We start from the raw sequence: 57,671 nt of genomic DNA on the forward strand, positions 1-57,671 counted from the left end.
CCATTTCTCACCGCCAGGATAATCCACCTTGAGGTGATGGAAGTTAAAGGTCATCGACAGCTCGCTGCCGTCGAGAGCGCCATATTTCTGGCAGTTATCCAGCGAGGTGGAGGACATCTCGCCGACGGTCATCAGGCCGAGCGGCTTAAAGGCATCGCGGCTGAATTCCCGCAGGTACTCGTGAACCCGTGGGCCATCGGTGTAAAAACGGCGCCCATCCCCGCCGTGCACGTCATTCGGGAACGTCTGGTCTTTTGAAACCAGGTTAATTACGTCGAGGCGCAGGCCGTCCACGCCGCGATTGGCCCAGAACTCGCAAACCTTCTTCAGCTCGGCGCGAACCGTCGGGTTTTCCCAGTTAAGGTCTGCCTGCTCAGGCGCGAAAAGATGCAGATAGTATTGCCCGGTTTCCGCCTGCCACTGCCAGGCGTTGCCGCCAAACTTCGAACGCCAGTTATTCGGCAGAATATCCGGCGTGCCGTCGCGCCAGATATAGAACTCGCGGTACGGGCTGTGTTTATCCTGCGCCTGCTTGAACCAGTCGTGCTCCGTGGAGGTGTGGTTAAACACCATATCGAGCACCAGACGAATACCGCGCTGGTGGGCTTCGGCCACCAGCAAATCAAAATCTTCCAGCGTGCCGTAGGTCGGATCTATCGCGCAGTAGTCAGCGACGTCGTAGCCGTTATCTATCTGAGGCGACACATAAAACGGCGTCAGCCAAATGGCATCTACACCCAGCGTTTTGAGGTAATCCAGACGCTGAATCACGCCCTTCAGATCGCCGGTCCCGCTGCCGGTCGTGTCCTGGAAACTCTTCGGGTAAATCTGGTAGATGACGCCGTTCTGCCACCACGGAGGAGTGATATTCATAGCGAGTTCCTGCTAGCTGAAGGGGCGGAATTGCCCCATAAACTGATGACAAACTTCTGGCAGTAGAAAGAACCGTAAGTGCCATCAAAAATAAACAAGGAAAATCAACGGGCTGATTTTCAGCTGATAACCCACAAAGCGAGAAAAAGTCACTTTGCTCTGACGAAAAGGGGGCATTTCTGCCCCCGGTTTATCTCACTACACCACCAGCAGCGTGCCCTGGCGGAATTTACGCTTGTAGACGATGGAGGTCAGGATAATCGGCACAATCACCGCGATAACAATTGCAATGGCGTAGACGCCCCAGAACTTAGGCTGAATGGACAGGATGCCCGGCAGACCGCCGACGCCAATCCCGTTCGCCATCACGCCGTTCAGGCCGCACAGCAGGCCAGCCAGGCCGGAACCGACCATCGCGCACAGCATCGGGAAGTGGTACTTCAGGTTGATCCCGTACATAGCCGGTTCGGTGACGCCGAGGTAGGCAGAAATGGCCGCCGGGACGGAGATTTCACGCTCATTCTGCTTGCGGCTACAGATAATGATGCCGACAACCGCAGAAGCCTGCGCGATGTTAGACAACGCAATCAGCGGCCAAACCGGTGTCCCGCCCAGGCTCTGGATCATCTGCATGTCGATGGCCAGCGTGGTCTGGTGAACGCCGGTAATCACCAATGGTGCATACAGGAAACCAAACAGCGCAGCGCCGATAGGGGCGAAGCTGCCGGTCATCAAGTGGCGAACCGCGAACGCCACGCCGTCGCCGATCATACGGCCAAACGGCCCGATGACGGTGTGCGCCAGGAAAACTGCCAGGATCAGCGAGCAAACCGGTACGATAACCAGATAAAGATAATCCGGCACGATGCGTTTCATACGAGTTTCGATGAAGCCGAGCGCCAGACCGGCCAGCAGCGCCGGGATAACCTGTGCCTGGTAACCGACTTTCTCAATAGTGAACCAGCCGAAGTTCCACACTTCCGGGATCTTGGTGCCCAGTTCGTAGGCGTTCATCAGCTGCGGGGAGACCAGCGTAACGCCCAGCACGATGCCGAGGATCGGCGTGCCGCCCATTTTCTTCACCGCAGACCAGCAAATGCCCACCGGCAGATAGAAGAAGATCGCTTCACCAATCAACCACAGGAAGTCATAGACGGTTTTCAGCGCCGGGTACATCTGGGCAAGGGTTTCCCCGTTGCTCATCGGCAGGTCGCCAATGACGTTACGGAAACCGAGGATCAGGCCTCCGCTGATAAGCGCAGGCAGCAGCGGGAAGAAGATCTCTGCGAAGTGGGAGATCAGCTGCTCGTGCCATTTCATGTTTTGACGCGCCGCCGTTTTGGCCTGCTCCTTGTCGGCGGAGTCCAGCCCGGTCGTGGCGATCAACGCTTTGTAGTAATCATCCACATCGGTACCGATAACCACCTGGAACTGGCCGGCATTGGTAAAGCAGCCTTTCACCATGGGCAGATTTTCGATCTCTTTAGGATGGGCATTTTCGGGATGGTTCAGCACAAAACGCAGTCGGGTAATGCAGTGGCTGACGGTGGCGATATTCTCGCGCCCGCCAACCAGTTCGATCAGTTTGTCGATGTCTTGTTGTTTTACTTTGCTCATAAGTAACACCCTGGGTAGGAGGTAATGACCTGTTGTAAGGGTAGCCAGGTTTCTATTTTACGAAAATGGGAACGTTCCCGAAACCGGGCGAAGATCACAAAATCCCGGTCAGGGGCGGTTTTATTGCAGGTGACTAGGGATGACGATTTGCCGCAGCTGTTGGCCCTGAGAAATCTGCCCGATCAGCTGTAAAGCCGCGGCACGACCGGCTTCGGCGTAGCCTGGGTCAACGGTAATGATTTCAGGATGCAAGAATTTCATCAGCGGCGTGTTCCCCACGCTCGCCAGTTGAATATCGCTGCGGTTTTGCTGCTGGAGATATTTGCTTGCGCCCAGCGCCAGGGTGTCAGTGGCGCACAGCAGGGCGGTGGTTTTCGGGGTCAGAACTTCAACCACATGCTCGTAGCCCTGCTTCATGGCAAGGCCGGGCAGGGCGGCATTTGGAACGATATCGTGGTCACGGCAAAAAGCGAGATACGCCTGGTGGCGGCGGTAACCGGTGGTGACGTCGCCGTGCGGTACGCCAAGGAAGCTGATGTCCCGGTGACCCTGCTGATAAAGCGTGGACATCAGGATGTGAATAGAGCCTTCATCGTCATAGCACACCGAAGCGAAGCCGCTGGCGTCTCGCGCCATCAGCACCAGCGTGGAACGCCATGGCTGCAGCACTTTCTCGTTGATGCCGGTGAAGCCAAACAGAATCACGCCGTCGATGTTGCGGCGGCGCAGCATGCCAAGATGCTCCTCAACCATCTCTGGTGAGAACTGGCTTTCCATCATGATCGGATCGTAGCCCTGCTCGTAAAGGCAAGGCAGCATGGTTTGCACCGCCAGATTTTCCGACAGTGAGTCCAGGCGGGTCACGATAATGGCGACGACTTTATCGCTTTGGCCCCGCATCGCGCGCGCCGAGCGGGAGGGGGAAAACTCATGCTGCTGCATTACCGCTTCAACCCGTTCCCGCGTGCGGGCGCTGACGCCGCTTTCATTGTTCAATACGCGAGAAACGGTAGATTTCCCCACGCCGCTCAGGCGGGCAATATCTTTGATGGTAAGGCGACTTTGCATGGTTGTTCTTTTCCCTGGCGGTCACGGTGCAAATTGGCTGGTTGGACAATGGCGGCTAGCCCTGTTCCCTTTGGGACACGAATGCGGTGATTGTCACTCGTTTGCCACCAACCTGTAATCCGGATTATTTAGAATATACTTATCAGGAGTAAAGTTTTAACGCGCTATCCCGTTCCCGATATGGGCAAAATCTGGTTTACAGACGGTTTAGTTTTACGGGCGTAGTATACCTGGCATTCTCATTATGCCAGAAGGCGTAATGCTATTTTTCTTTCAACGCTACCGGAGATGACATGGAACCCGATCCCAGTCCTCACCCTGAAGTAACAGGAATTTTCCGGTAAGCCACAGGTTAACGCCCGCTGCCTTACCGGTTTTGTAAGGCAGTGACGACCGCTCTCTTTTACGTCCCTGCTTGTTGATGCTCTCCTGCCTGATGCCGCTTTGTTGCGCCTGCAGGAAACTTAGGTACCGCTCAAGACGGTGCTAAGGACGTTTATGCAATTCAAAAACCTCACACGCCAGCTGATGTCCCAGCTGAGCCGCCATCTGCCGCGCCGCCTGGTGCAGCGCGATCCTATGCCTGACGGGAAAGTGGTGGCGAAGGCCGCCGATATTCCGGCGACGCTGACCCAGGCCTGCCTGAAATATGCCGCCGCCAGCGAAGAGCAGCTCTACGTTGAGTTTGGCAGCCACCCGGAAGGGCTGGACGCTCGCGAAGTCGAAAAGGCGCGTGAAACCCACGGTCTGAACCAGATCCCGGCGCAGCAGCCCGCGCCGTGGTTTGTGCATCTCTGGGTTTGTTACCGCAACCCGTTCAACCTGCTGCTGACGGCGCTGGGGATTTTCTCCTACGCAACGGAAGATGATCTGTTTGGCGCCAGCGTCATCGCGCTGATGGTGGTCATTTCCACGCTGCTGAACTTCATCCAGGAAACCCGCTCCACCCGCGCGGCGGATGCGCTGAAGGCGATGGTTAGCAACACTGCGACCGTGCTGCGTGTGATCAACGAACAGGGTGAATATGCTTATGTCGAAGTTCCGCTGGACCAACTGGTGCCGGGGGATATCGTTAAGCTTGCCGCAGGTGACATGATCCCGGCGGATCTGCGCGTGATTCAGGCGCGTGACCTGTTTGTTGGCCAGGCGTCGCTGACCGGGGAATCTCTGCCGGTCGAGAAAGTTGCCGTCAGCCGCCAACATGACCAGCACAACCCGCTGGAGTGCGACAACCTCTGCTTTATGGGCACCAACGTGGTCAGCGGCACCGCGCTGGCGATGATTATCGCCACCGGCGGCAACACCTGGTTCGGCCAGCTTGCCGGACGTGTCACCCAGCAGGAAAGCGAACCTAACGCCTTCCAGCGGGGTATCAGCCGCGTAAGCTGGCTGCTGATCCGCTTTATGCTGGTGATGGTGCCGGTGGTCCTGCTGATTAACGGCTTCACCAAGGGCGACTGGTGGGAAGCGGCGCTGTTCTCGCTCTCCGTTGCCGTCGGCCTGACGCCGGAAATGCTGCCTATGATTGTGACCTCCACGCTGGCGCGCGGGGCGGTCAAACTGTCGAAGCAAAAAGTCATTGTGAAACACCTGGATGCTATCCAGAACTTTGGCGCGATGGACATCCTGTGTACCGATAAAACCGGCACCCTGACCCAGGACCGCATCGTGCTGGAAACCCACACCGATATCTTCGGTGAGCAAAGCGATCGCGTGCTGCATACCGCCTGGCTGAACAGCCACTATCAAACCGGCCTGAAAAATCTGCTCGACGTGGCGGTACTGGAAGGCGTCGATGCCGATCACGCCCGCACGGCGGTTGCCCGCTGGCACAAAATAGATGAAATTCCTTTCGACTTTGACCGTCGCCGCATGTCGGTTGTGGTCTCCGAGCAGGCCGACGTGCATCAGCTTATCTGTAAAGGCGCGCTGCAGGAGATCCTCAACGTCTGTACCCACGTGCGCCACGGGGACGAAATTGTGCCGCTCAGTGAAGGGATGCTGGCGCGCATTCGCAGCGTAACCGACTCGCTAAACAGCCAGGGTCTGCGCGTGGTTGCCGTTGCCACCAAATTCCTGCCAGCCCGCAGCGCAGACTACAGCCGTGTGGATGAGTCCGACCTGATCCTCGAAGGCTACATTGCCTTCCTCGATCCGCCGAAAGAAACCACCGCTCCGGCGTTAAAAGCGCTGAAAGCCAGCGGCATCGCGGTGAAAATCCTGACCGGCGACAGCGAACTGGTCGCGGCGAAAGTATGCCGTGAAGTCGGTCTGGAAGTCGGCGACCTGATTATCGGCAGCGACATCGAAGAGATGAGCGATGACGAACTGGCGCGCGTGGCGCTGCAAACCACGCTGTTTGCCCGCCTGACGCCGATGCACAAAGAGCGTATCGTTCGCCTGCTGCGCGGTGAAGGCCATGTGGTTGGGTTTATGGGCGACGGCATCAACGATGCTCCAGCGTTACGTGCGGCGGATATCGGTATTTCCGTTGACGGCGCGGTGGACATCGCCCGTGAAGCTGCCGACATCATCCTGCTGGAAAAAAGCCTGATGGTGCTGGAAGAGGGCGTGATTGAAGGCCGTCGTACCTTCGCCAACATGCTCAAGTACATCAAAATGACCGCCAGCTCCAACTTCGGCAACGTCTTCAGCGTGCTGGTGGCCAGTGCCTTCCTGCCGTTCCTGCCGATGCTGCCGATCCACTTACTGATTCAGAACCTGATGTACGATGTCTCGCAGGTCGCGATCCCGTTTGATAACGTCGATGATGAGCAAATCAAGCAGCCGCAGCGCTGGAATCCGGCCGACCTGGGCCGCTTTATGGTGTTCTTCGGGCCGCTCAGCTCCATCTTCGATATCGTGACCTTCGGCGTGATGTGGTGGATTTTCAAAGCCAATTCCCCGGAAGCGCAAACGCTGTTCCAGTCCGGCTGGTTCGTGGAAGGCCTGCTGTCGCAGACGCTGATTGTGCACATGATCCGTACCCGTCGCATTCCGTTCCTGCAAAGCCGTCCGGCCTGGCCGCTGATGGTGATGACGCTGCTGGTGATGGCGCTCGGGATTGCGCTGCCGTTCTCCCCGCTGGCGGAGTATCTCCACCTGCAGGCGCTGCCGCTGAGCTACTTCCCGCTGCTGGTGATCATCCTGGCAGGCTACATGATGCTGACTCAGGCGGTAAAAGGTTTCTATAGCCGCCGTTACGGCTGGCAGTAATCCAAATATTGGCGAGATGTGATCCACGTCTCGCCACCGCCTTGCTGAAAAATCCTTCACGTGATAACAGATTGTTTTTGCTGTTTTCTGGCCCGTCACGTGAAAGGATTATCCATGTTCAAATCGCTTCGTTTCAGCCTGCTGGCCGCAGGTATCGCCGTTGCCTGCCAGGCGCAGGCCGCTCCCGCAGGGGATCTCCCGCTAATGCCCTGGCCGCAGCAGGTCGAACTCCCGGCCACGCAGGGCAGCCTGCCGCTGACTAACGCCGTGTCTATTGCCATTAGCGGCGACAAGCTCGAAGGGGCTATTGACCGCTGGCGGCAGCGCATCAGCCTGCAAACCGGCTGGCAGCTTCAGCCTGCGGCTGCACAGCCGGCCAAACCCACGATTGCTATTCAAATTAAACAAGCCGTTGATCCACTGCCTAAAGCTGACAGCGACGAAAGTTATGCCTTAAGCGTGACGGCGGACGGCGTGAAGCTCACCGCTAACACGCGATTTGGGGCAATGCGCGGCATGGAGACCTTGCTGCAGCTGATTCAAAATGGCCCGCAAAACACATCGATTCCTTATGTCGAAATCAAAGATATCCCGCGTTTCCCGTGGCGCGGGCTGCTGCTTGATTCGGCTCGCCACTTTATGCCGGTGAACGACATTCTCCGTCAGTTGGACGGGATGGCCGCCGCCAAGCTGAACGTCTTCCACTGGCACCTGACGGACGATCAGGGCTGGCGCTTTGCGTCGACGCATTATCCAAAGCTGCAGCAGCTGGCGAGCGACGGGCAGTTCTACACTCAGGCGCAAATGAAACAGGTGGTACGCTATGCCACCTCGCTGGGCATTCGCGTGGTGCCGGAAATCGACCTGCCGGGCCACGGTTCCGCGCTGGCTGTCGCTTACCCGGAGCTGATGAGCGCGCCGGGGCCTTACCAAATGGAGCGCAACTGGGGCGTTCTGAAGCCGCTGCTAAACCCGGCAAACGAAGCGGCCTACAAATTTGTTGATACGCTGATTGGCGAAGTTACAGCCATTTTCCCGGACAGTTACTTGCATATCGGCGGTGATGAGGTGGATGACACCCAGTGGAAAGAAAACGCCGCCATCCAGCAATTTATGAAGCAGCACAACCTGGCGGACTCTCACGCGCTGCAAACGTACTTCAACCAGCGGCTGGAGAAGATCCTCGAGAAACATAAGCGCCAGATGATGGGCTGGGATGAGATTTATCACCCGGATCTGCCGAAGAACATTTTGATCCAGTCCTGGCAGGGGCAGGATTCGCTGGGGGCGATTGCGGCCCACGGCTACAAAGGCATTCTGTCCACGGGCTTTTACCTCGATCAGCCGCAGTCCACCGCCTACCACTACCGCAATGAAGTCCTGCCGGTTGGGCTAAACGGGGTGGATCACATCCGCGAGGCCGACAGCGCGCAGAGCTGGTTCTTCAGCATGCCTCGCCTGAAAGGTAGCGCGGTAGAAGGCAGTTTTACGCTGGTGAAAAGTGACGGCGGCTGGCGCGGATTCATCGACTTCAAGGGTAAATCCCGCCGTGCAGTTCATGACGTAAAATGGCTGAGCCCAACTCAGGTAACCTTTACGGTAGACACCTGGATGGGTGAAACGCGCCCGGTAGTCACGCTGGAAAACGACAAGCTTAATGGCTACTTCCTGGTGGGCAACGTGCGCTATCCGGCGACCGGGCAGAAGCTCGAAGGCATCCCGGATGGCAAACAGCCTGTGCTCCCAACCGAAGCGCAGATGAGCAATATCCTCGGCGGCGAAGCGGCGCTGTGGGCGGAAAACGTGATCTCCCCGCTGCTGGATATCAAGCTCTGGCCGCGGACTTTTGCCGTAGCCGAGCGGCTGTGGTCGGCTAAAGACGTCACAGACGTGGACAATATGTACCAGCGTATGCAGGCCATTGATGCCTGGTCCACGGTTTCCGTTGGCCTGCGTCAGCATACCGAGTCCGTTACGCAGCTCACTCGCCTCGCCGGTACACCGGAGATCATGCCTCTGCAAATCCTCGCCCAGGCCATTGAGCCGGCGCAGTACTACACGCGCCAGCATCTGAAATTCCAGGCCGGGAATTACAACCACTTTGAGCCGCTGAACCGCTTTGCCGATGCGCTTGGGGCAGAAAGTGGGCAGGTCAGGGCGATTAACGGTTGGGTGGACAAACTGATTGCCGACAGGGAAGACGGGAACAGTGCGGAAGCGTTGCGCCATATCTTCACTCGCTGGCAGAACAACACCCCGGACGTATTGGCGCTGATCGACGGCAACTACGTGCTAAAACCGCTCAAGCCGGTTGCTGAAGACGTGGACAAGCTCGCCGGGCTGGGCTTAAGGCTGACGGATTTGGTGGCGAAGCAAGGTTCGCTCAGCGATGACGAGCTGAAAGCCATTCAGGCTCAGCTGGATGCTGCGGCGCAGACTCGTGATGAAGTGGTGATTGCGGCGGTGTATCCGCTGGAGAAACTGCTGCGGGCTGCCGTGAAGTAAGAAAGAAATGGCCCCGTAAAAGCGGGGCCAGAAGCAAAGCGCGACGGCGAACTAGCGGCGAACGGCGATAGCTTCGATTTCGATTTTAACGTCTTTCGGCAGACGAGCCACTTCAACGCAAGAGCGAGCCGGGAAGGTCGCATTATGTTCGTTGAAGAAAGCTTCGTAGGTGGCGTTCACGGTCGCGAAATCATTCAGATCTTTCACAAACACGGTGGTTTTCACGATGTCGCCCACTTTCAGGCCCGCGGACTCAACGATAGCCTTCACGTTTTCCAGGGACTGACGAGCCTGAGCGGCTACATCTTCCGGCACTTCGCCGGTTTTTGGGTTAACCGGGATCTGCCCGGAAGTGATGATCATGCTCCCGAGATCGACACCCTGAACATAAGGACCGATAGCGGCCGGTGCATTTTCCGTGCTAAGCGTACGTGACATACTTTCTCCTTAGTATTGGATATAAACTCCCGCCCATTATAGGGACGGGAGATTGCTTGTCATTAGTGGTCGTTAATCTACCAGAACCACGTGGCGAGCGAACTCTTTCTCGCAATACTTGCACTTCAGGCTGATATCGTCGGCGCGCTGCTTCACGGCGAACGAAGAAGCCACCGGCTCGTTGTGGCTGATGCAGTTGGTGTTCGGGCACAGCAGCACTTTCTCGATGCGATCCGGCAGGCTTGGGGTGCTTTTGCCCACCACTTCGTATTCGTCGATGCGGTTCACCGTGGCGTGCGGGGCGTACAGCGCCAGCTGATTCACCTGCTCGTCGGTCAGGAAAGTATTTTCAATTTTGATCAGATCTTTGCGACCCAGCTCGCGGGACGGCAAATTCAGGCCGATGGTAATACGCTGGTCGGTTTCGGTCAGCTGGAACAGGGTCAGCAGCTTAAAGCCAACCTGAGCCGGAATGTGGTCGATAACGGTGCCGCGCTTGATGGCTTCAACCTGTAATTTATTATCGTGCGTCATCTTCTTGTCCTCTCACTTAAACCAGTTCGCGATTCAACACCAGCGCCAGCAGCGCCTGGCGAGCAAAAATACCGTTCCCGGCCTGCTGGAAGTACCAGGCATGCGGCGTGCTGTCTACGTCGGTGGTGATCTCATCCACGCGCGGCAGCGGGTGCAGCACCTTCATGTTGCCGCGTGCGCCGGCCAGGTCGGCGGCGCGCAGGATAAACTGCGCCTTAACGTTGGCGTACTCAGACGGATCCAGACGCTCTTTCTGCACGCGGGTCATATACAGAATGTCCAGCTCGCCCACCACTTCGTCGATAGACTCGTGGCGGCTCCAGGCAATGCCTTTTTCATCCAGCATGTCGAGAATGTACTGCGGCATAGCCAGGGCAGTTGGCGCGATGAAATAGAAGCGGTTGCCGTTGAACTTCGCCAGCGCCTGGGCCAGCGAATGCACGGTGCGGCCATATTTCAGGTCGCCGACCATGGCGATATTCAGGTTCTCCAGGCGGCCCTGAGTTTCCTGAATGGTGAATAAATCCAGCAGGGTTTGGGTCGGGTGCTGGTTCGCGCCGTCACCGGCGTTCAGCACCGGGATCTCACCGGAAAACTCGGTGGCCAGGCGAGCCGCGCCTTCCTGCGGGTGGCGCATCACAATGGCGTCCACGTAGGTACTGATGACGGAGATGGTATCCGCCAGCGTCTCACCTTTCTTGCCCAGCGAAGTGTTGCTGCTGTCGGAGAAACCCACCACGGACGCGCCCAGACGGTGAATGGAGGTTTCAAACGAGAGGCGGGTTCGGGTCGACGCTTCAAAGAAGCAACTGGCGATAACTTTGTGCTTCAGCAACTCCGGCTGTGGATTAGCTTTTAGCTTTGCCGCGGTTGCCAGCACCAGTTCAAGTTCTTCACGACTGAGATCATTGATGGAAATGATGTGTTTTTTATAGAGCGGGTTAGTCATGCTTCTCTCCTGTTCTCGGGCCGACGGGCAAAAAAAAGGCCCCTCAACGAGGGGCCTTAGCAATTTGGGAATTTAGACATTCGACGGTGCAACGGGAAGAAAAACGCCCTGCCGCGTCTGCTTTCAGACGTCGAGCTGCGACATTTTTTTGAACACAGTAAACCATGCTTCCTCCCGGCAAATTGTGGCGCATTATACGCGCGTGGGTGTTCTCTGCAAGCGCTAAAATCACACTTTTTCAGGGGCGCTGCAATCGGTTGCGGTGCATTCAGGCCTGTCCCAGCATACGCATGATGCGGCGATGCACCAGCGGCGTTTTTTGCACTTCACGCGGCGCAATCCAGACCACGCTGCTGCCGGCGACCACGCCCAAAATCTCTGCGATGGCGTGATGATCGAGAATTTTTGCTATCGCTTTGCCGTAGCCTGACACCGTATGCACCATGACAAATTCGCTGTTGTGCTCAACGCTTAACACCATTTCGGCCACCGAACGCGCCGCGTTGGGCTGGGGCAAAGTCTGCGGGCTAAGAGCATAGATTTTTTGCCCTTTGGCATTGCGCAATTTGATAACGCCCAGCAGCTTGAGCAGGCGGGAGACGGTGGACTGACTGATGGCTTCGAAGCCGTGCTGTTTCAGGTCATGGCGCAGTTGCTCCTGGGAGTGATAACTCTTGTGGCTGATGAGCTGTTGGCACAGTTCAAGCTGGCGCTGCTCTTTCTCGAACGAGAGGCGGGATGTCCTCATGATCTCTATACACTCCTGTGATGGCCGGTGCGTTTTCATTGCACGGTGGATGAACGTAATTTATTGATAGAAATGATTTTTATTAATTTTATCTTTTTAAAATGTTGCCAATGGATGGAGATGAAGCGTTTAACGCCACAATCGTGGCGTTAATGGCGTCAGGCTATCTGTAAATTTCCACTTATGACCAGTTTTAATGTCCATGCGGCCAGAGCCAGAATGGCCACGGCGATCGCCAGTTCATAGCTTTTCAGCAGCGGCTGACCCTGGGTTTTTTTCTGCCACAGGAACACCAGAATGCCCGGCGTGAATAACAGCGAGCTCAGCAACATCGAATCGCCTGCGGCGTAGCAAAGCCAGAAGCCGTAAGCCGTGGCAATCAGGCCAAGCACGATGCCGCCGGTTCGTGATTCCCCCTGTCCATAGCGCTCCCCGGTCCAGGCCAGCTTCAGCCCGTAGGCTGCGCTGAACAGGTACGGAGGTAAAATGGCCGCCGTGGCAATGGAGAATAGCGCCTGGTAGCCGGCGGCGTAGAACAGGGTAAGGATCAGGAAGAGCTGAATTAAGCCATTGGTGATCCACAGTGAAAACGAAGGTGAATGACGGGCGTTCTCTTTGGCGAAAATTTTAGGGAAAATGCCGTCAATTGCCGCGACACGCGGTAATTCTGCGGCAAACAGCGTCCAGGCCAGCAGCGCGCCGGCTACGGACAGAATCACGCCTCCGGCAACGAACTTCGCTCCCCATGCCCCGACCACGCTTTCCAGCACGCCGGCCATCGACGGATTCTTCAGCCCGGCCAGGCTCGCCTGATCGAGGATCCCCATCGACAGCACGCTGACCAGCACGTAAATCGCCAGCGCGCCCAGCAGACCAATGACCGTTGCCTTACCGATATCCTCACGTTTTGCGGCCCGGGCAGAAACAACGGTTGCCCCTTCAATGCCGATAAACACCCAGGTAGTTACCAGCATGGTGTTTTTAACCTGGTCGAAAATTTCCGGGCGAGATCCTTCGACCAGCATCATGCGGCCCCAGAAATCCGCCGTGAACACGCCAATCCGAAAGGCAATCAGCACCGCGACAATAAAGACCAGCAGAATGATGACCTTGACCACGGTGAGGATGGTGTTGATGTAGGCGGCTTCTCGCACCCCGCGAAGTACCAGGGCATGAACTAACCAAAGCACGATGGAGGCGCCGATAATCGACGGCAGGTTATTCCCGTCGCCAAACACCGGAATGAAAAAGCTCATGGCGCTGAACAGCAGCACCGCGTAAGAGACGTTCCCGAGCCAGGCGGAGAACCAGTAGCCCCAGGCGGACTGGAAGCCAATAAAGTCGCCAAACCCGGCTCGGGCATAGCTGTAAACGCCGCCGTCAAGATCCGGGCAGCGAGCGCTGAGATTCTGATAAATAAACGCCAGGCAAAGCATGCCGACGCCGGTAATGGCCCAGCCGATCAGCAATGCGCCGGGGGACGCTACCGAAGCAAAGTTTTGCGGCAGGCTGAAAACGCCCCCGCCAATCATGGAGCCTATAACCAGCGCCACCAGCGCGCTGAGTCCTAGTTTTCTTTCACTGCTTGTGGAGGTGTCTGCGGCACCTTCATGGGTAACATCGGCCATTTCCTTTTCTCCCGCTGCGCGAAGCAGCACAAGGGCAATACGGGCAGCGAGGGGTTCCCACTGCCCGACAGCGTTACGCGCCGAGCGTGGCGACCATTACGGCTTTAATGGTATGCATGCGGTTTTCGGCTTCGTCGAAGACAATGGAGTGTGCTGACTCAAAGACTTCCTCGGTCACTTCCAGCCCCTTCAGGCCGTAGGTTTCTTCGATCTCTTTGCCGACTTTGGTGTGTTCGTTATGGAAGGCAGGCAGGCAATGCATGAACTTGACGTTCGGGTTGCCGGTCGCGTTGAGGACGTTCTGGTTAATCTGGTAGGGCGTCATGATACTTACGCGTTCAGCCCAGGCTTCTTTAGGCTCGCCCATCGAAACCCAAACGTCCGTGTAGAGGAAATCCACGCCCGCAACGCCTTCTTCCACGCTGTCCGTCAGCATGATGCGGCCGCCGGTTTCTTTGGCGATGGTGCGGCATTGCTCGACCAGCGCTGCTTCAGGCCAGAAGGCTTTCGGCGCGACAAGACGAATATCCATGCCCATTTTGGCTGCGCCCACCATCAGGGAATTGCCCATGTTGTTACGGGCATCGCCGAGATAAGCGAAGGAGAGATCCTGCAGTTTTTTACCCGGAGCGTGCTCCAGCATGGTCATCAGGTCGGCGAGGATCTGGGTCGGGTGAAATTCATTGGTTAGCCCGTTCCACACCGGCACGCCAGCGTATTCCCCCAGCTCTTCGACAATGTCCTGGCCATAGCCGCGGTATTCAATCCCGTCGTACATCCGCCCCAGCACGCGAGCGGTATCTTTCATGGATTCTTTATGGCCGATTTGCGAGCCGCTTGGCCCCAGATAGGTCACCAGCGCGCCCTGGTCAAACGCGCCAACCTCAAAGGCGCAGCGGGTACGGGTGGAGGTTTTCTCGAAGATCAGCGCGATGTTTTTACCGCATAGCGTTTTTTTCTCTGTTCCGGCCTGTTTGGCGGCCTTCAGTTCACGGGCCAGGTCGATGAGGTACTGAATTTCTGCCGGTTTGAAGTCGAGGAGTTTCAGGAAATTACGGTTTTTTAGGTTGATAGTCATTTTCGTTATCCTTTGAATGAGAAGTTTTTTTACCCTCACCCCGGCCCTCTCCCTGGAAGGGCGAGGGGGGAAATGCTGGTGATTCTGTTTCGTTTCCTGTCCCCTCTCCCCCTGGGGAGAGGGTTAGGGTGAGGGGGCTTTCACGGCTCCCGAATTAACGTGCCTTTCTCCCCGGCCAGAATTGCCGGGCCATCCTCCAGCGCACCTATCCCGGCGATACCGTGGCAACTGGCGACAAAGTGACTGCAGGCGGAAACTTTTGGCCCCATCGAGCCTGCATCGAAGCTCATGCTTTCAAGCTCGGCTGGCGTCACGCTGGTGAGCGGGCGCTGCGCTGGTGTGCCCCAGTTGAGATAAACGGCGTCTGCGTCAGTGAGGATCAGCAGGGCGTCGGCCTCTATCTGGCGAGCCAGCAATGCGGCGGAAAGATCCTTATCAATGACGGCTTCAATCCCGTGGTAGCCATCGGCTTTCTCCACCACCGGCACGCCGCCGCCGCCGTTACAAATAACCAGGTGGTCACGCTGGATAAGCGCCGTAATGGCATCGCTTTCGACGATGCGTTTAGGCAGCGGGGACGGCACCACGCGGCGGAAATACTGGCCATCGGCTTTTACCGACCAGCCTTTGTCACGTACCAGCGCATCCGCCTGCTCCTTGCTGTACACCGGGCCGATGTACTTGGTCGGATTGCTAAAGGCCGGATCCTGCGGATCCACTTCAACCTGAGTCAGCAGCACGCTGACTTCGCGGTCAGGCAGATGATTTTTCAGCGCCTGCTGCAGCATGTAGCCGATCATTCCCTGGCTCTCAGCGCCGAGAACGTCCAGCGGATAAGGACTTACGTTTTGGTAGGCGCTGTTTTGCAGGGCCAGCAGGCCGACCTGCGGACCGTTGCCGTGCACCAGCACCACGCGCCAGGCGTGGGTGAGCTGGGCGATAGTTTTTGCCGCCAGCTCAATATTTTTACGCTGCAGGTCGGCTTCCAGCGGTTCACCACGCTTCAGCAGGGCATTCCCGCCGAGCGCGACTACGAGAGTGGGTTTCTGTTGCATATGCTTTCCTCCCTTAAATCCCGTCGCGTTCCAGCGGGCAGCTCATGCAACGCGCGCCGCCACGTCCGCGGCCCAGTTCATCGCCTGGAATAGGCAGGACGGTGATCCCGGCTTTGTCGTATTTCTCGTTGGTCCAGATATTGCGTTCGTAGCCGATGACCACGCCGGGGCGAACGGTCAGCACGTTGTTGGCGTCGTTCCACTGTTCGCGCTCGGCTTCAAAAGCATCGCCGCCGGTGGTGATGAGCTTGACCTGATCGATACCCAGCGCTTTTTCGATGGCGTTCACCAGGCTGGTTTCCTGCTGGCGTTTGATGCCGCCGTGGCCGTCAGGGGTTAACGTCCAGCACTGCACGTCTTTGCGGACGACTTCCGGGTAAACGGAGAAGGTGTCGAGATCGAGATGAGTCATGACGGTATCGAGGTGCATACAGGAGCGGTGCTTCGGTAGCTCGACGGCAATCACGCGTGTTGCCTGTTGATGCCTGAATAATGATTCAGCGAGGAACTCAATGCCCTGAGGGGTGGTTCGTTCGGACATGCCAATTAATACCGCACCCCGGCCAATCACTAATACGTCACCGCCTTCCAGCGTGGCATGATCGTAATTAATATTTTCGTCGCCGTAATACTTAATGAATTTCCCGTCGGTGAATGCCGGATGCCAGCGATAAATGGCCCTTAAGTTATTTGTTTCGCGCTGGCGAGCGGCTTTTGCCATTGGGTTAATAGAGACGCCGTTATAAATCCAGCAGGAAGTATCTCGGGTGAATAAATGGTTGGGGAGCGGCTTCATAATAAAGTCTGTTGTGGCATGAATATCCACGACCATATTTTTAATGTGTGTCGGAATTTCCCCATAGGTCAGCCCGCCAGAAAGGCGACGGGCGAGTTCGCGATGTGGCATATCAGCCAGCCAGCCGCGAACGTCCGAGGCGAATGCCGGCCCGAGCCGATAGTCTGAAATCTGGGTGTTCAGCAGCCAGGCCTTGGCATCGCTGACGTCCAGCGTTTGCGTCAGCAGGTCGGTTAGCAGCAGAACTTCCACGCCCTGACCGCGCAGCGTATTGGCAAAAACGTCGTGCTCTTCACCGGCGCGCTCAACGGAAAGCACATCGTCAAATAACAATTCCTGACAGTTTGAAGGGGTAAGTCTTTTCAGGCTGAGGTTTGGGCGATGCAGCATCACGCTGCGTAGTTGACCTATTTCGGAGCCGACATAATGTTTGTCCATGACTATTCCTTTGCATTAATTCGGAGATAGACGTGCCATTGGCGCAATAAATATTGCGTCGCGATTTTATTAACCTGTAAATTTTTCGTCGAGGCGTATATTAATTTCTTCACAACCATTTAATGTGAGATTTATCACGCGCTCAAGGTGGTTTTTATTTGTTTTGTTATTAATTGATGGCTGTCAGAGAACGGTGATTTAACTGAGATTGATGAATGCATAATTATACGATAAATCGTTTTTAATTATTTTGGTGTGTTAAAAATATGTAAGTTTATTCCTAAGGGTGAATGTCGCAATGTATTGATTATCATTGGTTTTTATTTTCTGTTTGCATGATTATTCATTATGGAATCTGTTTAATGCCGTGAAGAGAAGTTCACGGAAAAATAGTTATTTTTATTTTGCTATTAATGCAGTGCATGCAAACTGTGAGCGCAGCGGATTTATTCTTTTTATCTTAATGAAAACAGACTGTTGTGTGGGGCATAAAAAGAGAGGGAGATGAGGTTATGTCCTTTTAGTGCATAAAAAATGCTGGGCGTGCATCAGACGCGCAACATTTTTAGTAATAACCAGGCGGGAGAAAAGAAAACCCCTCGGGCGGAAAGCCGCCGAGGGGCCAGGAGAAGCCCTGGGAGCGAAGAAACTAGTTTGCCAGCGTGGCGACCATCACGGCCTTGATGGTGTGCATCCGGTTCTCAGCCTGGTCGAACACCACGCTGTGGGAGGATTCAAAAACTTCGTCGGTGACTTCCATGCCGCCGTGCAGATCGAACTCCAGCGCCATTTGTTTACCCAGCGTGGTTTGATCGTCGTGAAACGCCGGCAGGCAGTGCAGGAATTTGACCTGCGGGTTGCCGGTTAACGCCAGCATGGCGCTGTTGACCTGGTAAGGGCGCAGCAGGGTGATACGCTCGGCCCACTTCTCTTTGGCTTCGCCCATCGACACCCAGACGTCGGTATAGATGAAATCCGCCCCTTTAACGCCCGCGGCAACGTCTTCGGTTAACGTGATTTTTCCGCCAGTCTTTTCGGCCATGGCTTTGCATTCGGCGACCAGCTTTTCATCCGGCCAGCAGGCTTTAGGCGCCACCAGGCGCAAATCTAGCCCGGTCAGAGCGGCAGCTTCCAGCATGGAGTTCCCCATGTTGTTGCGCGCGTCCCCGGCGTACACCAGCGTCATCTCATTCAGGTTTTTGCCCGGCAGGTGTTCCTGCATGGTGAGCAAATCCGCCAGCAGCTGGGTCGGGTGATATTCGTTGGTCAGGCCGTTCCACACCGGCACGCCCGCATAGCTGGCAAGGGTTTCGACGATATCCTGGCCGTAGCCGCGGTACTGGATGCCGTCATAAATGCGCCCCAGCACGCGAGCGGTATCTTTAATTGATTCTTTATGCCCGATCTGACTGCCGCTTGGGCCGAGATAAGTGACGCGGGCGCCCTGGTCGTAAGCGGCAACTTCGAAAGAGCAACGAGTACGAGTCGAATCTTTTTCGAAGATGAGCGCAATGTTTTTACCAGTAAGGTGCTGAATCTCTGTTCCTTTTTTCTTGTCACTTTTCAGCTTGGCGGACAGGGTCAGCAATTCGTTCAGTTGAGCAGGGGTAAAATCGAGCAGCTTAAGAAAGTTTTTCTGATAGAAGTGACTCATTTTTTCCTCGCAGGGCGCAAGCCTTAATTGAATTAAAATTCAATTTATATGTATGAATATTCAATTGCAACCCCGTGTGTTAAAACTTTGCGGTGAAAGGTGGAGGCAAACCCCGGCGTGTGTGAAAATGAGAGTATCTGCCGACACATTTGAGGAAAGGGCCATGGCAAATCCAGAACAGCTGGAAGAACAGCGCGAAGAAACACGTTTAATCATTGAAGAACTGCTGGACGACGGGAGCGACCCGGACGCGCTGTACACCATCGAACACCACCTTTCTGCGGATGATTTCGAAACGCTGGAGAAAGCGGCCGTTGAAGCGTTCAAGCTCGGTTATGAAGTGACTGACCCGGAAGAGCTGGAAGTGGAAGAGGGTGATACCGTCATCTGCTGCGATATCCTGAGCGAATGCGCGCTGAACGCTGAGCTGATCGGTGCCCAGGTTGAGCAACTGCTGAACCTGGCCGAGAAATTCGGTGTGGAATACGACGGCTGGGGTACCTACTTCGAAGACCCGAACGGCGAAGAGGGTGAAGAAGACGGCGACGAATATCAGGACGAAGACGACGACGGCGTTCGTCACTAAAAGTAAGCGGCGCAGCGGCGTTCAGCCGCTGCGCCTGGCATGTGTCATTCTTACCCGATCGGGCAAAATTCTCTTTTTTCCTTTCTTCTTAAATAAATGATTTTCAGGCCACCTATTCTGCCTTAGCATCGTCATCTTGTATTAAAAATGCGCAAATGAGGCTAAAGTCTCGCCATTTCAATTATCAGTCAGCACAGGATGTGTAATATGACAGCTTCCAGTCTTACTCCCTCCTCGCCCCCGGCACAAAAAACGCCCAGAACAGGTTTTGAAAAGTGGCAGGACGGTATTAATAAGGCCCCCGGCGAGACGCGGTGGAATGCCTGGGATTGTGACATCCAGCGGGTAGTCGATGGATACAATCGCCATCTCTCCTCTACGCCAGGCTACAGGACTTTGGACTGGCATCTGATTAAAGCGATGGTCTGGGTCGAAACGGGAGCCCTGAGCTCTGACTGGCATTTCCGACCTATGCAAATCGGTGTTAAGGGCGATCCTGGGATGACATCTTTCCTGTCCGGTAAGGAAGGCGGTGAGCTCATCCTGCCTGACGCGTGGAAAAAACAGTTAACCGTCGCCACGATCAGAACCACGCCGTTAAATAACCTGCGTGCGGGCATCGGCTATCTGCTGATGCGTATGGCGCAATTCGAGCACCGAACGATACTCACTGTTGACAGCAAAATTTATGACGTCACCGTGAAACCCGGTGACAGCCTGGCAAAAATAGCGAAAGCGCAGGGAAGCACTCTGGAACTGCTGCAAAAGCTTAATCCACAGGTCAAGATTCTCCGTGCTGGTCAGACGCTCAAGTGCCAGAAGGCAAACGCTCGCAGAGTGATTGCCGGATGGCGGAGCATTTCGACCACGACGATCGCTCTTCGCTATAACGGCGGCGGCGATCCTAACTATTCCAGAAAACTCGATTACGCATTATCACTGATTAAAAAAGGGAAGAGCGCTTTATGCAAATGACACTGAAAGCTTGCCTGGTTATCGCCGCTTGTTTGCCGCTGCTGGCGCTGGCTGACGATCCTCAGCCAGTTAAGGATGCCACGGCCCTGCGAGAAGCGTGTAGTGAATATGCGGAGGCGGGGATGCGTGACTGTCTGATTAAGCAGTCGAAAGAGAGTGAGCAAGTTTTGGAAAAAGCCAGCAAATCCGCCGCCACCAGAATCGCCGAATGGGATGAAGACCAGCGCTATATCGAGAAAGCTAGCGCAGCGCTCGAGACATCAAATCAACGGTTCATTCATTACCGCAACGGTCAATGCCAGCTTGCGGCTTCGCTCAGCGGAGGTGCGGCAGGCAATGCGCGTGAAATCAGGCGGCTGTCTTGCATAGCTGAACTCAACTATGGTCGCGCTGAGCAGCTAACCCACGCGGTTTCAGGGCTAGCCGTGAAATAGTGCAGCACGCTCTTTGTTGCCGGGCTTACTGACAAAAGTGTGGGCAGTGATTATGCTGTCCTTTACGAAAAGTAAGCGGTGCAGCGGCGTTCAGCCGCTGCGCATCAGGATATCCTCATGGACTACCAGCAACTCCTCTCCCCGATTACCCAATTCCTGCAGTGCCCGACGCCCGAGGCGTGGATTCAAAAGGCACGTCGCCCGGAAAATCTGCCGCTGCTGCTAACCGACCACATGGTGTGCGAGCTGAAAGCCGCGCAAACCGCGATGCTGCTGATCCGCAAATACGTTGCCGATAAAGAGAGTTCCCAGGCGCTGCTGGCCTGGCTCCAGCCTTATGAAGCCTTTACCTTCCGTGACGGCGAGGAACCCGATTTTCTCTCGCTCCACAAAGGGCTGAGCAAAAGCATCATGCCGAAAACGGCGAACGGCTGGGGGCAGCAGCTTATCGACAGCATGGTGCTGCTGATCAAAGAAGAGCTGCACCATTTTTGGCAGGTGCGGGAAATTATGATTGCCCGTAACATCCCGTACGCCAAAATCACCGCCAGCCGCTACGCTAAAGGTTTACTGAGTGAAACTCGTACTCATGAACCGCTGATGCTGGTCGATAAACTTATCTGCGGCGCCTACATTGAAGCGCGATCCTGTGAACGATTTGCCGCGCTGGCGCCGCACCTGGATGATGAATTACAGCGTTTTTACCTGTCGCTGCTGCGCTCCGAGGCGCGCCATTATCAGGATTATTTAACCCTGGCGGAGCAGATTGCCGGGGGCGATATCAGTGAACGCGTGCGTTTCTTTGGCAAGGTTGAGGCCGGGCTTATCCAAAGCCATGACGACGAGTTTCGTTTCCACAGCGGCGTACCCGCCGCAGAGTAGAAGGATGTACCATGAACTGGACCCACGTCATTATTGCAGGCTATGTCGGGGCTGTGATCGCCGCGGTGGTAGCGGTATTCCGCAAGAAAGGCTGGGTCGGTAAAGCGGGCGCGGTGGCCATTGCGCTGGTTGCCATCATGGCGTGGAACATCTTTGACGTAAAATACCTTATTCCTCGCGATCGGGCCGGGCAGGAACTGGCCGGGCTGGATGACGCGATGGCCCGGATGCCGGTTTACCAGGTGCTGAAAGAGCAGGAACCCGCGCTGTGGATGTCCATTCGCCAGCAGGCGGTAGAGATGCACCAGCAGGGGAAAACCGAGCAGGAAGTGATCGACACCATCCAGCCGCAGATCCTCGCGGTGGAGACCAAGCGCCTGCAAAGCGCGACGGACGACAACGTCGTGGCGTTTATGCAGGTGAACATGCAGCAAACGGCGATGGTGCAAAAATCCAGTGACGACGCCTGTTTCCGCTTCCTGTTCCCGGACGTGAAGGGCGGCATCAACTCCACGAAAATACTGCCTAAGGATGTGACGATGCGCCGCATGCAGGTGGATGCGGCGATGATGCGTTCCGCCTACGGCGCAGACAAACACAGCGTAACTGACGCCGAGCGCGATCGGGCCCGCAAAGACATTCAGCCCATCGTGCAGCAGTTGACTAAGCGCTACGGGAGCGACCTCCAGCTTATGTCGGATCCGCATAAAGCGGTGGGCAAAGAGGGGCTGGTCTGTAACCAGGTTCAGGAGCTGTGGCGCAACGTTCTGCAGCTGCCTCCAGCCCGCGCGGCCGGGATCATTCGCCTGTCGGTTGCGCAGGAATAACCCGTAGCGATAGCGATCGAAATCGCTTAAGGCTTGAACAGCTACGCGCTTATCGCTAAGGTAAGCGCGTTTTTTTTACCTTCCTGGAAAGCATCATGACCGCTATCGCCCTTATCGACGACCACCTTATCGTCCGCTCCGGCTTTGCCCAACTTCTTGGGCTGGAGGCGGATTTTCAGGTCGTGGCCGAGTTCGGCTCCGGACGCGAGGCGCTGGCCGGGCTGCCGGGGCAGGGCGTGCAGGTGTGCATTTGCGATATCTCGATGCCGGACATTTCCGGGCTGGAGCTGTTAAGCCAGTTACCAAAAGGAATGGCGATCGTCATGCTGTCGGTGCACGACAGCCCGGCGCTGGTGGAGCAGGCGCTGAACGCTGGCGCGCGCGGCTTTTTATCCAAACGCTGCAGCCCCGACGAACTGATTGCCGCCGTGCGCACGGTGGCGACGGGCGGGTGCTACCTGACGCCGGACATTGCCATGAAGCTGGCCGCCGGGCGGCAGGATCCGTTGACGAAGCGCGAGCGGCAGGTGGCTGAAAAGCTGGCGCAGGGCATGGCGGTGAAAGAGATTGCCACCGAGCTGGGACTTTCGCCAAAAACGGTGCACGTGCACCGCGCCAACCTGATGGAAAAGCTCGACGTCAGCAACGATGTGGCGCTGGCGCGACGCCTGTTTGACGGCTGGTAATGCGGCCTTTCTTCTCGCGGCTGATTGCCGTTATCGCCAGTTTCTTTATCTTTTCCGCCGGCTGGTTTTGCCTGTGGAGCATCAGCCTGCATCTGGTGGAGCGGCCTGAGCTGGCGGTGCTGTTATTTCCCTTTGGATTGCGTTTAGGGCTGATGCTGCAGTGCCCGCGCGGCTACTGGCCGGTTCTGCTGGGCGCGGAGTGGCTGATGCTTTTCTGGCTCGCGCAGGAAGTGGCGCTGGCGCATCTGCCGCTGTTAATGCTGGGCGGAGTGCTCACCATCCTGCCTGTGGCGCTCATTTCTCGTTATCGTCATCAGCGTGACTGGCGGACTCTGCTGCGCCAGGGCGGGGCGCTTATCGCGGCCGCTTTGCTGCAGTCGCTGCCGTGGCTGAACCAGGGCAGCGATGCCCTGAATGCGCTGCTGCTGACCCTGACCGGTGGGTTAACGCTGGCGCCGACCTGCCTGGTACTCTGGCACTATCTGACCAGCACCGTCTGGCAGCCTCTCGGCCCGGCGCTGGTTTCCCAGCCGGTTAACTGGCGCGGGCGGCATCTGATTTGGTATTTACTGCTGTTTGCCGTCAGCCTCTGGCTGCAGTTGGGGTTACCCGCCGAACTCTCCCGTTTTACGCCGTTCTGCCTGGCGCTGCCGATTATCGCCCTGGCCTGGCACTACGGCTGGCAGGGAGCACTGATTGCCACCCTGATGAACGCCATCGCGCTGATTGCCAGCCAGACCTGGCACGATCATCCGGTGGATCTTCTGCTTTCATTGCTGGCTCAAAGCCTGACCGGGTTATTGCTGGGCGCAGGGATCCAGCGCCTGCGTGAACTGAACCAGTCTTTGCAAACCGAGCTGGCGCGAAATCGCCGCCTGGCCGAACGCCTGCTGGAAACCGAAGAAAGCGTGCGGCGGGAAGTGGCGCGGGAGCTGCATGACGACATTGGGCAAACCATCACGGCGATCCGTACCCAGGCCGGGATCGTGCAGCGGCTGGCGCCAGAAAGTGAGGGCGTTAAGCGCAGCGGCGCGCATATTGAACAGCTTTCGCTGGGGGTTTATGACTCCGTTCGTCGTCTGCTGGGGCGCTTACGCCCGCGCCAGCTGGATGATTTATCGCTCGAGCAGGCGATTCGTTCCCTGATGCGCGAAATGGAGCTGGAAAGTCGCGGCATCGTCGGCCATATCAACTGGCGAATCGATGAGCCTCTGCTTAGCGAGGGGCAGCGCGTGACCCTGTTCCGCGTTTGTCAGGAAGGGCTCAATAACATCGTCAAGCACGCCAGCGCCAGCGCGGTAACGCTCCAGGGCTGGCAGCAGGACGAGCGGCTGATGCTGGTGATCGAAGACGACGGCAGCGGTTTGCCGCCGGGGTCCGGGCAGCAGGGCTTTGGGCTTACCGGCATGCGTGAGCGCGTGACGGCGCTGGGCGGGACGTTCGCTATTTCCTGCACTCACGGCACGCGCGTCAGCGTCAGCCTGCCATTACGTTATGCCTGAGGGGCGAGCATGTTCAGTTTTTTAAAAGTCCCGGCAAGCGCCGCGCCGCTTAGCGACAAAAGTGAGATTGATGCCCGCTACCGCTACTGGCGTCGTCATATCCTGATCACTATCTGGCTCGGCTACGCGCTGTTTTACTTTACCCGCAAAAGCTTTAACGCCGCCGCGCCAGAAATCCTCGCCACCGGCGTGATGGAGCGCACCGATATCGGCCTGCTGGCGACGCTGTTTTACATCACCTACGGCCTGTCGAAGTTCTTCTCCGGGATTGTCAGTGACTTTTCCAATGCCCGTTACTTTATGGGCATTGGGCTGATAGCTACCGGCATTGTGAATATTCTGTTTGGCTTCTCGACCTCGCTTTGGGCGTTTGCGCTGCTGTGGGCGCTGAACGCCTTTTTCCAGGGCTGGGGATCGCCGGTTTGCGCCCGGCTGCTGACGGCGTGGTATTCCCGCAGCGAGCGCGGCGGCTGGTGGGCCGTCTGGAACACGGCGCACAACGTGGGCGGGGCGTTAATCCCGATCATCATGGGTGCTGCGGCGCTGCAGTACGGCTGGCGTGTCGGGATGATGATCGCCGGTGGCCTGGCGATTATCGCCGGGTTATTCCTCTGCTGGCGGCTACGCGACAGGCCGCAAACCGTGGGCTTGCCTGCGGTGGGTGACTGGCAGCATGACGCCCTGGAAATCGCCCAGCAGCAGGAAGGCGCGGGGCTGACGCGCAAAGAAATCCTCTACAAGTATGTGCTGGTTAACCCTTACATCTGGCTGCTCTCGCTGTGCTACGTGCTGGTGTATGTGGTGCGGGCGGCGATCAACGACTGGGGTAATCTTTACATGTCCGAAACGCTGGGGGTCGGACTGGTTACCGCGAACTCGGCGGTGACCATGTTTGAGCTGGGCGGATTTATCGGCGCACTGGTGGCGGGCTGGGGCTCGGACAAGCTGTTCAACGGCAACCGTGGCCCGATGAACCTGATCTTCGCGGCAGGCATTCTGCTTTCCGTGGGCTCGCTATGGCTGATGCCCTTTGCCAGCTACGTGATGCAGGCGGCCTGTTTCTTTACCACCGGCTTCTTCGTGTTTGGGCCGCAGATGCTGATCGGCATGGCGGCGGCAGAATGTTCGCACAAAGAGGCGGCGGGCGCGGCGACGGGGTTTGTCGGGCTGTTTGCCTATCTTGGCGCCTCGCTTTCCGGCTGGCCGCTGGCGCGGGTGATCGACATCTGGCACTGGAGCGGCTTCTTTGCCGTGATCGCGATTGCCGCCGGGATATCGGCTTTGCTACTGCTGCCGTTCTTGAACGCTCAGGCCCCGCGCGAGGCTAACGAAGCGTGATACTCCTCACCCTTTTGCGCCATAAAGGGCAAAACTAAGAAATTTTCCCGGTTCGGCCTGGACGCTGTCTCAGGCCAGTTTGCTCGCTGATTTTTACAATGCCTGCCATTAAGCAGGTATTCAAATCAGGAGTCATCCATGCTGGCCTTTCTAAACCAGGTGCGTAAGCCCACCCTGGATCTGCCGCTCGAAGTGCGGCGAAAAATGTGGTTCAAACCGTTCATGCAGTCGTATCTGGTGGTGTTTATTGGCTACCTGACGATGTACCTGATCCGCAAAAACTTTAACATCGCCCAGAACGACATGATCTCCACCTACGGGCTGAGCATGACACAGCTGGGGATGATCGGCCTCGGTTTCTCCATTACCTACGGCGTGGGCAAGACCCTGGTTTCTTATTACGCAGACGGGAAGAACACCAAGCAGTTCCTGCCGTTTATGCTGATCCTTTCCGCCATCTGTATGCTCGGCTTCAGCGCCAGCATGGGCGCAGGCTCGGTTAGCCTGTTCCTGATGATTGCTTTCTACGCTCTGAGCGGTTTCTTCCAGAGCACCGGCGGGTCGTGCAGCTACTCGACCATCACCAAGTGGACGCCACGCCGCAAGCGCGGCAGCTACCTGGGCATGTGGAACATCTCCCACAACCTCGGCGGCGCTGGCGCGGCCGGTGTGGCCCTGTTTGGCGCTAACTACCTGTTTAACGGCCACGTTATCGGGATGTTTATCTTCCCGTCCGTTATTGCCCTGATTGTCGGTTTTATTGCCCTGCGCTACGGCAGCGATTCCCCTGAGTCCTACGGCCTCGGCACCGCCGAAGAGCTGTTTGGCGAAGAGGTCAGCGAAGAAGACAAAGAAGCCGAAGACAATTCGATGACCAAATGGCAGATCTTTGTTGAGTACGTGCTGAAAAACAAAGTGATCTGGCTGCTGTGCTTCTCCAACATCTTCCTGTACGTGGTGCGTATCGGTATCGACCAGTGGTCCACCGTGTATGCTTTCCAGGAGCTGAAACTCTCCAAAGAAGTGGCGATTCAGGGCTTCACCCTGTTTGAAGTGGGCGCGCTGGTTGGCACGCTGCTGTGGGGCTGGCTGTCTGACCTTGCCAATGGCCGTCGTGCGCTGGTGGCCTGCGTAGCGCTGGCATTGATCATCGCCACGCTGGGCGTGTACCAGCATGCCAGTAATCAGTACGTTTACCTGGCTTCGCTGTTTGCCCTTGGTTTCCTGGTCTTTGGCCCGCAGCTGCTGATCGGCGTGGCGGCAGTCGGCTTCGTGCCTAAGAAAGCTATCGGCGCGGCCGACGGCATCAAAGGCACCTTCGCTTACCTGATCGGCGACAGCTTCGCCAAACTGGGCCTGGGGATGATTGCCGACGGGACGCCAATCTTCGGTCTCACCGGTTGGGCAGGCACGTTCGCTGCCCTGGATGCCGCCGCAATCGGCTGTATCGTGCTGATGGCCATCGTGGCGGTATTTGAAGAGCGCAAAATTCGCCGCGAGAGAAAGATCCAGCAGCTGAAAATCGCTTAAGCGCATTCTGAACTGTTCCAGCCCGGTATAACGCCGGGCTTTTTTATGCCCGCGAATAACGCCAGCGCGAGGCATTACTGGGTAAAGTGATTGCGCTATACTGCCCGGCATTCATTGATAGCAAATTGTCGTTAAGCTGCCGGGTATTTAACTTCATGATTTGGATTATGTTAGCCACGCTTTGCGTGGTGTTTATTGTCGGCTTTCGGGTGCTCACGTCGGATTCACGGCGGGCTATTCGCCGACTGAGTGAGCGGCTGGGGATCGACGTGGTGCCGGTTGAATCGATGATCGATCAAATGGGGAAAGCACAGGGCGACGCGTTTTTACAGTATTTGCACCGCCCGGATGAGTCCCATTTGCAAAATGCGGCGCAGGTTTTGCTGATTTGCCAGATGGTGATTGTCGACGGCAGCGATCAAAATCTCCAGCAGTGGTATCGAAGGCTGCAAAAAGCCCGGCTTGCCACACCGATTACTGACGCTCAGGTTCGCCTGGCACAGGGGTTTTTACGAGAGATGGAGCCGGAGAAGCCGGAGATCACGGCTTTTCAGATGCGCTATAACGGCTACTTCCAGTCTGAAGATGGCGTGCACTGGCTGCACTAGTGCACGCCGTTTCACAGAGAATTACAGCGTTTTGAGCATGGTGACTTCGCAATCCACATGGCCGGTGCAGCCTAGTGGGGCAGGAATATGCTCAAAGCCTAAATGTTCGTATAGCCCAACGGCTTCTTTCAGAAATGCGGTGGTTTCCAGGTAACAGCGCTTGAAGCCCTGATCCCGGGCGTGATCCAGCGCCTGCAGCGCCAGTTTCTTGGCTAATCCCTGGCCGCGAACCACCGGCAGGAAATACATCTTCTGCAGCTCACAAATGTCCGGCTCGCTACACGATAACGGCGCTACGCCGCCGCCCCCCACCACTTCGCCGTTGATTTCTACCACCCAGTACGCATGGCCTGGCTGGCTGTAGAGCTGATAAAGCTCGTCAAGATTAGGGTCGGCAACGGTGTAGCCTTTATCGGCGGTCAGGCCGTATTCGGCGGACACCTGGCGAATAACCCGGGCGATAGCCGAATTGTCTTCGGCAGTAATCCGGCGCAGCTGGAGCTTCACATCGACCGGGGCTGTGGTGTTCATCATGTGACTCATAGGCTTAGGGAAGGATAAAAGCAGTTAATAGCACTTCATTACGGAGGGCGCAAGCTGCATAAAAAACGCCCCACACCGAGGTGCGGGGCGAATTATGCCTGGGGCCGATTACAGCGCGGCGATAACGGCCTGCTGCTCAATCAGCTTCGCTTTGGCGTCGGCAAAGCCTTCGAGACGCTCACGCTCTTTGGCGACAACGTCAGCTGGCGCGCGGGCGACAAAGCCTTCGTTGGACAGTTTGCCTTCGATCTTGCCAATTTCGATTTCGATCTTCGCCACTTCTTTCACCAGACGCTCGATCTCAGCGGCTTTATCTACCAGACCGGCCATCGGGATCAGCAGCTCTGCGCCGTCGATAATCTTGGTCACGGAAACCGGACCTTTGTCATCGACTGGCAGGATGGTGATGCTCTCCAGGCGAGCCAGGTTCTGCAGGAAGGTGCGGTTTTCGCTCACGCGACGAATTGCTTCCTCGCTGCAGCCGCGCAGCAGCACGTCCAGACGTTTGCCTGGAGCGATGTTCATCTCGGCGCGAATGTTACGCACCGCGGTGATCACGTCCTTCAGCCATTCGGTGTCTGCGAACGCCGCTTCATCAACCTGAGACGCATCGTAGGCCGGGAATGACTGCAGCATAATAGTGTCTGCGGTGATGCCCTTCAGCACTTTCACGCGCTGCCAGATGGTTTCGGTGATGAATGGAATGATCGGGTGTGCCAGGCGCAGCAGACCTTCGAGCACGTTCACCAGCGTATTGCGGGTGCCGCGCAGTTCGGCTTCAGAACCGCCGTTCATGACCGGCTTGGTCAGCTCCAGATACCAGTCACAGAACTGGTTCCAGGTGAACTCGTACAGGATGTTGGCGGCGATGTCGAAGCGGTAGCTGTCCAGCGCTTCACGGTATGCTTTCACGGTGCGGTTGAACTCGGCCAGGATCCAGCGATCGGCCAGAGACAGCACCATTTCGCCGCCGTTGAAGCCGCAATCCTGCTCTTCGGTGTTCATCAGCACGAAGCGGCTGGCGTTCCAAAGTTTGTTACAGAAGTTGCGGTAGCCTTCCAGGCGCTTCATGTCCCAGTTGATGTCGCGGCCAGTAGAGGCCAGCGCCGCCAGGGTAAAGCGCAGGGCGTCGGTGCCGTGCGGCTCGATGCCGTTCGGGAACTGTTTCTCGGTGCGCTTGCGGATTTTCTCCGCGAGCTGCGGCTGCATCATGTTGCCGGTACGTTTCTCCAGAAGATCTTCCAGAGAGATGCCGTCCACCATGTCCAGCGGGTCGATAACGTTGCCTTTGGATTTGGACATCTTCTGGCCTTCGTCATCGCGAATAAGGCCGGTCATGTAGACGGTCTTAAACGGCACCTGCGGCTTGCCGTTTTCATCTTTGATGAAGTGCATGGTCAGCATGATCATGCGGGCAATCCAGAAGAAGATGATGTCGAAGCCGCTGACCATAACGCTGGTCGGGTGGAAGGTGCGCAGCGCTTCGGTGTTTTCCGGCCAGCCCAGGGTGGAGAAGGTCCACAGGCCAGAGGAGAACCAGGTGTCCAGCACGTCTTCGTCCTGGTTCAACGCCACGTCGGCACCCAGGTTGTTTTCGGCGCGAACTTCCGCTTCGTTGCGGCCAACGTACACGTTGCCTTCCGCGTCGTACCAGGCCGGGATACGGTGACCCCACCACAGCTGACGGGAGATACACCAGTCCTGAATATCGCGCATCCAGGAGAAGTACATGTTTTCATACTGCTTAGGCACGAACTGGATGTCGCCCTGCTCAACGGCTTCTACCGCCACTTTTGCCAGCGGCGCGGTACGCACATACCACTGGTCGGTCAGCATTGGCTCAATAACCACGCCGCCGCGGTCGCCGTAAGGCACGGTCAGGTCGTGGGGTTTGATTTCATCCAGCAGGCCCATTGCATCGAACTTCGCGACCACGGCTTTACGTGCTGCAAAGCGCTCCAGTTTCTGGAATTCAGCCGGGATGTCGGAGGCGTAAACGGTGGACTCTTCGCCGTTGGTATCGAACACTTCTGCGGCTTCACGGATATCCCCGTCGAAGGTCAGAATGTTGATCATTGGCAACTGATGGCGGCGGCCAACTTCGTAGTCGTTAAAGTCGTGCGCCGGGGTGATTTTCACGCAGCCGGTGCCTTTTTCCATGTCCGCGTGCTCGTCGCCCACGATAGGAATGCGGCGGTTAACCAGCGGCAGTACCACGAATTTACCAATCAGGTCTTTATAACGCGGATCTTCCGGGTTAACGGCCACGCCGGTATCACCGAGAACGGTTTCCGGGCGGGTGGTGGCGACAATCAGGTAATCTTTACCGTCTGCGGTTTTGGCACCGTCGGCCAGCGGGTAACGCAGGTGCCACATGGAGCCTTTGGACTCGCGGTTTTCAACTTCGAGATCGGAAATCGCGGTACGCAGTTTCGGGTCCCAGTTGACCAGGCGCTTGCCGCGGTAAATCAGGTCTTCTTTATAGAGACGGACGAACACTTCTTTCACCGCGTTGGACAGGCCTTCGTCCATGGTGAAGCGCTCGCGCTCCCAGTCTACGGAGTTACCGAGACGACGCATCTGACGGGTAATGGTGCCGCCGGATTCTGCCTTCCACTGCCAGATTTTGTCGATGAACGCATCGCGGCCGTAATCGTGGCGGGTTTTGCCTTCTTCGGCGGCGATTTTACGTTCTACAACCATCTGCGTTGCGATACCGGCGTGGTCGGTGCCCGCCTGCCACAGGGTGTTTTTGCTCTGCATGCGCTGGTAACGGATCATGGTATCCATGATGGTTTGCTGGAAGGCGTGACCCATATGCAAACTGCCGGTGACGTTCGGCGGTGGGATCATGATGCAGAAGCTTTCCTGGCTGGTGTCGCCATTCGGTTTGAAGTAGCCCTGCTGTTCCCAGTGCTCGTAAAGCGGCTGTTCGATATCTTGCGGGTTATATGTCTTTTCCATTGTCTGCTATGTCGTTCCCGGCGGGGTATAGGTCGCCGTAGTCAAGTGGAAACCGGCAACGCGGTACGCTTTGTAGCGCTCGCGGGCCAGTTGTTTCTGGGATTCTTCGTAAGGTACGAAGTCTATCACTTCCAGGAAAGCGGTGGCAAAATCTGCGAACTGTGGCAGCAGGCTAATCAGCAAATCCCGGGGGGCGCTGCCGCGGCGCTGAGGCCATGCCAGCTCAACCGGCGCGCCGTAGCGTGGGCCTTCACCAGCCAGATTGTGTGGGACGAATGCCTGAGCATCTCGCTGCCAGAGCGCTTCGTCGAGGCGAATCGCCTGCTGTTCGTTTTCGCAGGCGACCAGTACCCGCTTGCCTGCACGGAATCCATCCGCAGCCAGCTCGCACACCAGCTGTTCCACGGCACTTAGCCCTTCGGCATGAGTGTCGTTATCCAGCAGGTAAAACGTTGCGTTTTTCATGAGACCAGCTTGTTAAGTTGAATGTTGTTGCCCCTCACCCTAACCCTCTCCCCAGAGGGGCAAGGGAACCAAACGGCGTTTTTTATGCCCGTCCGGGGTGAGGGTAAAGCTTTACGCTTACTCTTCGCCGTTAAACCCGGAACGGTTCAACAGGAACTGGGACAGCAGGGCGACAGGGCGGCCAGTTGCGCCTTTTGCCTTGCCGGAGCGCCATGCGGTGCCGGCGATGTCCAGGTGAGCCCAGTTGTACTTGCGGGTAAAGCGAGACAGGAAGCACGCCGCCGTAATCGCGCCACCAGGACGGCCGCCAATGTTTGCCATATCGGCAAAGTTGGACTCCAGCTGTTCCTGATACTCGTCACCCAGCGGCAGACGCCATGCGCGGTCACCGGCTTGCTCAGACGCGCTGATCAGCTCGTGCGCCAGCGGATTGTGATTCGACATCAGGCCGGTGATGTGATGGCCAAGGGCGATGACGCAGGCGCCGGTCAGCGTTGCGACGTCGATAACCACTTCTGGCTCGAAGCGCTCGACGTAGGTCAGCACGTCACACAGCACCAGACGGCCTTCGGCATCGGTATTTAGCACTTCAACGGTCTGGCCGGACATCGTTGTCAGCACATCACCCGGGCGATAAGCGCGCCCGCCTGGCATATTTTCACAACCGGCAAGGACGCCAATGACGTTCACCGGCAGGTTCAGCTCCGCCACCATGCGCATCACGCCGTAAACGGAAGCCGCGCCGCACATGTCGTACTTCATCTCATCCATGCCTTCGGCAGGTTTGATGGAGATACCGCCGGAGTCAAAGGTTAAGCCTTTGCCAACCAGCACAATCGGACGAGCATCCGGGGAGGCATTGCCTTTATATTCAATCACCGACATCAGTGATTCGTTCTGCGAGCCTTCGCCTACCGCGAGATAGGAGTGCATGCCCAGCTCTTTCATCTGCTGTTCGCCAATCACGCGGGTGACCACGTTTTTGCTGAACGAGTCCGCCAGTTGACGAGCCTGAGAAGCCAGGTAAGCGGCGTTACAGATGTTTGGCGGCATGTTGCCGAGATCTTTCGCGGCTTTGATGCCGGACGCGATAGCCAGGCCGTGCTGAATGGCGCGCTCCCCGCTGGTCAACTCACGACGAGTTGGCACGTTGAACACCATTTTACGCAGCGGACGGCGTGGTTCGGTTTTGTTGGTTTTCAGTTGATCGAAGCTGTACAGCGTCTCTTTAGCTGTCTCAACCGCCTGGCGTACTTTCCAGTAGGTGTTACGGCCTTTGACGTGCAGCTCGGTCAGGAAGCAAACGGCTTCCATTGAGCCGGTGTCGTTGAGCGTGTTGATGGTTTTCTGAATCACCTGCTTGTACTGGCGCTCATCAAGCTCGCGCTCTTTGCCGCAGCCAATCAACAGAATGCGTTCAGACAGCACGTTCGGTACGTGGTGAAGCAATAAGGTTTGCCCTGGTTTTCCTTCCAGCTCACCACGGCGCAGAAGCGCGCTGATGTAGCCATCGCTGATTTTATCGAGTTGTTCTGCGATCGGGGACAGGCGACGCGGTTCAAAGACTCCCACAACGATGCAGGCACTACGCTGTTTCTCGGGGCTACCGCTTTTTACACTGAACTCCATGCACTACGCTCCTGAATCTTAAAGACAACGGCGGGGGCTACAGGCTAGAATTGCAAGCTTTCGTAACTCATCTCCGCTGTTGCGATGACTTCGTGTTAATCTTAACGAATGGATTTACGTTTTCTATTGTGTCTGAACATCGTCCCGTAATGCGAGTTCGCCGGGCTATCTAATCTTAGCGATGTTTTCGACGATTAAAGAGAATAAATGACGTATAAGCGATGAAACAAGCGATTTTCCTGCAAAAAGACTCGTTTCTACAGGCGTATTTAATGTGATTATCATAAAGTATCTGGTTCGGGAGACGCTTAAGAGCCAACTGGCGATCCTTTTCATCCTGCTGCTGATTTTCTTTGCTCAGAAGCTGGTTAGGATCCTCGGTGCTGCGGCCGACGGCGAAATCCCGACAAATCTGGTTTTATCTTTGCTGGGTTTAGGTGTGCCTGAAATGGCGCAGCTAATCCTTCCCCTGAGCCTTTTCCTCGGCTTACTGATGACGCTCGGCCGCTTGTACACCGAGAGTGAAATCACGGTAATGCATGCCTGCGGTCTGAGTAAAGCAGTACTGGTCAAAGCCGCGATGGTTCTCGCACTCTTCACCGGAATTGTGGCCACCGTAAACGTGATGTGGCTGAACCCGTGGTCCGCTCGTCACCAGGACGAAGTGCTGGCTGAAGCCAGAGCGAACCCTGGTATGGCTGCCCTGGCGCAAGGGCAGTTCCAGGTGGCGACCAACGGCAGCGCGGTGCTGTTTATCGAAAGCGTGCGGGGCAAAACATTCAACGATGTTTTCCTTGTTCAGGTGCGTCCGAAGGGCAATACACGTCCTTCCGTGGTGGTCGCGGACTCTGGCCAAATCTTCCAGCGCCCGGACGGCACGCAGATTGTTAAGCTGAATACCGGCACGCGCTTTGAAGGAACCTCAACGCTGCGCGATTTCCGTATTACAGATTTTAAAGACTACCAGGCCGTGGTGGGCCATCAGGCGGTGATGCTTGATCCCTCCGATATCAGCCAAATGAGCATGACCGAATTGTGGAAGAATCCGGAGCCTTCTGCGCGAGCCGAGCTGCACTGGCGCCTGACGCTCATCATGTCGGTGGTCATTATGGCCCTGATGGTAGTCCCGCTGAGCGTGGTGAACCCGCGTCAGGGGCGCGTGCTGTCGATGCTTCCAGCCATGCTGCTCTATCTGGTCTTCTTCCTGCTGCAAAGCTCTTTGCGTTCCAGCGGGTCAAAGGAAAAGTTGGATCCGATGATTTGGATGTGGGCGGTCAACCTGGCGTACCTGGCGCTGGCCGTTGCCCTGAACCTGTGGGATACGGTACCGATGCGCAAAGTGCGTGCCCGCTTTAGCTATAAAGGAGCGGCTTAAATGTTTGGTGTACTTGACCGTTACATCGGTAAAACCATCTTAAACACCATCATGATGACGCTGTTTATGCTGGTGTCGCTGTCGGGAATTATTAAGTTCGTTGACCAGTTGAAAAAAACGGGCCAGGGTTCTTATTCCGCAGCGGGTGCGGGGATGTACACCCTGCTCAGCGTGCCAAAAGATGTTCAGATCTTCTTCCCGATGGCCGCGTTATTAGGCGCGCTGCTGGGGCTGGGGATGCTGGCTCAGCGCAGTGAGCTGGTGGTGATGCAGGCGTCCGGCTTTACGCGTATGCAAATCGCTTCCTCGGTAATGAAAACCGCGATTCCGCTGGTTCTGCTGACAATGGCAATCGGCGAGTGGGTTGCCCCGCAGGGCGATCAAATGGCGCGTAATTACCGTGCGCAAATGCTGCTTGGCGGCTCATTGCTGTCCACAACCAACTCCATTTGGGCGAAAGACGGCCATGACTTCGTATATATCGATCACGTCAACAGCGAGACAGAAATTGCCGGCATCATGATTTATCACTTCAACGGTGAGCGCCGCCTGCTTTCGGTTCGCAATGCCGCGGCGGCGAAGTATGACGCTCAGCATAAAGTCTGGCGCCTGTCGCAGGTTGACGAGTCAAATCTTTCCGATCCAAAGCAGATTACCGGGTCGCAAACCGTGAGCGGGGAATGGAAAACCAACCTGACGCCCGACAAGCTTGGCGTGGTTGCGCTTGATCCTGACTCGCTGTCGATCAGTGGACTTTATGATTACATCAAGTACCTGAAAACCAGCGGCCAGGACTCCCGACGCTACCAGTTGAATATGTGGAGCAAGATTTTCGCCCCGGTCTCGGTGGCGGTAATGATGCTAATGGCGCTGTCGTTCATCTTTGGCCCGCTGCGTAGCGTGCCGATGGGCGTACGAGTGGTGACGGGGATAAGCTTCGGTTTTATTTTCTACGTGTTGGATCAGGTGTTTGGCCCGCTAACGCTGGTATACAACATTCCGCCGATTCTGGGAGCGCTGCTGCCTAGCGTGACCTTCCTGCTGATCAGCCTCTGGATGCTGACGAAAAGAGCGGGATAAGTTTACCCTCACCCTAACCCTCTCCCTAAAAGGGAGAGGGAATCTCACTGATACTCTTCTGTGTTTCTTGCCTTTTAGTGTTTCTTTCCCACTCTCCCTTTGGGAGAGGGCCGGGGTGAGTGAAATCAGTGAATAAACATCACCGACACACACAAGATCCCGATAATCAGCGTCAACAGATTCGCCAGCGAACGCCAAGGCTTAAGTGCGGGCACGAGATATGTCGACAGCGTTGGCATAATGAATAAAATCAGTGCGATAAGCGGCCCGCTGATGGCGTAAATCATCGCCAGCGCATTCGGGTTGATATAGCACACCACGAAGGTCAGCAGCGAAATCAGGGTAATAGACAGCGCCCGGCAGAAGGCCCGGCTTCGGTTCATACCTGCCGCGCCCAGCGTGGACTTAACAATCGCCGTCGCCCCTTCAATCACCCCGAAATAGGTGCCCAGAAACGACTTGGACATCGCCACTATCGCAACGATAAAGCCTGAAATACCCAGCCAGGCCGGCGTGCCCGGCACCATCGACAGCGCCGACAGGATGGTCAGGCCTTGCGCCTTCGCCGCTGTAATATCCTGAGCCGGAATAGACAGGAAGCAGCTAAACACGAAGAACAGCACGCTGCAGCAAATCACAAAATAGGCGACGCGCATGATTTTCTTACTGTTATTCATCGCGCCTTCGCCGTGGCTTTCGCGCTGCGCTACGGCAAAAGTAGAAATAATGGGCGTGTGGCTGAAGGCGAATACCATCACCGGAATCGACATCCAGATCTCACCCAATGCGTGGCGGTCGAGGACTAAGCCCTCGGTCAGCAAAGACGTCTGCCAGCTGCTGGTCAAATAGAGGGATAAAAACAGGAAGTAGGCAATCAGCGGGAAAACCAGGAATCCCATCACTTTGATGGTGACTTGCCGCCCCATCAGGAAGATCAGGTTCAGCGCCGCAACGACGCCAAGGCTAACCAGCACTCTGATTGTGGTCGTAATCGGCCCGTGTTTGGCCAGTTGCTCGATCAAAGAATTGGTAATCGCGACGGCATAAATCAGAATCACCACAAAGAACGCGACGAAGTAGAGCCCGGTGATCAGGTTGCCGATTGTTTTGCCGTAGTAGTGGGTCACGGCGCTGGTGATGCCGCCGCTGCCTGGGGTTTTTGCCGACAGGATAAACTGGCAGAGCGCCCGGTGCGGCCAGTAGGTCAGCGGGTAGGCGATCAATGCCGTAAGAAGCAGAACGATGGCGCCGGCTGAGCCGAGCTGAATAGGGAGAAAAAGGGTTCCTGCGCCAACGGCAGTACCATATAAGGCGAAACTCCACAAAGTTTCTTCTTTTGTCCAGAATTTGCGCATTATTTAATCTTTTCTTCTGACTGATTTCCAAAAACCGGCGTAATCTAGCACAAAACTGACCTGGTGAGTCATGTGGCTGTTATTGCAGAGGTTATTACCCTCACCCCGGCCCTCTCCCTGGAAGGGAGAGGGGGAAGAAAGAAGCACTGGCTCAATTGAACGGGCAGAAAGAGAAAAATCCCCTCTCCCTTGAGGGAGAGGGGCAGGGTGAGGGGGAAATCGCAGAACCTACCGCTTACGCCCCCCCATAATGCTGCCCAGTACGCCGCGAATAATCTGGTTCGTTACCTGCCTGGCCGCACTCTTTGCCATCGTCTGCACCACGCCATCGCGCTTGCCGCCTCGTGGCCCGGTGCTGCCGAACAGAATATCCTTCAACCCGCCGAGAATTCCGTCGTCCACCGCCACGCCCTGACCTTTGGCGGGCGGCGCGTCCTGCTGCTCTCCCGCAGCCTGCACGCCTTTTTGAAGGATCTCGTAGGCCGACTCCCGGTCAATCACTTCGTCATATTTGCCGTACAGCGGGGAGTGATTCAGCAGGCCGTTACGCTCGTCGTCCGTCACCGGACCCATGCGCGAACAAGGGGCGATCACCATCGCGCGCTCGACCACAGTCGGGCTGCCTTTGGCGTCGAGGAAGGAGATTAGCGCCTCGCCGGTGCCCAGTTCCTGAATAGCCTTTTCGGTATCGAAAGCCGGATTCGCTCGCATGGTTTGCGCCGCTGCCTTCACCGCCTTTTGGTCTTTGGGCGTAAAGGCACGCAGGGCGTGCTGGACGCGGTTACCCAACTGGCCAAGCACAATGTCGGGCACATCGGCAGGGTTTTGCGTCACGAAGTACACACCAACGCCTTTGGAGCGGATCAGGCGGATCACCTGCTCGATTTTATCCAGCAGAACCTGCGGGGCGTCGTTAAACAGCAAGTGCGCCTCATCGAAGAAGAACACCAGTTTCGGTTTATCGAGATCGCCCGCTTCCGGCAACTGCTCATAAAGCTCGGACAGCATCCACAGCAGGCTGGCGGCGTACAGCTTCGGCATCTGGTAGAGCTTTTCCGCCGACAGAATATTGATGATCCCTTTACCGTTTGAATCGGTGCGCATCCAGTCTTTGATATCCAGCATCGGCTCGCCGAAGAAATACTCCGCGCCCTGCTGCTCAAGAGATAGCAGCCCGCGCTGAATGGCCCCGACGGAAGCGCTGCTGATATTGCCGTACTGCGTCTGGAAGGCTTTGGCGTTATCACCGATGTACTGAGTCAGGGCGCGCAGGTCTTTAAAGTCCAGCAGCGGCAGGCCCTGGTCGTCCGAAATGCGGAAAATGATCTGCAGCACGCCGCTTTGCACATCATTCAGGTTCAGCAGCCGTGCCAGCAGCAAAGGCCCGAGATCGCAGACGGTGGCGCGAACAGGATGCCCTTTCTCGCCGAAGATATCCCACAGCACCACCGGATTGCCGTGTGGCGACCAGTCCACCACGCCGATATTGGCAAGCCTGGCGAGGAGTTTCTCAGACTCGGCACCTTCTTCGGCCACGCCGGTTAAATCTCCCTTCACGTCTGCCATAAACACCGGCACGCCAATCTCTGAGAAGGACTCAGCCAGTTTCTGCAGCGTCACGGTTTTGCCCGTCCCGGTTGCGCCGGTGATCAACCCGTGGCGGTTCGCCATGTTGGGCAGAATATGCAGTTCAGTCTCTTTGGTTCTGGCAATCAGCAGTGGTTCAGTCATGAGCGTTTCCCTGTGGCAACATTTGTCTAAAGCATAGCCTTCCGCACGAATTGAGCATCAGGATCTTCCCATGTTTACCCCCTCGGCCCGGCAAAGGTCTATGCTTGGCAGATCTCTTACACAACCAGGGAAAGCTATGTCCAGATTCTTTTATAACGATCGCAAGCAGTTGGTTAACGATGCCATCGAAGGCGTCATTGTCAGTTCCCGCTACCGCAACCTTGTGCGGCTGGATATCGACCCGGCCATCCGCGTGGTGGCCCGCAGCGACTGGGACAAAAGCAAAGTGGCGATCATTTCCGGCGGCGGCTCCGGCCACGAACCGGCGCACGTCGGCTTCATCGGCAAAGGGATGCTGACTGCGGCGGTGTGCGGCGACCTGTTTGCCTCCCCGAGCGTGGATGCGGTGCTGAACGCCATTGTCGGCGTCACCGGGGATCGCGGCTGCCTGCTGATCGTCAAAAACTACACCGGGGATAGGCTTAACTTCGGCCTGGCCGCCGAGAAAGCCAAAAAGCACGGGCTGAAGGTCGAGATGGTGATCGTCGGCGACGATATTTCGCTGCCGGATAACAAACAGCCGCGCGGCATCGCTGGTACAGCGCTGGTGCACAAAATTGCGGGCTATGCCGCAGAGCAGGGCAAATCTCTCGGCGACGTGCGGGACATCGCGCAAAAGGCCTGCGACAGCATTGCCAGCATGGGCGTGGCGATGCAAACCTGTAACCTGCCGGGCAGCGAGGAAGAAGAAGGGCGCATTAAAGGCGGCCACGTCGAGCTTGGGTTGGGCATTCACGGAGAGCCGGGTGCCAGCACCGTGGATACCCAAAACAGCAAAGAAGTGATTGCCACGCTGGTGAAGCACCTGCGCAAAGCGACGGGCAAAGAGAGCGACCTGGCGGTGCTGATCAACAACCTCGGCGGCGTTTCCTCGCTAGAAATGGCGCTCCTGACCAAAGAGCTGATGCATTCGGATCTCGGTTCGCAGATCAAATATCTGATCGGCCCCGCGCCGCTGGTCAGCGCCCTGGACATGAAAGGCTTCTCGCTCTCCGCCATCAAGCTTAGCCCGGACTTTATTCAGGCGCTTGAATCTGACGTGGAAACCGCAGGCTGGCAGCCGATGGTGAAATATCACCCGATGCCGGAGCAGAAGCAGGCGGTTATCCGCGAAGACCACGCGGTAAAACCTTCCGCTAACGACGAGGTGAAAGCCCTGGTAGTAAGCGTGACCCAAACGCTGATCGCCCAGGAAAACCACCTCAACGCGCTGGACGCCAAAGTGGGCGACGGTGACACCGGCTCAACCTTTGCCGAAGGTGCGCGCGACATCGCCAACCTGAACGACAAAGGCAAGCTGCCGCTAAACGATACCGCCGCGCTGCTGGGGCTGGTAGGCGAGCGACTGGCAACGGTGATGGGCGGCTCCAGCGGCGTGCTGATGTCGATCTTCTTCACCGCCGCCGGGCAAAAAGTCAGTGAGAAGCAGCCGCTGGCGGAGTCCCTGCTGTTTGGCCTGGCGCAGATGAAGCGCTACGGCGGGGCGGATCTGGGCGACAGAACGTTAATCGACGCCCTGCAGCCGGCGCTGGAAGCTCTGAGCGATAAAGACCTGAAAGCCGCCGCGAAGGCAGCAGAGAAGGGCGCGGCCGACACGGCGAAGATGCAAAAAGCCAACGCCGGGCGCTCGTCCTATGTGAACAGCGACAACCTCGATGGGGTGAAAGATCCGGGGGCGGTCGCCGTGGCTGAGGTATTTGCCGGGCTGGTTAAGTGACTAAAAAGGCTCCCGAGGGAGCCTTTTTTACATCAGAAATCCGCTTTCAACACCACGCGGTAGCGGGCTTTGCCGTCGCGTACGTGCTGGATGGCTTCGTTGATTTTCGACATCGGGTACAGCTCGATCTGCGGCTGCACCTTCGCCCGGCCCGCCAGCTTCATCAGCGAACGTAGCTCGTGCGGGGAGCCGGTTGCTGACCCGGAGATGCTGCGGTCCCCGGCAATCAGGGTGAAGGCCGGCACCTCGAACGGCTTCATGACTGCGCCAACCGTGTGGAAGTTGCCACCGTACGCCAGCGCCTTGAAGTACGGCATCCAGTCCAGGTCGACGTTGACGGTATTGATGATCAGATCAAACTGGCCTGCCAGCGCGGTTAACTCGGCCGGATCGCGGCTGTTCACCACTTTATCCGCGCCCATCGCCAGCACTTCTTCTTTTTTGGACGGGTTAGAGCTGAACGCCGTCACCTCGCAACCCATGGCGTGCAGCAGCTTGATAGCGATGTGCCCGAGGCCGCCGATACCGATCACGCCCACGCGGCTGGTGGCGGTGATGTGGTGCATCAGCAGCGGTTTAAACACCGTGATGCCGCCGCACAGCAGCGGCCCTGCGGATTCGATATCAATAGAATCCGGCAGCGGGATTACCCATTGCCAGTCTGCTCGAATTTTGTCGGCGAAGCCGCCGCGATTCATAATGGTTGCGGTGCTGCCCTGCTGGCAGTTGATCTGGCTGCCACTGATACACGCATCGCAGTGGCCACAACTTCTTGCCGTCCAGCCGATGCCGACGCGTTGGCCGACTTTGAGTCCTTTGTTCTGTGCCGCTGACCCCAGTGCGTGCACGCGGCCAATCACCTCATGCCCGGCAACCAGCGGATACTGCGAGAACCCCCATTCGTTGTCGATCATCGACAGATCCGAATGGCAGATGCCGCAGTACTCGACTTTCACCTCGACATCCTCCGGCAGCAGATCGCCCGCGTCGAAATCCTGAAGCGCCAGCTCCGCACCGGCCTTTGGCGCGGCATAACTTTTGATAACAGACATCGCTCTTCCTCCATATTGGCTCTGCAACCAGTGTAGAACATTGGGCGGAGGAGCGACCTGGTGGAATGTGCCCAGGAGGGTTAAAGCTTTACCCAGCCGCCGCCCTGTTCCGCCGAAGCGTAGAGCGCGGCGACGATCTGCTGCACGACATAACCCTGTTCGGCATTGGCCACCATAATCGGTTCGCCCTGAATGTGGCGGACAAAGCTCTCCATGGCGCGGAAATGACGGCGATCGTCGGCGGCCTCCCGACGCTGGAGCGTTTCCAGCTTGCCGTCGCGGTCGTGATAAATATGCGCCGGGAACAGCGTGGCACCGGCGCGTTCGCCGCAGAACTCGACGTTCATTTGCGAGGTTTCTTCCATGTTGAGAATAAAAGAGGTGTCCAGCCGCAGAATGCCGCCGCCCTCGAACTCGATCACGCCGAACAGCGCGTTTTCCACCGTATAAAGCGCCGGATCCCACTCGCCAAATTGCCCGCTGTTTTTCGTGTTGCCCAGCCTACGGAAGCTGTGGGCCATCACCCGCGTTACTTTGGGGAAGCCGAGCACATAAAGCGCGGCGTCCAGCATGTGAATGCCGAGATCGATCAGCGGGCCACCGCCCTGCGAATCCTTGCTGATAAAATTCCCCCACGACGGCACGCCGCTGCGGCGCAGCGCTTTGGCCGTGGTGACATAGACATCCCTCAGCGCCCCGGCCTGAACTTGCTCGCGCAGCAGGGCGCTGTCCAGCGCAAATCGATGATGGAAATTGTAGGCCAGCACCCGGTTCGCCTTTTTCGCCGCTTGCCGCATCTCATCTGCCTGCGCCACCGTCATCGCCGGGGGCTTCTCGCACAACACATGGCAACCCGCCTCCAGAGCCTGCATCACGTGCTCATAGTGCAGAATATTGGGCGAGCAAACGCTGACGATCTCCGGCTTCGCCTCACGCAGCATCTGCCCGACATCGTCATACGCCGCGGGGATATTTAATTTATCCGCAAACGCCCGAGTACGAGCCAGATCGCGCCCGCAGGCCGCCACCAAAGCCAGAGAGGAATTAGTGGCATAGTAAGCCGCGTGCACGTTCCCGGCGATCTGCCCTGGCCCGATGATGGCGACTCGCATGGGGGGAGTGGGATTGGACATGGGGGCTCCGTTGTGTGGCCTGGCTGAGAGCAAATCACATCGCAAACGAGCGGGAATGTAAACCGCAGAGTTGTTTATAGAGGGGGCAATGAGGAAAGCTGCAGGTCGCTGAAAAATTCAGCACTTAACGCCACTTACGCACAGCGCCGCTTGCAAGGCCGCCAGCGACAGGTATAATCCACAACGTTTCCGCATACCCCTTCAGTGCCGAAGTGGCGAAATCGGTAGACGCAGTTGATTCAAAATCAACCGTAGAAATACGTGCCGGTTCGAGTCCGGCCTTCGGCACCATCGGAACATCAATAGACGTCAACGGACGTCTTTTTTTGTGCCTGAAATCCAGTATCCGCAAGGCTTTCCGCGATTTTCCTTTCAACAGAAGTCAATCTGAGTCAACCCACATCAAGTCGCTTGTGAGTATAGAACCGAGTATATATGCTGGTTCGATAATGGTTGTATACTCACAGTGGCACATGGAAGGAGAACTTTTATGCCTCTGACAGATATTAAAGTGCGTTCCGTAAAACCACAGGAAAAGGAGTACACCCTTGTCGATGGGGATGGCATGTTTTTGCTTATTCACCCTAACGGCTCAAAATACTGGCGGTTCCGCTTTCGTTTTGGTGGTAAGCAGCACCTGATGGCTTTTGGGGTTTACCCTGAAACTTCATTGGCTGGTGCTCGTCAAAAGAGAGAAGAGGCTAGAAGGCTTGTTGCTGCAGGTATCGATCCTCGCGATCACAAGCGGGCTGTAAAAGAAGAGCAGACGAAAGAGGTTATTACCTTTGAGTCAGTTGCCAGAGAGTGGCACGCAACTAACAAGAAATGGTCAGAGGATCACAGTCGACGGGTACTGAAGAGCCTGGAAGATAATCTGTTTCACGCTATTGGCAAGCGGAGCATTGAAGAGCTGAAGACTCGAGACCTGCTTGCACCCATTAAAATCGTAGAGGCTACAGGCCGCTTTGAAGTCGCTTCTCGTCTTCAGCAACGAACCACAGCAATCATGCGCTATGCAGTGCAAAGTGGCTTGATTGATTACAACCCGGCCCAAGAGATGTCTGGAGCAGTTGCTTCCAGTAACCGTGTCCATCGCCCTGCACTTGAGCTGAAACGTCTACCTGAACTACTCCGCCGAATTGACGGTTACACTGGACGCCCTTTGACCCGCTTGGCCGTTGAGCTCACCTTATTGATCTTCATTCGTTCCAGTGAATTGCGCTTTGCGCGTTGGTCTGAAATCGATTTTGAAACGGCAATGTGGACAATACCGGCTGAACGAGAAGCTATTGAAGGAGTGAAACATTCACAGCGTGGCTCGAAAATGCGTACACCTCATTTAGTACCGCTGTCTCGCCAGGCATTAGAAATCCTTAAACAGGTTCACAAGCTTAGTGGCGAGCGTGATTTTGTTTTCGTTGGAGATCACAACCCTCGTAAACCTATGAGTGAAAATACAGTGAACAAGGCGCTGCGCGTGATGGGTTATGACACGAAGGTTGAGGTCTGCGGGCATGGTTTCAGGACTATGGCATGTAGTTCATTGATTGAGTCAGGGTTGTGGTCCAGGGATGCAGTTGAACGGCAGATGAGCCATATGGAGCGCAACTCTGTGCGGGCTGCATACATTCATAAAGCCGAGCACCTAGATGAACGTCGATTGATGCTGCAGTGGTGGGCGGATTTCCTCGAGATTAATCGAATAAAAGAAACTAATCCATTTACTTTTAAACCGAAGCAGTAATCATATCATCAACTAAAAAGCATGAAAAAAAATGAGAGAGCGTGATGAAAAAGTTTAAGAATATAGAAAGCATCCTAAAAAAAATCATCGTTAATTATGACCATATTGATAGGCAAATCATTAAATCCTTTGATTTTGAAAATGAAAAACCTGCTCAAGTGATTAGTAAAGAGTATTTTTACAATCATGGGACTATTGAAGAAAGACTAAATTTAGGTGTAATTGAGACGCCCGAGCCTATAAGTTCATATATGGTGGATTTAGTTTTCAAACAATGGATAAGTAATAACAAAGATACCGATCCATCTAAAATACATTGGTTTGATCCATGCGGTGGAGCCGGTGTATTTCCGTTGAAAATTTATGAATATTATATCCAGAGGTTACATATTAAGAATGAAGATGGACTTCCTAGTATAACTATTTCAGAGATATCTGGAATTGGTGCGTTGTCAATTGCGAAAAGCATATACTTATATCTCGAAACGAATGGTTTTGATGTGTCTCGTCTAATCAGTATGAATAAATTAAAAGTGCTAAACGTAGATACCTTAATGCATTTTTCCTATTTTGATGATTTGATAAACAATCATAAATTTGATATCGTTATAGGTAACCCACCTTATATCAGATCTTCTAGATTAGCACTTGAATATAAGGATAAATTAAAGAGGATATATAAAAATAATTATTCCAGTGGATTTGATTTATATTATTGCTTTATTTTAATGGGAGTTATCTCGTTAAATGAAAATGGTTGTCTCGCATATATATCACCAACCTCCTTTACTAGAGCAAAAAATGCAGAAAGGCTTAGGGGGTGGTTATATAAAAATGCCCAAGTAAGTAGTTATATAGATCTTGATGAATCCAAGGTTTTTTGTAATGCTGATGTTCATGCTGCTATATATGTTTTAAGTAAAAGCAACAAGGTAAATAATACATGTGATTTCCTACACGTCAAAAATAACGATGAGTTAGCAGGCATGCTTAATAAATCATTGAATTTAAATAATGCATTCATTAATCGAAGTGGAACAGATGGGTGGTCTTTTCATGAATCCATGAGCTCATTAAAAAATACATTTGCAATTTATAAAAATACAATCCCAATGAGCGAGTTAAATGTTCATGTCTATTCTGGTATTCGCACTGGTTTCTCAAGCGCATACATTTTTCCAGATAACGGGGAATTTATTTTTTCCCAAGAGGTTGATGAAAAACTACTTAGGCCAATAATTTTGCCAGCTAATATAAAAAAATGGGCCGGAAACAAAAGAATGCATAAGATACTTTTCATTCCTCATAAGGCACAAATAAATGATGAGGCGGTTCTGGAGTATTTGGAAAAATATAAGGACCGCTTATCCTCACGTACTGAAGCAAAAAATAATTATTGGTATGCATTGAGGGCGTGTAATTATTATGATGAAATGCTTAAAAGAAAAATAGCATTCCCTGATTTGTCATCAACGCAACGTTTTTCCATTGTTGAAAAAGGCACTCTAATACCTGATGGCGCATATTTTTTGAATACTGATAATCTGGTTATCCTTGGAATACTAAATAGTTCTTTAGCAAGGGAATATTTTGTTAACAACTGCTCAAGTGTAGGTAATTTAAACACAAAAGGTAGATTTAGATTTAAAAAAGAATTTGTAAAAAAATTCCCACTTCCTAAAAATGTATTTGAGAATGGCCCCATTCAGAATGAAATTAAAATTTTAGTTGAAAAATTGATTAGCATTGGGGATAATGAAGAGTTATCCTGTGAAATTGATAGGCTGATCGCCAAGCTGTATCGGGAAGAAGATGATTGATAAAATTTTAGGTAAAGAAGTGTATTCTTCAACGGGATTGAAACCAACTTGTTTTGATTTGTTTTCCGGGGCCGGTGGGCTTAGTGTTGGTTTTGCAATGGCTGGCGGCACTCCTCTAGGGGCAGTAGATATTGATAATGATTCTATAACTACATATAAAAAGAATTTCCCTATGGCTCAAGATGTTGCATGCTGTCCAATTGAAGAGTGGAAGCCGCGAACTGTACCCGGAAAGGTTGATATCATTATTGGAGGTCCTCCCTGCCAAGGTTTTTCTTTGGCTAGAGGACAACGTTTTTTAGATGATCCTAGAAACCACTTGTACAAATACTTCGTTGATTTAGTTGGTTTATACAGACCAAAATGGCTAGTGATGGAAAATGTTGAGGGCATCACTAATATTGGTGGAGGAGTTATTTTACAACAGATAATCGAAGATTTTGCAAATATCGGTTATGAATTAGATTATAAAGTAATCAACATGGCATTATACGGCGTCCCGCAATTACGCAAGCGAGCTATTTTCGTTGGAAATAATCAAGGGGTAAAGTTTAATTGGCCTGAGGTGACGCATTATGATAATAGAAAAAACAAACAGCATCCTAATGTAGATGCACAACTAGAGCCATTTAATTCTGTTAACTATGCATTAAGTGATTTATTTTTACCCCAGGGTAACTATTTTTCACACCGAGCTAATGCACAAATGAGGGGACCTCGAAATCGTAACGCTCATTCAGAGCCTGCATTTACTCTAAGAGTTAGAGGGGATGAATTTGCATTATGTGAAAATCCGGCTACATCAGCTTTTATTCCGGGCCCCGCACCAGATGAAGAGGTAATTTTACTCGAACCACAAAACGAGTTTCATGAATTGATGAGGAATAGATACCCTTCATGGATTAAATGTGAGAAGTTAAAAAGTATCAAATATAAAAAACTACCAGAGCTAATAGGTACAAGGCGATTGACTATTCGAGAACAAGCACGTCTTCAAACATTTCCCGACTGGGTTCAGTTTGAAGGGAAGATTACATCAAAAGCTCGACAAATTGGAAATGCAGTACCTCCACTCTTTTCTGCACAATTATTTGCAAAAGTTTTTGAATTGCTATAATTACAATGTGAAGGTGTTAGCTTTTCTTAATCATCTGATAAATAATAGCTTATTTCTTGGAGCCTTTGGTATTTTACGTCAAGGCTCCTCTAAAATATTAAATAAAATTTTTCAAAAAGGTTAATACTCCAGAGTTTAGAATTGAGGTAAATGACTCAGGTCTAAAATTATTTAGGTCAAGAGTTACCTGTATATCATAATGATTCGTAATGTCTTTTTTTCCATTAACTAAAATAGAAGTAGCGTTGGAGTTGAAGATTTTTTTATATGAAAGCAATTGCGTATCTGCATTGCTCGAATTTTTACCCACACTACATTCTACGATTCCCGCAGTAAATTCTGTTGTAACACCAGTGTTATTGTATGTAATTAATGGTATCGTTGGTTGATTAATTGTCTTCAGAGAGCCAGAGATTTCTTTTCCACATGAGATATAATGGAAATTAATAACTCCTTGAGCCAGCGTGTTTATTATTTGAGCCTCACATAAGACAATATCCGGTCTTTCAAAATAAAATTGCCCCCTGTTTTTTGTAGCATAATCAATAAGATGTATTGGATGCCCCTCTCTGAATAATAAAAATGTTCTATTATCTGGGGATTTTAAAATAGCTTTTGGTGTTAGCGATGCCAGAAATTTTAAGTTTAATGGTATATTGTCTCTAATTGAATTAGAATGGCCAGCCTGTGCTCCATGATGATAAGGAATGACATTTCTTTGATAAAACAAAGCTGGCTCTTCAAAAAAAATTTGCGGGATTTCTATACTGAACCCCAATCTCTTAGCATTATGCAATATACTTAATAATGTTATAAATTCTATAGACTTTCCTGTTTGTAGTCCTTTCCCCCAAGTGGATATTGACTCTAGTGAGTTATTATAAATAATATATTCCAATTCTGGACAGAAAGTGATTGAAAGCTCTCTTAAATCTTCTGTGGTAATCATCTTGCTCATTTTCAGCATCCAATATTGCTAGAACTAATTTTCTGAAGTAGTTCATCTGGTGAAAATGCAATTTCCCAGCCAAAGTCAATTAGCCTATTTAATGAGTAATCCGTTGGAGTACATTCAAAAGGCATATCGATAAACATAATCAAAGGAAAGGTTAATTTATTAACAAAATCATTACCATTAAACCAGTTAGTTATTGTAAGCCCAACAAAAGCTTCTTCTTTACATCTACGTGCGAATTCTTGTTCCCTGAAAAATTTAGCTTTAAGCAAGCATACTATTTTTCCATTTTTATCCTTAATAATTTTAAGATTTGTATAAGGCCTGACAGTTTCATTTGTGAGCTGTGCATGGTAACCGGTAGTATTTATCCCGCAGCTGGCAGGCGTGTGTACAGTATAACCATTATTAATAAGATATAGTAATATGTAATCAAAACTTGGTTTTAATTCAGTCCCATTCTTTGCCTCAAACCATCTAGCTGCATTGACAATGGATTTTCCTTTCTTTGAAATAAGATCTGCTAATTCTAAAGACGAGGAGATATTCATTTCATTCAATGAAATCAAAATATTAGAACATATCTGGGTTGTTTGAACGTTTGTGTGATCACCATTATAAATATTATGTTCAGTTATACCTACAATGTCGGTATCTTGAATGTATGATATGAAATCATCAGATCTTAATCGTAATAATATTCTTCTAATTACTAACCTTTCGGGTAGTCTTGAGTTCCAGAGTTCAATAATAAATTCATATAATGAGCTAAACCGATGAGCTAATAAGAATAAACTGTCTGTATAATAAACCCACTCTGAAACAATTTGTAGTGACGTTTTAAGAAAAGGATTCTTCGAAAGTAAAATCATTGCCGTTTCGCGTACTAGTGGATCTGTTGTGTTACCATCGATAGATGTGACAAGAGCGTTTACCTTGCCTTTAATATTCATACCTTGGGATGGGGGGGTATATTTTGAAACCCGTGAGTGAATTCTTTTTTTTATTAATTCCCATTGAAGTTTTGCCAAATAAGACTCTTGATATTTATCATTTATATACCAATTGGTTAAATGGTTAATGGTTTCGTTAATATAGTGCGAGAGAACGTGGTTTTGATTGAGCGTGCGCTCAAAAGCCTTCAGTTTTCCTTCTTCTGTAAACTCATTCTCAAAAAGATTATGAATGTCTTGGAAAATATCATAGTTCGGTTCGCCAATATAAATGGATTTATCAAAGATTGATTGTTTTAAATCTAAAAACCATTTGTATGTATATCGCGGATCTCCAACTGTAAAATGAATTGTTCTAGAGTCAACATATGGTCGCTCATCGAAGTATTGTCGTATACATAATCCCTCAACAAGTGTTTCTCTCACTTCATACGTTTTATTAGGCTCAGGAACACCTCTTGCGTTTCCTTTATAACATGTGGTTTGCCCCCAGAATTCAATTGATTTGTTATCATTTGTTAATAATGTTAATTTATGATCCCATATATCATTAGCAATATCAGAGTAAAACTTTATTTGTTGTTCAACTTTATAAGAAATTATATCGCCTTTTGATTTCAAATTATTAGCAAACTTTAAAAGTATAAAGTGGATAAAGAGTTCCACATTAGAGTTCCTTATTGTTGCTAACGTTTGTACTCCCATATGTGATGCCATATCAATCCCTTATAAAGATAATTTTTTAGTATAATATAGCATTACTGAATTTTTTTCAATCGATTGTTTCTTATACTGCATAAGCTTAATTAAATAAATTAATAATTATGGTGTGGAATTGGTTTGTGAATGAAGTATTTGTTCATAGTGGCTACCATCACTTCTACTCAATTCGATATCTCAAGGGATTATTAGGATGACGTATGGTGGGTGAACCATAAATAAATGTTGTTATTTTCAAATGCAAGTGAATGCCTCATCAGGCCATATCATCTTCTTACCACGCTTTGCCGTAATCAAATACGGCACCACCCATAATTTTAAGTCGTCTGAGAAAGCAAAATGCTGTTGTATCGGCTGGCTAAAGTCATCATGCGCAGGGTAAATCAGATACATCTCGCCTTTCCCATCAAGATATTTTTGGCCATAGGCAAACATTTGATAGAAGTCAGATTGCGCCAGCCCGTACAGTGATTTTTTTTGCGGGTTGTTATTCACCAGCTTCCATTTTGTGTCCATCACCATTTTGGTTTGAACCGGTTGGCACGACTGAATCAATAAGTCTGGGCGAAGTTTAAAGCAGTCATTAGGCCCATGCTTCACCAAGGAATAAGTGGTAGCCTGCGATTTAACTTTGAGTTGAGGGGGTAATTCGTCGGGAAGGGTTTGTGCAACAAATGACTCAAATACCGCTTCCATAGGGAACAAGAGTGATATTGCTTTGGTATTTCCCTGCAAGGCACTCGGGTTCATGCCTCTCAGGATCAATTGCGCCCAAGCCAATGGCTCGTTGTAATGAGCCATACCACGCTCTAGGCGTAAGCTGCTTATATCACTCTCAATATCCCGGCTAAGTGGGATACCGTCAAAAGCAAAGCGCAGCTCGTAAAGCCAGCGTTGATTCTCAGATGAAAGTCTCAGGCTAAGTAATTTATCCAGCGCGGAATGTAAAAGCCGATTGGCTGAACAATCTGGCATGTAGTCATCATAATCGACACAAAATTTATGACGATTCACCACGTTATGCCGCAACTGCGCGGAAAGCATCAGCTTGCCCTTCATAAAAGACAGATTACCTTGCTCGCTCACATAGTCGGATCGTAAACCTTGTTTAAGCAATCGGCTGACGCTTTGCAAAAACTGGCTGATAAAAATCTCGAGCAAAGACATGCGCTGTGCCTGCAGAGTGGCCTGCTGGGTTTGAATATGTCGAAACCCAGGCAGGTGACTTAGCATCGTGATGAATGTTTCTCGCGCACTCACAGTAGTGAGGTTTTTACCAACCTTGGGTAGTATCTCAAGTTGGAAACCGTGAGGTGTAGAAAGCATCCCCGCGTATTTTTGCACCTGAAGCAATTTGAAACCTGAGCGTGAGGTGAGTTTGATAAACTGGTTTCCTTGAATGCTAGTTAGGCTAAGTTCCTCCAAGTAGGCAAAGACTTCTGGATTTAAGTGCTTTGCTCCAGCTGGGGCTGAACCTTTACTTCCTAACAAGTCATATTCAAAAACAGAGATCACTTCACCCATGGTTTACAGCCTGCTCATCAAGAGTGGTTTGTAGGGGTTGGTAAATAGCACGGTAAGCCTGTGGCCTGTTCCAGATCTCTTGATCGAATGCTTCGAGCTCGTAAGCTGTCGATTGCTGATCATGGCGTCGTAAATCATGATTGTTACCAAAAAGCGTATCTAGATCGTCAGTTTTCTCAATCACGAATTGCAGACTGTCGTCTTGTTTCTGGTTGTCTGCCAGCACCAGCCTGATCTTGTTCCAGTCATCGAAAAAGTATTCCTGCAACAGCGGAATGATCTTTTTCTGGAATGCGATCTTCAATTGTTTAAATGCAGCCTCTTCATCACCGGCATCGAGTGCATTTTTTACTGGCATAAAGAACGCATGTCCTAGCGTATGTTCACGATCGTAAAGTGCTTCGATGCGGCTATTGAGATTCTCTAACAACGACTCGAGTTCTATGCCTTTCACCTTACTTCCACTCAGCAAAGAGAGATCAGGCATCATCTCGATAAAGTCAAAGCGACGGCGCAAAGCCGTGTCCATCAGAGCTAAAGAACGATCCGCAGTGTTCATGGCTCCGATGATGTCGACATTGGCGGGTACGCTGAAGTGATCACCGCTATAAGACAGTTGCAGGCTCATTGTATTGGACATACCCGCACGTTTGTCTATTTCAATGAGCGAAATCAGCTCGCCAAAGATCTTGGAGATATTGCCGCGATTGATCTCATCAATGAAAATGGCGTAGCGATGTGCTGGATCGGCATTGGCACGCTGACACAGGCGCATAAAGATACCCGGCTCAATAGGGTAAGAGATATTGCCACTTTCGTCAGAGCGAGCGCGGATACCCTCAATAAATTCTTCATAGCCGTAAGATTGGTGGAACGTAACCACTGCAAAACGCTGGATGGCTTCGGCAGATTTAGGGCCCTGTTTTAACTCAGCATATAGAGAAAGCAGCTCATCCACTTGCTCTAACTGGGATTCAACTAGGAACCATTCACTATCGGCAGTTTTGTCGAAGATCGCTGGTTCACGGCGGCCTTTGTAAGCGACTGTAGTTGATCCCGGTATGGTGAAGGATTGCAACGTTGACCAAGCAGTTTGTGAAAAGTTGCTACTACGGCCATTTAATAGTGCTTTGCGTTGAAACCACTTATGTTCAATAATTTGGCGAACTTTTGCTCGTTTACCAAGATCGAGCAACACCAGAGTTATGACCTGCATCCAGTTCAACGACTCAAGGCGAGAATCCAGCCAGGCATCTCGATCTGCTGGTACAGCATGAGAGGTGTACTCTTTCATTTTTTGCTGTAACGTGAAGGTCTTGCCAGTGCCTGGGGGGCCAAAGAAGATCACATTAGTTGGTGAATGTTGTAGGGTATTAATTTCGGTGAGTTCACTACTGGCTGTTGATGTTGTATCGGACACTTTCTCCTGCTTTTGTTCGTTATCGCGTTGACGGAGCAATTCATAGAGATCCCAGATAGCCATATTTACGTAATAAGGATCTGCATTCGGGGATTTAGAGTGGATGGCTTGCTTCAATTCATGGTTTTTCTGCAGCCAACTTCCATTCAGTTCCAAACCTAGGCTGAACTTCTTATTTAAGAAATCTGCCACTTTTGTAAACGCATTCTCATCCACGGCACTAGTGCAGGTTTCTGGCAAAAAAGCGGCAAAAACGCGGTTTCTCAAACTCCAATACATACGCTTAAGTAGCCCGGTTTCTTTGGCCTTCTGCAGAGCACTGCCTACGTGTTGATAGGTAGCTTCATCTGGTTGCTGACGAACGCGTTCGGTTAGTTCTCTAAGCAGTGGCAGACTTTGCTGATATTCCGCCAATGAAGGGACACCCTGACGAATGCTGGCAATGCCGTTATCACGTTCATACCAAAGCCGTTTGAGCAAATCTTCAGATCCAGGTGCCGTGAATGTTGGGACTTGCTGTAGCAGCCCCGTAAATTCACGGTATCGCTGATTCCACCTGGAAGGTTCATAATTTTCATCTTCTGCCAGGGTATCAATCAATTCACTGAGCGTCAGCTTGCCTGCTTCGACACTATCTACAAGAGTCATCGTGACCTTTCCTCTGCGGCGACATTGCTTATTTTTTAACGAAGATGATGCGCTCTAATTGCATTAAGTAAATCCATGAGGCTGGTAGAACAACATCAGCGGCTTGCATACTTCCAAAAGACTTTTACTCGATAGGGTATCTAAATTCGTAATATTCCTTTCGCGGTGGGAAGGTCGGTATTTCATTGCCTCTCGGATCCCTTACAGCGTCCCATGACCACCAAGTGTCACCAAACTCTTGCTGATACCATTTTTCTTTCACAGCCCTGTGCTGTAAATAATCCTCAGTATCACGTCCCCATACTTCGAGAGGAACGAAGTCTGTACCATTGACATCCGTGAGTATGAAGTCGGGATGGTACTGATCTTCCGCAGAATCATAAATCAATGGCTTGATAAACTGGCGTCGTTCCTTAGCTAGCTTTTCTTCAATGATCCCTTCGAAAGATGAATCAAGTGGGATCCATCGTTCACTCACCATCATTAAAACCACCTGACGAACACAGGCGGAAAAATATTCCTGGCCAGACTTTTTAGATGTTTTTTTGACTGGCACGTCGGTGACAGCAATAGCAATAATTTTACCACCACGCTGCCACCATGCTACATCTCGTGGAAATCTGGCTAAGGAACTTTCCCAACGGGATTTATCGATTGTTAGATAAGGCATCCCGGCAGGGGGACTGCTCTTTGTGGTTCCTGCCAAAGGCAGATTATTGCCAACATTCAGAGTTGGAGACCATGCATTAAGTTCTGAGATAACGATCAGACGGCGACTTTTCGCACATGCGTAATTCACAGCTTTCTTATTGGCATACTCGTTTCCTTGGCGCAATAGAACATCGGCCAGAACTGTGTGGCTTTGTTTAATGCTACTGGCTTCCTTAAACAAACGGCTCATTACTGTTGTCAGTCTTCTCTTTCCTTCCAGAGATGGAGCCCATTCGTTTAGCCCTGTGTTTTCCCAAAGCAAATGAAGAAGACCTAACATCTTCATTTTCCTAAGGCATTTGACTTGCTTTCTTTCCCTTAGAGGATGTATTGCAGCCGGAGCTGCGCGTTCAGGGGCCGCCGTCGATACGCGTAACGAAAAATCTAATCCGATACGAAGGGTTCCGTCCTCCTCTTCCCTGACAGCCGATGATGAATATGCTTTTGCACCACCATCAGTATTTACACGAGAGTAGTATGAGCAGGATGGTTTGTGCCGAGGACCGGTGTTTGGGTTTCGACAGAGAGTAAATGGACCAGAACCTTTATGGCTTCTGACATAAAGCTTAAGTTTCTGAGCCGGATCACAGCAGCAGGTCGCAATGTAACTGCGATTATCCCAAGCCAGCTTTAATGCACGCTGGAAAAATGAATGTGAAGTGGATTTTTGTTGCTCTGGCGAAAAGTCATAGGGCTTTTCTTGATCAAGAAGATGAACGCAGACCTTGGATTGTTGTTTACTTTCCATTGACCTTCCCTTTATGTTTCTTTCTACATCAATGTTTTACCGTATTAGCCATAATTGTTCAAATTTCCCACATTTAAACTATGGGTTATAGACCTGCAATCGCAGATCTGTAGCTCCTGTCTGCACATTACGGGCAAACTCTTTGCCAATTTCATTGGTCACTTTCAGGTTCTTTGACCAACATAATCACGGTACATACAGTCATTGATTTATAAATATTTTCGAAACTAAATTATTTTAGTGGATGGAACATACCTTCCGTTCGGCAATACGATATACGACAGGTCATGTCGTATATTTGGTCCTAACCCCCCTCTTAAATCAATTATTTCCAGAAATTTCAATTCGTTATTGGCCTTAAATTTCTTCGCCATTTTTTCAATCCACCTCCCTTTGGTACGACATAACGTGTCGAACCAGTACGTCATAATCTCCCATATCAATATCTGGTTATTTTGGGAGTTCAGGACTGTTCTCACCATGAAAACACAACATGATCATTATGACCGCCTGTCCGTCAGGTTATCGGTCATTATCAGCCGATTGTTGGCTGGTCAATCCCTGGAGCTGAAAGCTCTGGCAAATGAGTTTGGTGTCTCAGAGCGCACTCTACAGCGGGATTTTCAGCAGCGTCTAATCCATCTGGATCTTGAACATTCCAGTGGCAGTTATCGACTTATCCGGCGAACGGGTCGAGAGCATTTACCCAATACCTTTGCGTTTATCCTCAACTCTGGGATTTCGGGGATAATTCCGGCTCAAAACCGCAGACTAATCCGGCTGATTACCAGCAGTTCTGGTGGCTCTCCATGCCTTATCGGGCATGGAGGGCTGCCATCGCCAATCACCCAGACCACTTGCTTTCTGGAACTGGCCGAAGCTATCCGTGACTACCGGGCCGTCACGCTATTAGCCAATGGTAAGAGCTACGAAGGAGTGGCTCCTCGCCGCCTGATCTTCCAGTCAAGAAATTGGTTTCTTGTAGCTACTCGGGCGAGAAAGCTACAGGTGTTTCGGATGGAAGACGTTAACGCTGTAACTGTTCTTGACACCTCTTTTCGCAGAAAGCCTGAACTTGATGCACTCACCGCCAGTGAGGAGTTTATTTCGGCTCTTCCACACTTTCGTTTCATCAGTGACGTTATTCAGACCTTCAGAGAGTAACTGGCAACGTTCATTTCAACATAAGCAAGGAGTCCTTTATGGATGACCCGGTGAAGGGCGAAAGCCGGATGATTACTGATGCCAATGGCATCACCAGAAGAGAAGGGGGGATTTCAGGAATATGGGGCAATATGTTTAATGGTAGCAATGGGATAAAAACCGACAGCCAGCAGCTTATACCTGACATCAGGGATATTCTCGATGTTTTCCCTCAGTCGCTGCGGGAAAACCTGGTGAACAAAATCAGTGAAGCTATCGACTATGAACCTGTTATTGGTGTTATGGGAAAGACCGGTGCCGGAAAGAGCAGCGTGTGTAATGCGTTGTTTCAGGGGGAAGTGTGTGCGGTCAGCGACGTTGAGGCCTGTACGCGGGAGGCTCAGGAGCTGTGCATACGCTTCGGCAAACGTTCGCTGAAGATAATTGATATTCCTGGTGTCGGTGAGAATGCTTTACGGGATAAAGAGTACGAAGATCTTTACCGTACTTTGCTTCCCTCACTGGATCTCATCCTCTGGGTGATAAAAGGCGATGATCGAGCTTTTTCTGCAGATGAGCATTTCTACAATAATGTCCTGCTCCCTGCAGGTGGTGGTGAGCGCGTTTTGTTCGTCCTCAACCAGGTTGATAAAATCGAGCCCTTCCGTGAGTGGGATACATACCTGCATCAGCCGTCCCCAGCACAGCGCATCAACATCGAAAAGAAAGAATCTTACATTACTGAACGTTTTGGCTTTACGCTATATCCGGTAATCCCTATCTCCGCCGATGAGGGCTACAACATCCTTCGTCTGGTGGAAACGATGATCCGTGCTTTGCCTGATCGAGCTAAAAGCAGCACAGCCTCGCAGTTTAAGGAAGAGTACAAAACCGATGACGTAAAGACGGAGGCGAAAGGCGGCTTTGCCAGCGTGCTCTCCGGAATACTTGACGACTTTATTGATTCTGTTCCGTTACCTGGTCCCGTCAAAGAGCTAGCCCGTAAGGGGAAAGATAAGGTTATTGAGTGGGCGGGTAACGCCTGGGACCATTTTTTTGGATAAGGAAACATTTAATGAAACCACTAATTGTTCCTGCA

46 protein-coding genes and 1 tRNA gene (2 of these 47 cut by a window edge) are annotated in these 57,671 nt (G+C 52.9%); 22 read left to right on the top strand and 25 right to left on the bottom strand.

The window, feature by feature from the left end:
• The 3 genes from treC to treR form a co-directional block, all read right to left on the bottom strand.
• Positions 1-873 carry the 5' portion of an alpha,alpha-phosphotrehalase gene (gene treC, locus F3J26_RS17310; protein ID WP_166995044.1) on the bottom strand. It extends 786 nt beyond the left edge of the window, so only the first 873 of its 1,659 coding nucleotides appear in the window; its start codon is at positions 871-873; its stop codon lies beyond the left edge, outside the window.
• 198 nt (positions 874-1,071) lie between these two features.
• Positions 1,072-2,490, bottom strand: a complete 1,419-nt coding sequence (gene treB, locus F3J26_RS17315) for a PTS trehalose transporter subunit IIBC (RefSeq protein ID WP_008454726.1) — start codon at positions 2,488-2,490, stop codon at positions 1,072-1,074.
• A gap of 120 nt (positions 2,491-2,610) precedes the next feature.
• Positions 2,611-3,558, bottom strand: a complete 948-nt coding sequence (gene treR / locus F3J26_RS17320) for a trehalose operon repressor TreR (RefSeq protein WP_008454725.1) — start codon at positions 3,556-3,558, stop codon at positions 2,611-2,613.
• Between the two features lie 498 nt (positions 3,559-4,056).
• On the opposite strand from treR, the gene mgtA reads away from it, so the two are divergent.
• Both mgtA and F3J26_RS17330 read left to right on the top strand, forming a co-directional pair.
• Positions 4,057-6,774, top strand: a complete 2,718-nt coding sequence (gene mgtA, locus F3J26_RS17325) for a magnesium-translocating P-type ATPase (protein WP_166995046.1) — start codon at positions 4,057-4,059, stop codon at positions 6,772-6,774.
• A gap of 114 nt (positions 6,775-6,888) precedes the next feature.
• Positions 6,889-9,279 carry a beta-N-acetylhexosaminidase gene (locus tag F3J26_RS17330; RefSeq protein WP_166995048.1) on the top strand — a complete coding sequence of 797 codons (2,391 nt, stop codon included), beginning with the start codon at positions 6,889-6,891 and terminating at the stop codon, positions 9,277-9,279.
• 51 nt (positions 9,280-9,330) lie between these two features.
• Here the strand turns inward: F3J26_RS17330 and ridA are convergent, their stop codons facing one another.
• The 9 genes from ridA to argF (F3J26_RS17375) all read right to left on the bottom strand — a co-directional run bounded on the left by ridA (position 9,331) and on the right by argF (F3J26_RS17375) (position 18,597).
• The gene (ridA, locus tag F3J26_RS17335) at positions 9,331-9,717 is read right to left on the bottom strand and encodes a 2-iminobutanoate/2-iminopropanoate deaminase (RefSeq protein WP_008454721.1); all 387 of its coding nucleotides are present in this window, start codon (positions 9,715-9,717) and stop codon (positions 9,331-9,333) included.
• 72 nt (positions 9,718-9,789) lie between these two features.
• On the bottom strand, positions 9,790-10,251 hold the full coding sequence (pyrI, locus tag F3J26_RS17340) for an aspartate carbamoyltransferase regulatory subunit (protein WP_008454720.1): 462 nt from the start codon (positions 10,249-10,251) through the stop codon (positions 9,790-9,792).
• A gap of 16 nt (positions 10,252-10,267) precedes the next feature.
• Positions 10,268-11,200 carry an aspartate carbamoyltransferase gene (gene pyrB / locus F3J26_RS17345; protein WP_166995050.1) on the bottom strand — a complete coding sequence of 311 codons (933 nt, stop codon included), beginning with the start codon at positions 11,198-11,200 and terminating at the stop codon, positions 10,268-10,270.
• A 268-nt stretch (positions 11,201-11,468) separates the two neighbouring features.
• Positions 11,469-11,948, bottom strand: a complete 480-nt coding sequence (locus tag F3J26_RS17350; protein WP_008454718.1) for an arginine repressor — start codon at positions 11,946-11,948, stop codon at positions 11,469-11,471.
• 158 nt (positions 11,949-12,106) lie between these two features.
• Entirely contained in the window at positions 12,107-13,576 is a 1,470-nt protein-coding gene (gene arcD / locus F3J26_RS17355; protein WP_008454716.1) for an arginine-ornithine antiporter, read from the bottom strand.
• Positions 13,577-13,649: 73 nt separating this feature from the next.
• On the bottom strand, positions 13,650-14,654 hold the full coding sequence (argF, locus tag F3J26_RS17360) for an ornithine carbamoyltransferase (protein ID WP_166995066.1): 1,005 nt from the start codon (positions 14,652-14,654) through the stop codon (positions 13,650-13,652).
• Between the two features lie 140 nt (positions 14,655-14,794).
• Positions 14,795-15,709 carry a carbamate kinase gene (locus F3J26_RS17365; protein WP_166877851.1) on the bottom strand — a complete coding sequence of 305 codons (915 nt, stop codon included), beginning with the start codon at positions 15,707-15,709 and terminating at the stop codon, positions 14,795-14,797.
• A gap of 13 nt (positions 15,710-15,722) precedes the next feature.
• Positions 15,723-16,943: an arginine deiminase gene (arcA, locus tag F3J26_RS17370; protein ID WP_008460769.1), complete on the bottom strand. Its 1,221-nt coding sequence runs from the start codon at positions 16,941-16,943 to the stop codon at positions 15,723-15,725.
• Positions 16,944-17,592: 649 nt separating this feature from the next.
• Positions 17,593-18,597, bottom strand: a complete 1,005-nt coding sequence (argF, locus tag F3J26_RS17375) for an ornithine carbamoyltransferase (protein ID WP_166995068.1) — start codon at positions 18,595-18,597, stop codon at positions 17,593-17,595.
• A 163-nt stretch (positions 18,598-18,760) separates the two neighbouring features.
• Here argF (F3J26_RS17375) and rraB point away from each other — a divergent pair, with 163 nt between their 5' ends.
• From rraB to F3J26_RS17425, 10 genes are all read left to right on the top strand, one after another.
• Positions 18,761-19,183 (top strand): ribonuclease E inhibitor RraB, encoded by a 423-nt coding sequence (rraB, locus tag F3J26_RS17380; protein WP_008460771.1) that lies wholly within the window; start codon positions 18,761-18,763, stop codon positions 19,181-19,183.
• Between the two features lie 207 nt (positions 19,184-19,390).
• Positions 19,391-20,158: a LysM peptidoglycan-binding domain-containing protein gene (locus F3J26_RS17385; protein ID WP_166995070.1), complete on the top strand. Its 768-nt coding sequence runs from the start codon at positions 19,391-19,393 to the stop codon at positions 20,156-20,158.
• Positions 20,149-20,592, top strand: a complete 444-nt coding sequence (locus F3J26_RS17390) for a lysozyme inhibitor LprI family protein (protein WP_166995072.1) — start codon at positions 20,149-20,151, stop codon at positions 20,590-20,592. Before F3J26_RS17385 ends, F3J26_RS17390 begins: the two co-directional genes overlap by 10 nt.
• A 117-nt stretch (positions 20,593-20,709) precedes the next feature.
• Entirely contained in the window at positions 20,710-21,474 is a 765-nt protein-coding gene (miaE, locus tag F3J26_RS17395) for a tRNA isopentenyl-2-thiomethyl-A-37 hydroxylase MiaE (protein ID WP_166877870.1), read from the top strand.
• Positions 21,475-21,485: 11 nt separating this feature from the next.
• Complete coding sequence (locus F3J26_RS17400; RefSeq protein WP_166995074.1) at positions 21,486-22,301, top strand: topoisomerase II; 816 nt, start codon at positions 21,486-21,488, stop codon at positions 22,299-22,301.
• A gap of 95 nt (positions 22,302-22,396) precedes the next feature.
• Complete coding sequence (gene uhpA / locus F3J26_RS17405; protein ID WP_008460776.1) at positions 22,397-22,987, top strand: response regulator transcription factor UhpA; 591 nt, start codon at positions 22,397-22,399, stop codon at positions 22,985-22,987.
• Complete coding sequence (gene uhpB, locus F3J26_RS17410; protein ID WP_166995076.1) at positions 22,987-24,489, top strand: signal transduction histidine-protein kinase/phosphatase UhpB; 1,503 nt, start codon at positions 22,987-22,989, stop codon at positions 24,487-24,489. The genes uhpA and uhpB overlap by 1 nt, the downstream gene beginning before the upstream one ends.
• 9 nt (positions 24,490-24,498) lie before the next feature.
• A complete protein-coding gene (locus F3J26_RS17415) occupies positions 24,499-25,827 on the top strand; it encodes an MFS transporter (RefSeq protein WP_039298086.1) in 1,329 nt (442 codons plus the stop codon).
• Positions 25,828-25,965: 138 nt separating this feature from the next.
• Positions 25,966-27,357 (top strand): hexose-6-phosphate:phosphate antiporter UhpT, encoded by a 1,392-nt coding sequence (uhpT, locus tag F3J26_RS17420; RefSeq protein ID WP_166868686.1) that lies wholly within the window; start codon positions 25,966-25,968, stop codon positions 27,355-27,357.
• A gap of 155 nt (positions 27,358-27,512) precedes the next feature.
• On the top strand, positions 27,513-27,965 hold the full coding sequence (locus F3J26_RS17425) for a DUF1198 domain-containing protein (protein WP_166995078.1): 453 nt from the start codon (positions 27,513-27,515) through the stop codon (positions 27,963-27,965).
• Between the two features lie 21 nt (positions 27,966-27,986).
• Here F3J26_RS17425 and F3J26_RS17430 read toward each other — a convergent pair whose 3' ends face one another.
• The 4 genes from F3J26_RS17430 to pepA form a co-directional block, all read right to left on the bottom strand.
• Positions 27,987-28,508, bottom strand: a complete 522-nt coding sequence (locus tag F3J26_RS17430; protein WP_442892314.1) for a GNAT family N-acetyltransferase — start codon at positions 28,506-28,508, stop codon at positions 27,987-27,989.
• A gap of 108 nt (positions 28,509-28,616) precedes the next feature.
• Complete coding sequence (locus F3J26_RS17435) at positions 28,617-31,472, bottom strand: valine--tRNA ligase (RefSeq protein ID WP_166995084.1); 2,856 nt, start codon at positions 31,470-31,472, stop codon at positions 28,617-28,619.
• 6 nt (positions 31,473-31,478) lie between these two features.
• Entirely contained in the window at positions 31,479-31,937 is a 459-nt protein-coding gene (locus F3J26_RS17440) for a DNA polymerase III subunit chi (RefSeq protein ID WP_039287963.1), read from the bottom strand.
• A 117-nt stretch (positions 31,938-32,054) separates the two neighbouring features.
• Positions 32,055-33,566, bottom strand: coding sequence for a leucyl aminopeptidase (gene pepA, locus F3J26_RS17445; protein WP_008460793.1), 1,512 nt, complete (start codon positions 33,564-33,566; stop codon positions 32,055-32,057).
• A 274-nt stretch (positions 33,567-33,840) separates the two neighbouring features.
• On the opposite strand from pepA, the gene lptF reads away from it, so the two are divergent.
• Both lptF and lptG read left to right on the top strand, forming a co-directional pair.
• The gene (gene lptF, locus F3J26_RS17450) at positions 33,841-34,941 is read left to right on the top strand and encodes an LPS export ABC transporter permease LptF (protein WP_166995086.1); all 1,101 of its coding nucleotides are present in this window, start codon (positions 33,841-33,843) and stop codon (positions 34,939-34,941) included.
• Positions 34,942-36,021 carry an LPS export ABC transporter permease LptG gene (gene lptG / locus F3J26_RS17455; protein WP_166995088.1) on the top strand — a complete coding sequence of 360 codons (1,080 nt, stop codon included), beginning with the start codon at positions 34,942-34,944 and terminating at the stop codon, positions 36,019-36,021.
• Positions 36,022-36,146: 125 nt separating this feature from the next.
• Here the strand turns inward: lptG and F3J26_RS17460 are convergent, their stop codons facing one another.
• Both F3J26_RS17460 and F3J26_RS17465 read right to left on the bottom strand, forming a co-directional pair.
• On the bottom strand, positions 36,147-37,376 hold the full coding sequence (locus F3J26_RS17460; protein WP_008460798.1) for an amino acid permease: 1,230 nt from the start codon (positions 37,374-37,376) through the stop codon (positions 36,147-36,149).
• Positions 37,377-37,604: 228 nt separating this feature from the next.
• Complete coding sequence (locus tag F3J26_RS17465; protein ID WP_166995090.1) at positions 37,605-39,107, bottom strand: helicase HerA-like C-terminal domain-containing protein; 1,503 nt, start codon at positions 39,105-39,107, stop codon at positions 37,605-37,607.
• A gap of 136 nt (positions 39,108-39,243) precedes the next feature.
• On the opposite strand from F3J26_RS17465, the gene F3J26_RS17470 reads away from it, so the two are divergent.
• The gene (locus F3J26_RS17470) at positions 39,244-40,884 is read left to right on the top strand and encodes a dihydroxyacetone kinase subunit DhaK (RefSeq protein WP_166995092.1); all 1,641 of its coding nucleotides are present in this window, start codon (positions 39,244-39,246) and stop codon (positions 40,882-40,884) included.
• Positions 40,885-40,916: 32 nt separating this feature from the next.
• On the opposite strand, the gene ahr is transcribed toward F3J26_RS17470, so the two are convergent.
• Positions 40,917-41,936 carry an NADPH-dependent aldehyde reductase Ahr gene (gene ahr, locus F3J26_RS17475; RefSeq protein WP_166995094.1) on the bottom strand — a complete coding sequence of 340 codons (1,020 nt, stop codon included), beginning with the start codon at positions 41,934-41,936 and terminating at the stop codon, positions 40,917-40,919.
• An 80-nt stretch (positions 41,937-42,016) separates the two neighbouring features.
• Positions 42,017-43,069 carry a Gfo/Idh/MocA family protein gene (locus F3J26_RS17480; protein WP_166995096.1) on the bottom strand — a complete coding sequence of 351 codons (1,053 nt, stop codon included), beginning with the start codon at positions 43,067-43,069 and terminating at the stop codon, positions 42,017-42,019.
• A 206-nt stretch (positions 43,070-43,275) separates the two neighbouring features.
• Here F3J26_RS17480 and F3J26_RS17485 point away from each other — a divergent pair.
• The 4 genes from F3J26_RS17485 (at position 43,276) to F3J26_RS17500 (ending at position 47,750) form a co-directional block, all read left to right on the top strand.
• Positions 43,276-43,360 (top strand) — tRNA-Leu (locus tag F3J26_RS17485).
• Positions 43,361-43,559: 199 nt separating this feature from the next.
• A complete protein-coding gene (locus tag F3J26_RS17490) occupies positions 43,560-44,813 on the top strand; it encodes a tyrosine-type recombinase/integrase (RefSeq protein WP_166995098.1) in 1,254 nt (417 codons plus the stop codon).
• 44 nt (positions 44,814-44,857) lie between these two features.
• On the top strand, positions 44,858-46,633 hold the full coding sequence (locus F3J26_RS17495) for an Eco57I restriction-modification methylase domain-containing protein (protein ID WP_166995101.1): 1,776 nt from the start codon (positions 44,858-44,860) through the stop codon (positions 46,631-46,633).
• The gene (locus tag F3J26_RS17500; protein WP_166995103.1) at positions 46,626-47,750 is read left to right on the top strand and encodes a DNA cytosine methyltransferase; all 1,125 of its coding nucleotides are present in this window, start codon (positions 46,626-46,628) and stop codon (positions 47,748-47,750) included. The genes F3J26_RS17495 and F3J26_RS17500 overlap by 8 nt, the downstream gene beginning before the upstream one ends.
• A 97-nt stretch (positions 47,751-47,847) precedes the next feature.
• Here the strand turns inward: F3J26_RS17500 and F3J26_RS17505 are convergent, their stop codons facing one another.
• The 5 genes from F3J26_RS17505 to F3J26_RS17525 form a co-directional block, all read right to left on the bottom strand.
• The gene (locus tag F3J26_RS17505; protein ID WP_166995105.1) at positions 47,848-48,708 is read right to left on the bottom strand and encodes a hypothetical protein; all 861 of its coding nucleotides are present in this window, start codon (positions 48,706-48,708) and stop codon (positions 47,848-47,850) included.
• A gap of 2 nt (positions 48,709-48,710) precedes the next feature.
• Entirely contained in the window at positions 48,711-50,375 is a 1,665-nt protein-coding gene (locus F3J26_RS17510) for a hypothetical protein (protein ID WP_166995108.1), read from the bottom strand.
• Positions 50,376-50,612: 237 nt separating this feature from the next.
• On the bottom strand, positions 50,613-51,902 hold the full coding sequence (locus F3J26_RS17515) for an McrC family protein (protein WP_166995110.1): 1,290 nt from the start codon (positions 51,900-51,902) through the stop codon (positions 50,613-50,615).
• Entirely contained in the window at positions 51,895-53,970 is a 2,076-nt protein-coding gene (locus F3J26_RS17520) for an AAA family ATPase (RefSeq protein ID WP_166995112.1), read from the bottom strand. The genes F3J26_RS17515 and F3J26_RS17520 overlap by 8 nt, the downstream gene beginning before the upstream one ends.
• 124 nt (positions 53,971-54,094) lie before the next feature.
• Positions 54,095-55,429, bottom strand: coding sequence for a DUF1173 family protein (locus F3J26_RS17525; RefSeq protein WP_166995114.1), 1,335 nt, complete (start codon positions 55,427-55,429; stop codon positions 54,095-54,097).
• Between the two features lie 480 nt (positions 55,430-55,909).
• Between F3J26_RS17525 and F3J26_RS17530 the strand changes: the two genes are divergently transcribed.
• The 3 genes in view from F3J26_RS17530 to F3J26_RS17540 are tightly spaced (at most 38 nt apart) and all read left to right on the top strand, a layout consistent with a single transcriptional unit that may run on beyond the window.
• Complete coding sequence (locus tag F3J26_RS17530) at positions 55,910-56,593, top strand: WYL domain-containing protein (RefSeq protein ID WP_166995116.1); 684 nt, start codon at positions 55,910-55,912, stop codon at positions 56,591-56,593.
• Between the two features lie 38 nt (positions 56,594-56,631).
• Positions 56,632-57,636 (top strand): GTPase family protein, encoded by a 1,005-nt coding sequence (locus F3J26_RS17535; protein ID WP_166995118.1) that lies wholly within the window; start codon positions 56,632-56,634, stop codon positions 57,634-57,636.
• Positions 57,637-57,647: 11 nt separating this feature from the next.
• Positions 57,648-57,671 carry the beginning of a hypothetical protein gene (locus tag F3J26_RS17540; protein WP_166995120.1) on the top strand. The gene runs 762 nt beyond the window's last position, so only the first 24 of its 786 coding nucleotides appear in the window; it begins with the start codon at positions 57,648-57,650; its stop codon lies beyond the right edge, outside the window.

Origin of the sequence: Enterobacter sp. Ap-867 (assembly GCF_011752855.1) — a bacterium.
In the GTDB taxonomy this organism is placed as follows: Bacteria; Pseudomonadota; Gammaproteobacteria; order Enterobacterales; family Enterobacteriaceae; genus Cedecea.

Excerpts from the sequence above, each read along its gene's own strand:
- treB (WP_008454726.1), bottom strand. The coding sequence starts at position 2,490 with ATGAGCAAAGTAAAACAACAAGACATCGACAAACTGATCGAACTGGTT.
- treR (WP_008454725.1), bottom strand. The coding sequence starts at position 3,558 with ATGCAAAGTCGCCTTACCATCAAAGATATTGCCCGCCTGAGCGGCGTG.
- mgtA (WP_166995046.1), top strand. The coding sequence starts at position 4,057 with ATGCAATTCAAAAACCTCACACGCCAGCTGATGTCCCAGCTGAGCCGC.
- F3J26_RS17330 (WP_166995048.1), top strand. The coding sequence starts at position 6,889 with ATGTTCAAATCGCTTCGTTTCAGCCTGCTGGCCGCAGGTATCGCCGTT.
- ridA (WP_008454721.1), bottom strand. The coding sequence starts at position 9,717 with ATGTCACGTACGCTTAGCACGGAAAATGCACCGGCCGCTATCGGTCCT.
- pyrI (WP_008454720.1), bottom strand. The coding sequence starts at position 10,251 with ATGACGCACGATAATAAATTACAGGTTGAAGCCATCAAGCGCGGCACC.
- pyrB (WP_166995050.1), bottom strand. The coding sequence starts at position 11,200 with ATGACTAACCCGCTCTATAAAAAACACATCATTTCCATCAATGATCTC.
- F3J26_RS17350 (WP_008454718.1), bottom strand. The coding sequence starts at position 11,948 with ATGAGGACATCCCGCCTCTCGTTCGAGAAAGAGCAGCGCCAGCTTGAA.
- arcD (WP_008454716.1), bottom strand. The coding sequence starts at position 13,576 with ATGGCCGATGTTACCCATGAAGGTGCCGCAGACACCTCCACAAGCAGT.
- argF (WP_166995066.1), bottom strand. The coding sequence starts at position 14,654 with ATGACTATCAACCTAAAAAACCGTAATTTCCTGAAACTCCTCGACTTC.
- F3J26_RS17365 (WP_166877851.1), bottom strand. The coding sequence starts at position 15,709 with ATGCAACAGAAACCCACTCTCGTAGTCGCGCTCGGCGGGAATGCCCTG.
- arcA (WP_008460769.1), bottom strand. The coding sequence starts at position 16,943 with ATGGACAAACATTATGTCGGCTCCGAAATAGGTCAACTACGCAGCGTG.
- argF (WP_166995068.1), bottom strand. The coding sequence starts at position 18,597 with ATGAGTCACTTCTATCAGAAAAACTTTCTTAAGCTGCTCGATTTTACC.
- rraB (WP_008460771.1), top strand. The coding sequence starts at position 18,761 with ATGGCAAATCCAGAACAGCTGGAAGAACAGCGCGAAGAAACACGTTTA.
- F3J26_RS17385 (WP_166995070.1), top strand. The coding sequence starts at position 19,391 with ATGACAGCTTCCAGTCTTACTCCCTCCTCGCCCCCGGCACAAAAAACG.
- F3J26_RS17390 (WP_166995072.1), top strand. The coding sequence starts at position 20,149 with ATGCAAATGACACTGAAAGCTTGCCTGGTTATCGCCGCTTGTTTGCCG.
- miaE (WP_166877870.1), top strand. The coding sequence starts at position 20,710 with ATGGACTACCAGCAACTCCTCTCCCCGATTACCCAATTCCTGCAGTGC.
- F3J26_RS17400 (WP_166995074.1), top strand. The coding sequence starts at position 21,486 with ATGAACTGGACCCACGTCATTATTGCAGGCTATGTCGGGGCTGTGATC.
- uhpA (WP_008460776.1), top strand. The coding sequence starts at position 22,397 with ATGACCGCTATCGCCCTTATCGACGACCACCTTATCGTCCGCTCCGGC.
- uhpB (WP_166995076.1), top strand. The coding sequence starts at position 22,987 with ATGCGGCCTTTCTTCTCGCGGCTGATTGCCGTTATCGCCAGTTTCTTT.
- F3J26_RS17415 (WP_039298086.1), top strand. The coding sequence starts at position 24,499 with ATGTTCAGTTTTTTAAAAGTCCCGGCAAGCGCCGCGCCGCTTAGCGAC.
- uhpT (WP_166868686.1), top strand. The coding sequence starts at position 25,966 with ATGCTGGCCTTTCTAAACCAGGTGCGTAAGCCCACCCTGGATCTGCCG.
- F3J26_RS17425 (WP_166995078.1), top strand. The coding sequence starts at position 27,513 with ATGATTTGGATTATGTTAGCCACGCTTTGCGTGGTGTTTATTGTCGGC.
- F3J26_RS17430 (WP_442892314.1), bottom strand. The coding sequence starts at position 28,508 with ATGAGTCACATGATGAACACCACAGCCCCGGTCGATGTGAAGCTCCAG.
- F3J26_RS17435 (WP_166995084.1), bottom strand. The coding sequence starts at position 31,472 with ATGGAAAAGACATATAACCCGCAAGATATCGAACAGCCGCTTTACGAG.
- F3J26_RS17440 (WP_039287963.1), bottom strand. The coding sequence starts at position 31,937 with ATGAAAAACGCAACGTTTTACCTGCTGGATAACGACACTCATGCCGAA.
- pepA (WP_008460793.1), bottom strand. The coding sequence starts at position 33,566 with ATGGAGTTCAGTGTAAAAAGCGGTAGCCCCGAGAAACAGCGTAGTGCC.
- lptG (WP_166995088.1), top strand. The coding sequence starts at position 34,942 with ATGTTTGGTGTACTTGACCGTTACATCGGTAAAACCATCTTAAACACC.
- F3J26_RS17460 (WP_008460798.1), bottom strand. The coding sequence starts at position 37,376 with ATGCGCAAATTCTGGACAAAAGAAGAAACTTTGTGGAGTTTCGCCTTA.
- F3J26_RS17465 (WP_166995090.1), bottom strand. The coding sequence starts at position 39,107 with ATGACTGAACCACTGCTGATTGCCAGAACCAAAGAGACTGAACTGCAT.
- F3J26_RS17470 (WP_166995092.1), top strand. The coding sequence starts at position 39,244 with ATGTCCAGATTCTTTTATAACGATCGCAAGCAGTTGGTTAACGATGCC.
- ahr (WP_166995094.1), bottom strand. The coding sequence starts at position 41,936 with ATGTCTGTTATCAAAAGTTATGCCGCGCCAAAGGCCGGTGCGGAGCTG.
- F3J26_RS17480 (WP_166995096.1), bottom strand. The coding sequence starts at position 43,069 with ATGTCCAATCCCACTCCCCCCATGCGAGTCGCCATCATCGGGCCAGGG.
- F3J26_RS17490 (WP_166995098.1), top strand. The coding sequence starts at position 43,560 with ATGCCTCTGACAGATATTAAAGTGCGTTCCGTAAAACCACAGGAAAAG.
- F3J26_RS17495 (WP_166995101.1), top strand. The coding sequence starts at position 44,858 with ATGAAAAAGTTTAAGAATATAGAAAGCATCCTAAAAAAAATCATCGTT.
- F3J26_RS17500 (WP_166995103.1), top strand. The coding sequence starts at position 46,626 with ATGATTGATAAAATTTTAGGTAAAGAAGTGTATTCTTCAACGGGATTG.
- F3J26_RS17505 (WP_166995105.1), bottom strand. The coding sequence starts at position 48,708 with ATGAGCAAGATGATTACCACAGAAGATTTAAGAGAGCTTTCAATCACT.
- F3J26_RS17510 (WP_166995108.1), bottom strand. The coding sequence starts at position 50,375 with ATGGCATCACATATGGGAGTACAAACGTTAGCAACAATAAGGAACTCT.
- F3J26_RS17515 (WP_166995110.1), bottom strand. The coding sequence starts at position 51,902 with ATGGGTGAAGTGATCTCTGTTTTTGAATATGACTTGTTAGGAAGTAAA.
- F3J26_RS17520 (WP_166995112.1), bottom strand. The coding sequence starts at position 53,970 with ATGACTCTTGTAGATAGTGTCGAAGCAGGCAAGCTGACGCTCAGTGAA.
- F3J26_RS17525 (WP_166995114.1), bottom strand. The coding sequence starts at position 55,429 with ATGGAAAGTAAACAACAATCCAAGGTCTGCGTTCATCTTCTTGATCAA.
- F3J26_RS17530 (WP_166995116.1), top strand. The coding sequence starts at position 55,910 with ATGAAAACACAACATGATCATTATGACCGCCTGTCCGTCAGGTTATCG.
- F3J26_RS17535 (WP_166995118.1), top strand. The coding sequence starts at position 56,632 with ATGGATGACCCGGTGAAGGGCGAAAGCCGGATGATTACTGATGCCAAT.